Source organism: Umezawaea sp., from assembly GCF_057122925.1.
Genome location: NZ_DBNGPQ010000047.1, coordinates 57,143 through 112,372, shown reverse-complemented (window position 1 = coordinate 112,372; position 55,230 = coordinate 57,143). Strand labels below are relative to the sequence as shown.

Sequence of the window (55,230 nt, the reverse complement as noted above, 5' to 3'; positions counted from 1 at the left end):
ACTCGTGCTCGGGGGCGCCGAAGACGTCCGCCACCGGCCCCTGTTCGACCACCCGGCCGTCGTGCATCACGACGACCCGGTCCGCCAGGTCCGCGACCACACCCATGTCGTGCGTGATCAGCAGGATCGCCGCGTCGAGCCTGCCGCGCAGGTCCCGCAGCAGCTCCAGGATCTCCGCCTGCACGGTCACGTCCAGTGCGGTCGTCGGCTCGTCGGCGATCAGCAGCGACGGCTCGTTGGCCACGGCCATCGCGATCACCACGCGCTGCGACTGGCCGCCGGACAGCTCGTGCGGGTACTTCCGCCGAGCCGTCGACGGCAGCCCCACCAGCGACAGCAGCTCGCCGGTGCGCTGCTTCGCCTGCGCCGCGGTGCGCCCGCCGTGGGCGCGGACCACCTCGTCGAGCTGGTCGCCGACCCGGAACACCGGGTTGAGCGCGGTCATGGGCTCCTGGAACACCATGCCGATCTCGCCGCCGCGCACCGCTCGCAACTCGCCCGCGGACAGCGTGAACAGGTCACGCCCGGCGAGCAGGGCCCGGCCGGTGACCGTCGCGCTGCCGGGCAGCAGGCCCAGCAGCGACATCGCGGTCACCGTCTTGCCGGAGCCCGACTCGCCCACGACGGCGAGCACCTCCCCCGCCGCCAGCGAGTAGCTGACCTCGCTGGCGGCGGGGGCGTCGAACGCCACGGAGACGTCCTCCAGGCGCAGGAGTGGCGACGTCACTTCGAGATACCGGCCTGGAGGTAGTTCGGGTAGGACGGGAAGTCGGCGATGAAGAAGTTCGCGACCTTGGAGCCGTGCAGGAACGAGTTGCGCGTGTAGATCAGCGGCACGACCGGCGAGTCGCCGAGGATCTTCTTGTCCAGCTCGGCCCACTTCTTGCTCGCCGCGGCCGGGTCGACCTCGCTCTGCGCGGCCTCGATCAGCCTGTCCACGTCGGGGTTGCTGTAGCGGGAGATGTTGTACCCGCCGCCACCGATCTCCGAGGACGCGAACAGGGGCTGGATGTTGGCGTTGGCGCTGGGGAAGTCCGGCTGCCACGAGCTGAGCGTGAGGTCGTAGACGGCGTCCTTGGCCTGGTTCGTCTCGGCCTCGTAGGCGTCGGTGTCCAGCACGCGGATGTTCACCTTGATGTTCGCCTTCGCCAGCGCCGCCTGGATGGCCTGCGCCTTGGCGGGGGCGTCGTTGCTCTTGGAGACCACGAAGTCCAGGTTCTCCAGCCCGTTGGGGAACCCGCCCTCGGCGAGGAGCTGCTTGGCCTTCTCCGGGTCGCCCGCGGGCTGCGTCGGGTAGAGGTCGAACTGCTCGCGGCCCGCGATGCCCTGCGTGATCAGCGTGGTGGCGGTATCACCCGCGAGCTGGGCGCTGCCCGCCGACGCGATCTGGTAGGAGGTCTTGTCCACGGCGTACTGGAACGCCTGGCGCACCTTGGGGTTCGTCAGCTTCTGCGTGTTGAGCGCGAGGTAGGCCAGAGCGCCGGACTTCGACGTGACGAGCCGCTCCTTCGCGGAGGCGTTGCCCTGCAACCGGGCCAGCTGAGCGGGCGAGGCGAACGAGGAGCCGAACGCCTCCTTGTCCTCGCCGCTGTCGGCGATGAGCCGCTGCGACACGACGGACGCGTCCTGGCCGAGCTGGAACAGGACCTCGTCCGGCAGGCCGCCGCGGATCTGGTCGGACGCCTTGTCCCAGTTGGCGTTGCGGGTCAGCCGGACCTTCACGCCGCGCTGGTACTCGGCGATCTGGTAGGGGCCGGACGCGACCGGGTGCTCGCCGTAGTCGGGCTCGGCGCCCTTGCCCTCCGGCACCGGCGCGAACGCCGGGGTGCTGGCGATCCACGGCCAGTCGCCGTACGGGCGGGTCAGGCGGAAGACGATGGTCTTGTCGTCCGGGGTCTCGATGGAGTCGAGGCCCTTGCCCTCGAACGGCCCCCGGTAGTCGGCGCCGCCGACGAGGAGCTGCTTGTGGTAGCCGAGGCCGCCGGAGAACGCGGGCGCGTAGGTGCGCTCGACACCCCACTTGACGTCCTTGGACCGGATGGGCGTGCCGTCGCTGAACTTCAGCCCGTCCTTGAGGGTGAACGTCCAGGTCTTGCCGCCGTCGGACGCCTTGCCCGTGTCGCCGAGGTCCGGCACGACCTCCGCCTGCTCGCCCTCGGCGTTCTGCCAGCCGGTGAGCCTGCGGTGCACGTACCCCAGCGAGGTGATCGGCAGGCTGCTGCTCTTGGCCGGGTCGTAGTTGACCGTCTGCCCCTCGTTGAGGATGCGCAGCGTGCCGCCCTGCTCAGCCTTGGCGGTGTCCGCGCCGGTCGTCTTGGGGTCGTTGGCGCCGCACGCGGCGAGCAGGGCCACTGCCGCCACCACCGGGACCAACCTGTGCACTTGCTTCGACATTCTCTTCTCCCGCAGGGGTTTTCAGGTGAGACGGGCTCGTGGGTCGAGCGCGCCGTAGCAGAGGTCGACCAGGACGTTCGCCAGGACGATGAGGAAGGCGGCGAACAGCGTGCAGCCGAGCAGCAGCGGCAGGTCGCGCTGGTTCACCGCGTCGATCAGCAGACCGCCCAGACCCGGCAGGCTGAACACCCGTTCGGTGATCACCGCGCCGCCGAGCAGGGAGCCGAGGTCGATGCCGAACACCGTGACGACCGGCAGCAGGACGTTGCGCAGCGCGTGCTTGCCGACCACGGTCGACTCGCGCAGCCCGTTGGCGCGGGCCGTGCGGATGTAGTCCTCCCCCAGCGTCTCCAGCATCTGCGAGCGGGTCAGCCGCAGGTAGACCGCCGCGTGGGAGAACGCCAGCACCAGCCAGGGCAGCACGAGGTGCCACGCCCAGTCCACGGGGCTCTCGGCGAACGGCACGTACCCGCCGACCGGGACGACGTCGAGGGTGAACCCGAGGACGAGGATCCCCAGCAGCCCCACCAGGTACACCGGCGCGGACACCCCGGCGACCGAGCCTGCGAGGGTGATCCGGTCCCACGCCGTGCCGCGGCGCAGCGCGGAGAACACGCCCGCTCCGACGCCCACGACCAGCCACAGCACCGCCGCGCCGAGGGCGAGCGAGAACGTGACCGGCAGGCGTTCGGAGATGAGCACGACGACGTCGGAGTTCTGCTGGAACGAGTAGCCGAAGCACGGCGCGGCGCAGTGGATCGAGGTCGCGCCGACGCCGAACGTCCGGCCCGTCACGATGCCGCCGAGGAAGTCGAGGAACTGCCGCCAGGCCGGGTCGTCCAGACCCATGAACTCCCGTGCCAGGGCCAGGTTCTGCTCGGTGCACGGGCGGCCGCACGACAGCTGCGCCGGGTCGGACGGCACGAGGTAGAAGACCACGTAGGTGATGAACACGACGACCAGCAGCACCAGCAGGGTGCCCGCGAGCCGGGTGGCGGCGAACGTGAGGGTGCGCATCAGCGTCGCACGTCCGTCTTGGGGTCGAGCGCGTCGCGCAGGCCGTCGCCGAACACGGTGAACGCCCAGGTGGCCAGGAACAGCGCGCCACCGGGGAAGAACAGGAACATCGGGTCGGTCGCCACCCACTCGACCGCCGTGCTGATCGCCCGCCCCCAGCTCGGTGTGGGCGGCGGGATGCCGACTCCGAGGAACGACAGCGCCGCCTCCAGCCCGATCTTGCCGGGGATCGACAGCGTCGCCACCACGATGATCGGCGCCCACAGGTTCGGCAGCAGCTCGGCCCGGAACACCTGCCACGGGCTCGCGCCGAGGATGCGGGCGGCCGACACGAAGTTCCGCTTCTTCAACGTCAGGACCTGCGCCCGCACGATCCGGGCCACCGACGGCCAGCCGAAGAAGCCGATCACCAGGATCAGCAGCAGCGGCCGCGACACGCTGCTCGGCACCACCGCCCCCAACGCGATCATGAACACCAGGTACGGGAACCCGAGGAACACGTCCGCGGTCCACGTCACGACCCGGTCGACCCACCCACCGAGATACCCGGCACCCGCTCCCACCAGCACTCCGAGCACCACCGACACCGCGGTGGCGGCCAGCCCGATCAGGAACGACGTGCGGGCGCCGTGCACGACGATCGCGAACAGATCGCGCCCGGTCAGCGGCTCAACACCGAACCAGTGCGTGGTGCTCACACCGCCGAGCGCACCCGCGGGACCACCGGTCTGCGGGTCGAGCGCCTCGGTCCGGTAGCTGTACGGGTCCTGGCCCTCGATCGCGGTGAGCAGATCCGCGGCCACGGCCGCGAGGCCGAGCACAGCGATGGTGATCGCCCCCGCGAGAGCCCATCGATCTCGGCGCAGCATGGCCCTGATGGCCGCGCCAACCGACCTGGTCGGAGCCCCGACGTGTTCTGACAACGTTGACCTGCCTGTGCGTGAGCGGACGATCGGTCACGATAGGGAAGTTCGCAGCACCAAGGCCGCCCTCTCACGATGTGGGACGCCCACCGGACCCGCGAGACCGCGACGGGTCGACCACCCCTTCTCCGGCCGGGCAGCAGGTTCCGCCAGATCGGTGAGCAGCGCGAGCAGCGAGGACCGGAGCGGCAGGCGGCGCGTTCACACCGAGGTCCAGGGCACCCAACCCGCGTGCGGCACGCCGATGACGAGACCGAGAACACCTCCGACCACCTCGACCAGCGCGGACCAGGCGACGGCGGTGCGACCAAGACGCGCCCCGACCGAACCACGGCACACAGCACCCCAGGCTCCCCGATCCCACCACGGACACGGCCGTGGCGAAGGACCTCACGGCGCCGCTCAGCAGACCCAGCACCACGGAGGCCAGGGCGAGCAGCAGGTCGACAAGGTCGAGCACAACACCCCGCCAGCCGACCAACACCCTCACCACCAGCGTTTCCCCACCACCAGGCCACCCCCACCAGCACTTCCCCCACCATCAGCCCTCCACCACCGTCTCCTTCCCCCTCCATCTCCTTCCCTCGCCACGCCCCTCCCTCTCCGGCGATCCCTCCCCACCACCAGCTTTCACCCATGACCGTCCTCTCTCAAGGCCAGTTCTCCCTCACCACCAACCCGTCTCCACTACAGGCTCATTTCCACTACCGACCCATCCCGCCACCGGACCACCCCTTCACCGGCTCATCCCGCCACCGGACCACTCCTTCACCGGACCACCTCTCACCGACTCATCTCTCCACCGGCCCACCTCTTCACCGGCCCATCCCTCATCCCCCACGCCCATCCCAAGTCCCCAGCCCATCCCGACCGCAGGCCCTCCGCTACCGCCAACTCTTCCCACCACCGGCCCTTCCTTCACTGTCGGTCCCCCTCACCTCCAACCCGCCACCCCACCACCAGCCCTTCCCTACCGCTGCCCCTTCCCCACTACCGGCCTATCTCCACTACCAGCCCTCCTCACGATCGGCCCCTCCGGACCATCGGCCCCTCTCTCACCGCCGCGCGGACAGGCGTTGTGCGTGGCAAGTGCGCTCTACCAAGGCCACGGCGCTGGCAGTCCACAACAGACTTCAGCGCCCTCCGCAGGCTCGAACGCCTCTGCCTTTCGGCCGATCCCGTGATCGATCCCGGCGATCAGGCTCGTCCGACATGACAGCGAACCACTGGCCGCGCCTGCTCTTCCGGTTGGTGCTCGCGTTCGCCCTGCTGGTGCTGGGCGCTATCGACTTCGTCTACTTCGGCTGGCTGCGCCACTCGACCTACGGTCCCGCCGAGACCACCGCCGCCGTACTTGCCGCCGTGACTTTGCTGGCATCACCACAGCTCGGTCCCCGCGCTGACGCACGACAGTCGTGGCCCAGCCGCCAGCCGCCAGCCGCCAGCCGCCAGCCGCGAGGAGATCCTTGCGGTCCGCTGCGGACGACTTTCCACCCTCCCGATCTCCCGACTTGTCCACCTCCCAGCGTCTCGACCGCCTACCTTCGCGGCCCGGCATGACCTACACCCGATCCGGACGCGGTGCCACGGAACCCGGCCGCCACGCCCATGCCGACACGACCACCATCACCCACCTGAGGACCCGGCTTCACACCGCTTGCACTACCCAGGAGCAGCAGTGGTCGATACTGGTGCGATGCGGGTGATCGCGCGTGACGGCGTCCACGAGATCGAGATCCAACGATCGCGCTTCCTGTGCAGCGTCGGCCGAGTCGGCGATGAAGCCGAGGCGGCGGCGTTCATCGCGGGTGTGCGCAAGGAACACTGGTCCGCCAACCACAACTGCTCCGCGTTCCGCGTGGACGGAACACAGCGTTCCAGCGACGACGGCGAACCAGCCGGTACGGCGGGCGTGCCGATGCTGGAAGTCCTCGTCCGACGCGACCTCACCGACACGGTCGCCGTGGTCACCAGGTACTTCGGCGGCATCAAACTCGGCGCGGGCGGCCTGGTACGCGCCTACGGCCGAGCGGTGTCGGAAACGGTGGACGCGATCGGCACCCTCGAACGCGCCAGGTTCGCCACGTTCACCATCGCCGTCGACCACGCCGACGCGGGCAGACTGGAGAACGCCCTGCACGCCGCGGGCCATCGAGTCGCAGGCGTCGCCTACGACCGGCGCGCCACGATCACGGTGCAAGTCCCCGAGGCAGGCGCGACAGCGTTCCACGATTGGCTGGCATCCCACACCGCAGGCGCCGCCACCGCCGAACCAGGCCCACCGATCGACCTGGACGTCTAGCCACGTCCGTTGCCGCACAGGCATTCCGACATCGCCCGATGGCCAGCGCACCACACCCACAGCGTTCACCGATCACCACGTCCTGTGTCCAGCCAGCCCTTCACCCTCCAACCGTGGCACCCACTCGACCGCACTCCACCCGCACACCTCGGCATGCCGTCTCACCCGACCACCTTCCGGTGCACCAGAAGGTTCAGCCAGGTGAGCACGCCCTCATCAGCAGTCGGCCACCCAGGCCCGCGGATCCAACGATCCTGCCTGGCCACGTGCCGAACCCGGACGTCCGCTCACCGACCTTCGGAGAAGCCCAGTACTACTGAGCAGCGGCTAGACGTTCATTGGCCTCCTCGATGTCCTCCTTGGTGGGCGCGTCGTCCTGGGACAGGGACTGACGCCAGTGACCGGTGAAGTCGATCGACGCCTTCGGCAGCCCTCGATCGCTGATCAGGTGACGCCGGAGCGTCCGGACCGCCCCAGCCTCACCTGCCAACCACGCGAAGGGCGCACCCGGTGGCAGGGTCGCGGACGTGAGGGCCTCCACCAGCAAAGCACCAGGAGGTGCCGTGCTGGTGTCACGATGCAGCCAGTGCACGGCGGCGCTACCGGACAAGGCTTGGTGTTCGCCCTCGTCCGCTACTTCGAGGTAGACCACCGCGGGGGTGTTCGCGGCAACACCGTCGAGGATCGACCCGATCGCGGGTAGGGCGGTCGCGTCCCCGACCAGCAGGAGCCAGTCGGCTCCCGCGATGGACGTGGCGAGCGAGGTGGGTCTCGCGAACGCGGCGGATGGGCCGAACATGCTGAGAACAGCACCCGGCTGTGCGGTTTCAGCCCACCGGGTTGCCGGACCAGCGTGCTCGTGCAGGACGAAGTCGATGTCGATCGTGGCGCTCTCCGCGTGGTGGGCACGGATCGTGTAGCTGCGCATCCACGGTCTTTCCGACTCCGGAATGGCGCTGTACGCCTGGTACCAGCTCATGAAGTCGGTATCGGGCGAAGGCAGGACCGGACGTGGCTGCCCTGGTCTGGGGAAGTAGAGCTTGACCTGCTGGTCGAGTTCCACCGACGTGTAGTCGGCCAGCTCGTCACCGCCGAAGGTGATTCGCGCCATGCGCGGCGTGATGCGTCGGGTGGCGACGACCTCTATCTCACGGATCGGTTGCTGGTGCACGGGATTCCTTCTCGGGTCAGGCCCCGACGTAGGTGCGGAGGTGGCGGGCGGTCAGGGAGTCGCCGGACTCCACCAGTTCGTTGGGGGTGCCGGTGAAGACGATCTGCCCACCGTCCTGGCCCGCGCCGGGGCCGAGGTCGATGATCCAGTCGGCGTGGGCCATGACGGCCTGGTGGTGTTCGATGCAGATGACCGTGTTGCCGTCGTCCACCAGGCGGTCCAGCAGTGCCAGGAGTTGGTCGACGTCGGCCAGGTGGAGGCCGCTCGTCGGCTCGTCCAGCACGTAGGTCGTGGCCTTCTCGGCCATCTGGATGGCGAGTTTGACGCGTTGCCGTTCGCCACCGGACAGGGTGGTGAGCGGTTGGCCGAGACCCAGGTAGCCGAGGCCCACGTCCGACAGGCGATCGAGGATGGCTCTGGCCTGGCCGGAGGTGAAGAAGTCGCGGGCTTCGGTGACGGGCATGGCCAGTACTTCGCTGATGTTCTTGCCACGCAACGTGTACATGAGCACCTTGGGAGTGAAGCGCTTGCCCTCGCACTGCTCGCACACCGACGCGACACCCGCCATCATCGCCAGGTCGGTGTAGACCAAGCCGATGCCCTTGCAGTGGGGGCAGGCACCCTCGGAGTTCGCGCTGAACAGGGCGGCCTTCACACCGTTGGCCTTGGCGAAAGCGGTCCGGATCGGGTCCAGAAGGCCGGTGTAGGTCGCCGGGTTGCTCCGGCGGGAACCGCGGATCGGCGACTGGTCCACGACGGCCACCCCGTCACGGCGCGGCAGGGAGCCGTGGATCAGCGAACTCTTGCCGGACCCCGCCACACCGGTGACCACGGTCAGAACGCCGAGCGGGATGTTGACGTCGACGTTCTTCAGGTTGTGCGTGGCGGCGCCCCTGATCTCCAGGTAGCCGCGCGGTTCCCGCACCTTCTCCCGGAGCTGGGCGCGGTGGTCCAGGTGTCTGCCGGTCAACGTGCCGGACGTGCGCAGCGATGCCACGTCGCCCGTGAAGCAGATCCGACCGCCGGACGGGCCCGCGCCGGGACCGAGGTCGACGACGTGGTCGGCGATCTCGATGACCTCGGGCTTGTGCTCGACGACGAGCACGGTGTTGCCCTTGTCGCGCAGGAGGAGCAGCAGGTTGTTCATCCGCTGGATGTCGTGCGGGTGCAGGCCGACCGTCGGCTCGTCGAAGACGTACGTGACGTCGGTCAGGCTGGAACCCAGGTGCCGCACCATCTTCACCCGCTGAGCCTCACCGCCGGAGAGCGTCGCCGACTCGCGGTCCAGGCTCAGGTAGCCGAGCCCGATCTCGACCAGGGAGTCGAGGGTGCCGCGCAGAGTCGCCAGCAACGGCCCCACGGACGGGTCGTCGATCTTGCTGACGAACTCGGCCAGGTCGCTGATCTGCATGGACGCGCATTCGGCGATGTTGCGCCCACCGATCTTCGACGACAGCGCGGCCGGGTTGAGCCTCGTGCCCTCGCAGGCGGCGCAGCGGTCGAAGGTGACGGCCCGGTCGACGAAGGCCCGGATGTGCGGCTGCATCGACTCGCGGTCCTTCGAGAGGTACAGCCGCTGCACCTTCACCACGAGACCCTCGTAGGTGACGTTGGTCGTGCCGATCTTCACCTTGGTGGTCGGCTTGTGCAGGAGGTCGTCCCACTCCGCCGGGGTGAAGTCCTTCAGCTTGGTGTCGGGGTCGAAGAAGCCGGAGTGGACGTAGGTCTGCACGTACCAGGCGTCCGTGGTGAAACCCGGGACGGTGATCGCGCCCTCGTTGAGGGACAGCTCGCGGTTCACGATCTGGTCGACGTCGATCGCCGACACGCGACCGAGACCCTCGCACACCAGGCACATGCCCTCGGGGTTGTTGAAGCCGAACACCGACGACGTGCCGACGTGCGGTTCACCGAGGCGGCTGAAGACGATCCGGAGCATCGTCTGGGCGTCGGTCGCCGTGCCGACCGTGGAACGGGAGTTCGACCCCATCCGCTCCTGGTCGACGATGATCGCGGCGCTGAGGTTGCGCAGCGCGTCCACGTCCGGCCTGCCCTGGCTCGGCATGAACGACTGGATGAACGCCGTGTACGTCTCGTTGATCAGGCGCTGCGACTCGGCGGCGATCGTGCCGAACACGAGCGAGGACTTGCCCGACCCGGACACACCGGTGAACACCGTCAGTCGGCGCTTGGGTATGTCGAGCGAGACGTCGGCCAGGTTGTTCTCCCTGGCACCTCGGACCTCGATCACGTCGTGGCTGTCCGCGGCGGACCGCTGCCCGGCGGTCATCGGGCGCTCCTGAGCGACATGGCGGTGCACATGCGGCCAAGGATGCCCTCGGACCTGCCGTGATGCTTGCTTACGTCTATCGGGCGACACTCCACGTACTCCCCCAGAGTCTCTTTATGCTGTAAGGTGATCGCGACGATACTTTATGGCGTAAGGAGATGCAAATGGTCGTCTACGCCGGGCAGGGCGATCCCCGTTGGTCCATGGACGTGATGTGGGGCAACAGGGTGTCGAGCCAGCGGCCGGGGCCCAAGCCGGGACTGAGCGTCGACCTGATCATCGACACGGCCATCGGCGTGGCGGACGTCGACGGCATGTCCGGGCTGTCGATGAGAGCGGTCGGCGAACGGCTCGGGCGGACGGCCATGGCCCTCTACACGTACGTCCCCACGAAGGGCGACCTGGTCGACCTGATGTACGACAAGGTGCTGGGCGAACTGCCCACGGGCTACAGGTCGGAGCGGGGGTGGCGCGGGTCCGTCACGTCGTGGGCAGAGGACCACCTGGAGTTCCACCTGCGCCATCCGTGGACGCTTCAGGTGTCCCAGGCCAGACCGGTGCTGGGGCCCAACGAGTTCGCCACGCTCGAGACAGCGTCGGGGATCCTGCACGAGACGGGCCTGAGACCGCCTGTGCTGCGGGGGATTCTGGGCGTGGTGCTGCACTTCGTCCGCGGCGCGGCGCGAACCGAGGCGGAGGCGCGGTCCGCGGCCGAGGAGACGGGGGTGTCCGACGAGGACTGGTGGCATTCGCGGTCACCGCTGCTGGTGGAGGTGGCGCCGGACTTCGCGGCCCGGTTCCCGATGGCGATCAAGATGGAGCAGGACAAGCCCGCGCCGCCGGACGACCCGAAGAAGCCGTACCTGGAGTCGGCGATGGCCGAGTCGTTCGCGACGGGATTGGAGGTGATCCTGGACGGGATCGAGGCGACGATCGAGAAGGCGAAGGCCGGGTGAGCGGTGCGGAGCCTGGACGGAGCGACCGTTGGCCGGGTCGATCCGCCTTGGCCCAAGCGGGGGTCGGACACACCGGTCTTGGTCGGCACACCCACGGGGCTGAGATAACGCGGAACTGGTACGACCTGCCTCTCAGCAGACAATCACGCCAGCTCCAGCTCCAGCACGACTCGATCCGGCCGGCGAAGCCCAGGGCACCAAGCAAGCCCGGCACGGCACGGCACGGTCCGGTCCGGTCCGGCACGGCACGGCACGGCACGGCACGGCACGGTCCGGCACGACGAGGAGGTCCGGCAATCCAGATGATCCGGTGATCGCGGCTTGCCTGCACGGTTGCCGCACAACTCGCCGCTCGACGACCCGCCGTGCCTGATGAGCAGGAATCAGGTAACCATGACCTGATCATCGGGCGTGGAGAGGACTCGCGGTGGCGGTTGGCAAGCGTGTGGCGGTGTTCGGGTTGGGCGGCACGATCGCCATGGTGGCGTCTCGTGGTGGCGGGGCGGTGCCCGCGTTGTCGCCTGAGCAACTGTTGGCGGCGGTGCCTGGACTGGGTGACGTCGACGTGTCGTTGGAGGTGGTGGATTTTCGGCAGGTACCCGGGGCTTCGGTGACGTTCGAGGACGTCGCGGCGCTGTACGAGGCGATTCGGGGGGTGGATGTCGACGGAGTCGTGGTGACGCAGGGGACGGACACGATCGAGGAGACGTCGTACCTGCTGGATCTCGCCTACGACGGGGACATGCCGATCGTGGTGACCGGAGCGATGCGGAATCCGACGTTGGCCGGAGCGGATGGGCCGGCGAACCTGTTGGCGGCCATCCAGGTGGCGGCTGGTGAGGAGGCGCGGGGACAGGGGTGTCTGGTGGTGTTCGCCGACGAGATCCACGCGGCGCGGCGGGTGCGGAAGACGCACAGTTCGAGTCCCGGCACGTTCCGGTCGCCCAACGGTGGGCCGCTGGGGTACGTCGTCGAAGGTGCCGCGCGAATGCTGCAACGGGTCGAGCGGCGGGCGCCGGTGCCGTTCGCCGAGGCCAGGTCGGCGACGGTGGCGGTGGTGACGGCGATGCTCGGTGATGAAGGGGTGCTGTTGGAGGGAGTGGAGGAGCGGGTTGACGGGGTTGTGGTGGCGGCGTTCGGTGCCGGGCACGTGCCGGTGAGCTGGGTGGAGCCGTTGGTGCGACTGGTGGCGCGGATACCGGTGGTGCTCGCTTCGCGAACGGGTGCCGGATCGGTGTTGGAGCACACCTACGGGTTCAGCGGGTCGGAGAAGGACCTGCGGGAGCGCGGGCTGGTGTCGGCCGGGTTCCTGGATCCGTTGAAGGCGCGGTTGCTGTTGCGCCAACTCCTCGGTGCGGGAGCCGATGATGCCGCGATTCGAGAGGCGTTCAGGGAGGCAGGTCGTTAGGAGGCGAAGAGGAGAGGGACCAACTGCTCCGCGGAGGTCAGTGAGCCGTGCTGGCCGATGAAGGAGGAGAGCCTGGATTCGACAGAGGTTCGGACGATCGCGGTGGTGTCGCGTGCGGCCACGACCAGGTTGCCGATTCGGGTGTACGCGTGGACCGCTACCGAGGGGCCGAACAGGCCTAGAGCGATGGCTTCGTCGCGACGCAGCAGCCAGGCGCGGTCACCGAGCACCTCTCGCCACGCGGCGAGGACGTCGTCGGTGGCGCCGGGTTCGGTGTAGACGTGGCGGACTCGTGGCTCGCCGCCCAGGAGGCGGACGCCTGCCTGGAGGGTCGGTTCGGTGTCGAAGTCGATCCGGTTGTCCTCGCTGAGTTCGACCATGCCGTGGTCGGCCACGACGGTCAGCACGGCGTCGGTGGGGAGGCGTGCGGCGATCGAGGCGGCGACGTGGTCGATGTAGGACAACTGGAACCGCCACGGTTCGCTGTCCGGGCCGTAGAGGTGGCCCAGCGCGTCCAGGTCGGCGTGGTAGGCGTAGCAGAAGACCCGGTCGGCGGAGCCGAGCGCGTCCAGGGCGGCGCTCGCCAGGTCGCCCAGTGCGTAGACGCCGTGGAACAGGGCTCCGCGCAGGACCGCGCGGGACAGGCCGCTGCCTTCCTGCTGGTATGGCGCGACGGCGCGGACGGTCACGCCCGCCGCTGCCGCGCGGTCGAACGTGGTCGGGTGCGGTTGGACTTCCTCGGGCACGGCGGTGCGTCGGAGGTCCGCGTGGTCGGAGGTGCCGTGGTGGTTCCAGCCCAACGAGTTGAGCAGCACGGAGCCTGTTTCGAAGCTGTAGCCGACGATGCCGTGTTCGCCGGTGGGGAGGCCGGTGCCCAGTGCGGCGATGCTCGTGGCCGTGCTGGACGGGAATCCGGCGGTGATCGGTTTCCCCGGCAGTGAGGACAGGAACGGGGCCGCGTCGGCGTGGGCGCGGAGCAGTTCCCAGCCGAGTCCGTCGATGAGCAGCAGGCAGACGCGTCGAGCACCGGGCACGCCGAGCACGTCGACCGTGCCGGGCACGTCCAGGCCTGCCAGCAGCGAGGGCACCACGTCAGAGAGCGCACCCGATCCGTACCTGGGGATCTCCATGTTCGGCGACCCTAGGCGCGCGATCGGTCGGGCACCAGCGGGGATTGGGGTGGCGGGGGCACACCCGGTAGCCGTGAGCCTTGGGAGACGGGAGACGGGAGACGGGAGACGGGAGACGGGTGGCGGGACTGGGGTGGCGGGACTGGGGTGGCGGTGCGGCTACGGCGACCACACAGGGGATGGTCATGGGGTCACGGGCGACGGCGCAGCGGTAGCCATGGGGTTATGAGTGACGGCACAGCGGTAGCCGGGAGGCCACTGGCAACGGCACAGCGGCAGTGATGGGGTCACGGGTTGTGGCAGCGGGGTAGCCACGGGCCGTAGCACCCAGGGTTGCGGTGGGCAGGAGTGGAAGCGGGTGGAGGTGAGGTTGAGTGGCGGGGCTGGCCAGGGTGGCAGGGGCTGGCCAGGGTGGCAGGGGCTGGCCAGGGTGGCAGGGGCTGGCTTGGTCAGATGAACAGGGACGATCCACTCGGTGTCAGTCGTTCTCGTCTGGCCATCAGACCAGCTCTTGTGCGTCGAAGCGTCCTTTGCGAGGCACTCTTCCCCTGAGGGTTCCTCGTGCGGGGTTACTTGAAGGGAAGGGCGGCGAGACGGCGGGTGTCTGCTTCCTGAGTCGTCAGCTGTCCTGGGTGTTGACCAGCTACCAACGTCCAGTGGGGCAGCACTGTGGGTTAGGTGGCGGTCCTCAGTTTGGCCAGGAGGCGGTCGAACGCGGTCAACTCCTTGGCGGAGAAGACGTCGAACGCCTGGCGCAGGCCTTCCACGTGTACGCCTGCGGCCTCGTGGAGCTTGGCCGAGCCCGCGTCGGTGATGCCCGCGTACAGGACCCGCCTGTCGTCGGGGCACGGGCGGCGTTCCACGTAGCCCGCCTTCTCCATGCGGTCCACCAAGCGGGTCACGCCGCCGGTCGTCAGGACGATCTGGTCCGCCAGCACGCCCATCGCGAGTTGACCGTCCTCGGAGCGGGACAGGCGGAGCAGCACCTCGAACCACCCGATCGGCAACTCGGACCGCTCGTCGAGCACCTGACCGAGCGAACGCTGGAGCCTGCCCGACACCTCGATCAGATGTCCGAAGGTCGTGAGCAGGGGATTGTCCAGCGGGTCGTCGTTCACCACGGTCCAACCATATCCCAGTGGACCGATCGGTCAGTTTGTTTCCGACGCCGCCCGGAGGGCAGGGAGAGGCTGTGATCGCGCCCATACGTCGTGCGATTGCAGGGCATCTGACATGCATTTATCCCGGATTGAGATGAATGGCAGCATCAGATGTCGTTGGACGTGATCAGAGGGGCGGCGCACGCTCGACGGAGACCGACCGACGCTCGACAGGAGGCGCACGTCATGACCGACTCGGCCACGGTGCTCACCCGCCCCACGGCACCGCACCGACCGCTGCTCGGTGCGGGCCACGGGTTCTGGGTTGTCGCGTCCTCGTTCCTGGTCGCGATGGCGTTCTCCACGGTGCCCACGCCGCTCTACGTGCTCTACCAGCAGCGCGACCACTTCTCGTCGTTCGTCGTGACGGTGCTGTTCGCCGCGTACGCGGTGGGTGTGGTGCTGAGCCTGTTCCTGGCCGGTCACGTCAGCGACTGGGTCGGGCGGCGGACGGTGCTCGTGCCCGCGTTGCTGCTGCTGGCGGGGGCGGCGGTGGTGTTCCTGGTCGCGACGACGGTGGCAGAACTGTTCGCGGCGCGGCTGGTGACCGGTGTCGGGGTCGGCATGATCACGGCGACCGCCACGGCCTACCTGTCCGAGCTGCACGCTGACGACCGGCCGCACGCGGGGCTGGGCAGGGCGGAACTCGTCGCCACGGCGGCGAACCTCGGCGGGCTCGGGTTCGGCACGTTGGTCTCCGGTGTCCTGGCGCAGTACGTCACGGGGCCGCTGACGACGTCGTACGCGGTGTTCCTGGTGCTGCTGGTGGTGAGCGCGGCCGTCGTCGCGTTCGTGCCGGAGACGGTCGCGGTCGAGTCGCGGTCGTACCACCCGCAGCGGGTGTCGGTGCCGGAACTGGCCAGGGCGCACTACTTCGCCGCGGGCGCCGCGGCGGGGGCCTCGTTCGCCACCCTGGGCCTGTTCACCTCGCTGGCCCCGGCTTTCGTCGCGAACACGCTGCACATGCCGTCGCGCGCGCTGGCGGGCGCGGTGGCGTTCCTGGTGTTCGGTTCGGCGGCGTCGACGCAGATCCTGTTCCGCCGCAAGGGCACGCGCCACCAGCTCGCCGTCGGCACCACCACGATGAGCGCAGGGCTCGCCGTCGTGACCGCGGCGCTGTTCGCGTCGAGCCTGCCGCTGTTCCTGGTGGGCGGGGCGGCGGCGGGCGCGGGCATGGGCGTGCTGTTCAAGGGGGCGGTCTCGACGGTCGCGGCGCTCAGCTCGCCCACCTCGCGCGGGGAGGCGCTGGCGGGGCTGTTCCTCGCCGGTTACCTCGGGCTGGCGGTGCCCGTGCTGCTGCTCGGCATCGCCGCCCAGTACGTCGCCGCGCCGTACGCGGTGCTCGGGTTCTCGGCGGCCGTGCTGGTGGTGTCGGCGACGGCGGGACGCAGGCTGCTCAGGGGCTAGGCCGCACGTACTGGTCCACCATGGCCAGCAGCGCGCGCAGGGCGGCGCTCGGCCGCCGGGTCGAGGAGGTCGCGAGGGACAGCGTCCAGCGCAGGTCCACTCCGGACACGGCGACCTGGTGCACGTCGTCGGCGAGCACCAGGTCGAAGTCCGGCACCAGCGCGATGCCCAGTCCGGCGTGGACGTAGTCCGGCACGGCGTTCAGGTGCGCCACCTCGACGGTGACCCGCCGTTCGACCCGCGCCGCGGCGAACGCCCGGTCGACCAGGACGCGGTTGCCCCACCCCGGCGGTGTGTCGACGAACTCCTGGTTCGCGAGGTCGGTCAGGCGCACGCTCGCGCGGCCCGCCAGCGGGTGGTCGTCGCGCACCAGCAGGACCACGGACGTGACGACGAGTCCCCGCGCCGTCACACCGGCGGGCGGGGAGTCGTTGAGCGCCAGGAACGCCACGTCCAGCTCACCGTCCACAAGCGACGTCACGAGGCCGCTCGTGCCGCTGGTGGCGGCGCGCAGCCGGATCGTCACCCCGGGGTGCTCCACGTGGTAGCGGCCGAGCAGACCGGGCAGGTCGACCAGCGTCAGACCGGTCATGGTGCCGAGGTTGATCGTGCCCCGGACGCCCGCCACCACCTCCTGCACGGCGTCGCGGGCGGCCTGCGCCGCGTCCAGGGTGGTCCGCGCCTCGCGCAGCAGCGCCCTGCCCGCGTCGGTCAGCGCCACCTCCCTGGTGGACCGGTCGAACAGCGGCGCGCCCAGCTCGCGCTCCAGCGCGCGGATCACCGTCGACACCCCGGACTGCACGACCCGCAGCCTGTGCGACGCGCGGGTGAAGCTCAGCTCCTCGGCGACCGCGACGAAGTACTCGAGGTGGCGCAACTCCATCGGCGGAGTATCACACCGACGAACATCACCCGCCGAAGCGGCGCGGGAACACCCGATCGGAGCCGTCGGCGCGATTAGGCTCGAAGGGTGCGTGACATCGCGGTTTTCACCGGCACTGCCCATCCCGAGCTCGCGGCCGAGATCTGCACCCACCTCGGCACGCCCCTGCTTCCCACCAGGGTCCAGCGGTTCGCCAACGATTGCATCGAGGTCCAGCTCCAGGCGAACTGCCGGGAACGGGACGTGTTCCTCATCCAGCCGCTCGTGCCGCCCGTCCAGGAGAACCTCGTCGAGCTGCTGCTGATGCTCGACGCCGCCCGCGGCGCGTCCGCGGCCCGCACCACCGTCGTCATGCCCCACTACGCCTACGCCCGGTCCGACAAGAAGGACGCGCCGCGCATCTCCATCGGCGCCCGCCTGGTCGCGGACCTGCTGGTCACGGCGGGCGCGAGCCGCGTGCTCGCGATGACCCTGCACTCGCCGCAGGTGCACGGCTTCTTCAGCATCCCCGTCGACCACCTGCACGCGCTGCGCGAACTGGCCGCGCACTTCAAGCAGTACGACCTGAGCAACACCGTCGTGGTCTCCCCCGACCTCGGCAACGCCAAGGAGGCGGCGCACTTCGCGCGCATCCTCGGCGTGCCCGTCGCGGCCGGCGCGAAGCAGCGGTTCGCCGACGACAAGGTGCACATCAGCGCGGTGATCGGCCAGGTGCGGGGCAAGGACGTGATCGTCCTGGACGACGAGATCGCCAAGGGCAGCACCGTCGTGGAGCTGCTGGAGCGGTTGCGGGAGCGGGAGAGCGGCACGATGCGGATCGCGTGCACGCACGGGCTGTTCTCCGACGGCGCGCTGGAGCGGCTCGGCGCGGCGCCGGACGTGCTGGAGATCGTCTGCACGAACACGGTGCCGATCGCGAAGGAGAAGCACGTGCCCAAGCTGAAGGTGCTGTCCGTCGCCCGCCCGCTCGCCGAGGCGATGCGCCGGATCCACAACGGGGAGTCGGTCAGCACCCTGTTCGAGGCCCCCTAACTTTCCGCGCCACCACCCCTGCTTCCGGCTCCACCGGACGACAACGCGCGGGACCCGCCGCTAGCTTCGGAGCCCCCACTCCGCTACTCCCCGGAGGCTAGAAATGGTCACTCGCGACACGGCATGGCCCGCGGGCACACCTGCCTGGGCCGACCTCGGCGCCGACGTCGACAAGGCCACAGCGTTCTACTCGGGTCTGTTCGGCTGGGAAGCCGAGCAGCTCGAACCCGCCGAGATGGGTTACTGGTCCGCGAAGCTCGGTGGCCGCAAGGTCGCGGGCCTCGGCGTCCAGCAGGACACGTCGCAGCCGCCGTCGTGGACCACCTACCTGGCCACCGACGACGTCGACGCCACCGCGGCGAAGGTCGAGTCGGCAGGCGGCAAGATCCTCGTGCAGCCCTCGGACGTCCTCGGCCAGGGCCGCATGGCCATCGCCCTCGACCCGCAGGGCGCCGTGTTCGGCCTGTGGCAGGCGGGCGAGCACACCGGCGCGCAGCTCGTGAACGAGCCCGGCGCGATCGCGTGGAGCGAGAACACGAGCCACGACTTCGAGGGCAACAAGAAGTTCTACGCCCAGGTGTTCGGCTACGCCTACGACGACCTCAGCTCCGGTGACTTCCAGTACTCGGCCGCGTCGCTCGGCGGCGAGGCCGTCGCGGGGATCGGCGGGGCGTTCGCCGAAGCGCCCTCCTCGTGGGTCACGTACTTCTCGGTCGCCGACGCGGACGCGGCCGTGGCGAAGGTCGCGGAACTCGGCGGCCACGTGATCCTGCCGCCCTCGGACAGCCCCTACGGGCGGTCCGCGCTGGTCAGCGACGACCAGGGCACGGTCTTCGCGGTGATCTCGAACTGACGGTCCCGCCTCAGCCGCGTCCTCCTCACGGTGGGCGCGGCTCCGGCGTGCCCGGCTACGGCTCGACGCGGCGGCGCTGGTGCTCCACGACGTCGGTGAACATGCTCTTGAACTGCGCGTAGGCCTCCGGACCCATGCGGCGGGCGTGGCGGCGTTCCAGGGCGGCCACGAACGTGTCGGCCACGCGCATCTGGTCGAGGCCGCGTTCGGTGGGGCAGATCAGCTTGGCGCGGCGGTCCACCGGGTCGGGCCTGCGCTCGACGTAGCCGAGGCGTTCGAGCTCGTCCACGACGGTGCCGATCACCTGCTTGTGCACGCCCGACAGTCGGGACAGGTCGGTGGCGCGCACGCCGTCCTTGTCGAGGTAGGCGAGGACGGAGCCGTGGCGGGGGTGGAGGTCGGGGAAGCCCTTCTCCGCGAACGTCGTGAACATCTCCCGCTGGAACGCGAACAGCAACCTGCCGGCCAGGACGCCGAGATCGGGCTCTGCGGTCGTCCGGTCGGTGCGCGCGCCCATGCGTGGTCTCCTCGGTGGTCCCGGTTCTTGACCGTCAAGTCTAGTTGTCGGCTCACCCGGCACGGTCGCCGCGGAACTCCGCGGATCCGCCCGCGATCGAGGACAGGAGGTGTCCGCGATGCCTTCTAGGCTCGTTCTCATCAGCTCAGAGGAAAGAAGGCGGACACGATGACCGGCACCCTCACCACCACCGGCGAACGAGCGGACCTGCTGGAGACGCTGGCCAAGCACCGGTTCTTCCTGCGCGGCACGACGCGGGGGCTGACCGACGAGCAGGCGGGCTCGCACCCGACCGTGAGCGCGCTGTCCCTCGGCGGGCTGATCAAGCACGTCGCCGCGACCGAGGCGTCCTGGTCGCGGTTCATCGTCGGCGGCGCGACGCTGATGGAGGACGGCGCGATCCCGTGGGAGGAGCAGCACCGGATGATGCCGGGCGAGACCCTGGCCGGGCTGCTGGACGCCTACGAGGAGGTCGCGCGCACGACCGACGAGCTGGTCGCGACGCTGCCCGACCTCGACGTGGCGCACCCGCTGCCGGTGGCGCCGTGGTTCGAGGCGGGCAAGTCCTGGTCGGCGCGCCGCGTCCTGCTGCACCTGATCGCGGAGACCTCGCAGCACGCGGGCCACGCCGACATCCTGCGCGAGTCGATCGACGGCCAGAAGTCGATGGGCTGAGCTAGAACGCGGGCGGGGTGGCGCGCCAGGCCTCGAGCGCGGGCTTGAGGCCCTCGGCGAGCAGGGGGAGCTGCGGCACCAGCGCGAGGCAGGCGACCACCTGGACGAACCCGGCGGCGCCCATCACGGCGAGCACCTCGCGGTTCAGGGGCGGGAGGCCCAGCGCGGCGGCGGCGCGGTCGTAGGCGGCCTCGCCGTCCGGACCGATCATCACGAGGTCGCGTTCGACCGGTCCGCTGGTGACCAGCTCGAAGTCCGCGTGCAGGTCGCCGTGGACGGTGGAGACCAGGTTCGCGGGCGGCGAGTCGCCGTGCACGGTCTGCACCGCCACGTCGGGGAAGGCCTTCGCGAAGCCCTCGCGGGAGCCGACGACCGGCTCCAGGGCCGCCCACTCGCGCCGGGCCCGGTCGAGGTCGGCGGCGTCGATCAGGTCGGGGCGCGACGCGAGGAAGTCGAGGTTCTCGGTGACCGTGTGGTCGAACGACGACATGAACGGCAGCTCGCCGGGGTAGTCGCTCAGCGCCGCGTGCAGCTCGGCCGTCGCGGCGGCGTTGTGCGCGTAGTCCGGCTCGACGTCCTGCCTGATGTCGACCAGCTGCCAGAACGTCATGGAGAAGCCGTCGCGCTGGACGGGTTCGCGCGGCACGAGCGGGCTCGGCGGGATCACCGGGAACCCGCGGTCGGCCAGCCAGCCGACGACGGCCAGTTCGTCGCTCTGGCGGCGGTGCTGGGCGACGAGGTCGGCCCGGAACGACGGCACCAGGACGGTGGGCACGCGGACGACCACCGGCGAGGGCGCGAGGTGCACGACGACGGAGAACACGTCGTGCAGGACCTTCGGCTCGGTCACCTCCAGGCCGAGGGCGCGGCCCGCCCCGACCGCCGCGGCGAGGGCGCGGGACGTGCGGGAGGCGAGCTCTTCGGGCGTCGAGATTCCAGGCATACCGCCCATCCTGCCATCGGCCCCAGATCCGACGCCCCCCATTTACCCGGCGGGGCCGTCCGCTTCCTCGGACGGCCCCGCCGACCTGCTAGAACTGCGGGACCTCGGTCACGGTCCGGCCGTTGAGCGGCTGGGTGGCGCGGGCGTTGCCGCTGGTGAACAGGCCCTGGAACCGGTTGATGGTCGCCTGGGACACGGTCAGCTCGCTGGTCAGGAACCACTGCACGCCCTCGGTGAACGGCGCGGTGGTCAGCGACCCGTTGTAGCGGAACGTGGTGTGGTTGCGCGGCAGGAGCGAGTTCAGGTCCACGTCGCCGACCTCGACGTTCTCGCCGCACTCGGGCGCGAGCCTCGCCAGCACCCTGTCCACGGTGGACGGTGCGCCCGCGCGCAGCGGAACGCCGACCACCAGCAGCGCGCCCGCCGCGCTGCGGTGCACGAAGTGCATCTCCATCGGGTCGGAACGGCCCTGGAAGCGGTGCTCGGACGGCGTGTGGAAGTGGAACTGCTCCAGCTCGTAGCGGACCCCGGCCACGGTGACGTGGGCGGCGCCGGGCACGACGTTCGCCTCCTCCGTCTCCTCGTGGTGCCGGGTCGTGCACCCGGTCGCGCTGGCCGCGTCCTTGCGGACGTACTCCAGTTCCACGTCGGAGTGGCCGTAGGAGGTGATCAGCCTCGGCTGCGCGGGGTCGATCCTGATCGAGCCGATCGTGATGTTGACCGGGCTCTGGTTGGGCACCTGCGACTGGGCGGTGCCACCCCCGGCGGTCACGAACGTGACGGCGAGCGTGAGGGGGGCGATGACGGCGATGAGGCCTCTGCGTGCCACGCGAACGAACCTTTCGGCTGCCGAGAGGGCCTGGTCGGTCCTCTTCGGACAGTCGGCTTGATCACCCGCACGGGTGATATCCGACCGTGTTCGCCCATCCTGGAACCGCGTGATCACGCCGACAAGACCCTTTAACCGGACATAAGTCCCAAAGGTTGTTGAACCACAACGAACTTCCGGCGGGGGACCAGTGATCTGCGCTACTCCGAGCGCTCTCGGTGGTCGAGGAGCGCGATGTGGTCACCGGACGTAGTGTGCGGCCCGTGCTCACGCCCCTCAGCCGCCTCGCCGCCGTGACGTCCGCACTGCTGTCCGCCGTCGTGCCCGCGGACGGGACCTGGACGGCGGGACCGTGCCCGTCGCCCTCGGGGGTCACGGTCGCGGTCGACACCACGGGCGCGGGCGGCTCCGGAACCGCGGTCCGGTGCGCCTCCGGCGATCCGGGGACCGCTCGGGCCGCGCTGGAGCGGGCGGGGTTCGCCGTGCGCGCGGGCGCGGGGACCGGGTCCTACGGCGACCGGGACTACGTGTGCCGCGTCGACGGCCTCCCCGCCGCGGAGGCGTGCGACGGGCACGTCGGCGGCGAGGCGCACTGGAAGGTGTGGCGGGTCGCCCTCGACCCGCTCGCCTGGCGCGGCAGCGGCACCGACGGCGGTCCGAGCGCGCTGCGGGTGTGCCCCGGCGGGCTGGTCGGGTTCAGCTTCGGCGTCGGAACGCCGGAGCGGCCGAACACCATGACGGCGTCCCCCGAGGACGTCGTCGGCGAGCCCGGCTGGCTACCACCCACCTGCTGAGCCCCCGGTCGGCGGCGCGGGGCCTCCCGGACGTCCGGGAGGCCCCGCGCTCCGGCTAGCGCTTGCGCTGCTTGGTGGCGCGGGCCGAGTCGGTGCACACGGCGCCGACGTCGACGGTCTGGCCGCGGTCCACGAACACGTCGGTCAGGCCGACGATGCGGCCCCGGCGGTCCTTGCACGTGAGCGTGTACGACTCCTTCGGGCCGTACGTGGCGGGGACCGGCGGGGCGAACTCGACCAGTCCACCCGTCCAGTCGTCCGGCGTCGCCGGGTTCGCCTGGCTGTAGTTGACGACCACGGCCGTGTACTCACCGGCGGGCGGGTCGAACAGGACCGCGGTCTCGCTGTTCGTGCCGCCCGCGGCGGACGAGGTGACGGTCTCGCCGTCGGCGTCGACGATGAAGAGGTCCCAGTCGGTGGCCGGGGAGCCCCAGTTGACGGTGATGGAGACCTTGCCGTTGTCGACCTCGGGCATCCCCTTGACCGTGAAGGGGATGCGGTCCGCGGTCGGGTCGGCCGGGTACCGGGTGTTCTCGGCGGGCACGCCCTCCGGGTTGGCGAGCTGGATGTCCTGCTGCACCGGGGCCTGCGGGTCGCGGCCGTAGCGGCCCGCGACGTACGGGCGGGTCGACGGGTTGACGGCCCAGGAGAACCTGCCGCCCGTCGCGTCGAGCGTGGAGTTGAGCGTGTCCTGCACGTAGATCGCGGGCTTGGTCGTGCCGTCCGGCTGGCGGACGGGCGACGTGGGCGTCTGGAACGACTTGCGCAGCGCCAGCTCGTAGCCGCGCGGCGCGGTGCCGACCAGCGTCGAGTGGGCCTCGGGGGTGGCCGCGTTCCTCAGCATGTCGAGGAAGGCGGCGCGGTTGCCGCCCTTGCCCGCGCCCTGCGCCGGGGCCTGGCCGAGGTACTCGGCGACGACACCCGTGGAGTACTGCGGGTGGAAGCCGTCGAGACCGATCTCCATCGTGTAGCCGTAGCCGCCGGTCGCCCAGTACGACCAGTCCTCGGTGGTGCCGCTGGTGTCGTACAGCGCCCACGACGGCTGGCTGGTGTAGCCGTTGCGCGAGGCCATGAGGTCGCCGAGCGCCTTGTTCAGCGGCTCGTCCAGCGGCGGCCGGGTGCCGAACACGCCGGGCACGCGCAGCACCAGGTTGGAGTAGGTGTGCAGGGTCATCAGGTTGGTGACCTGGCGGCTGGACACCAGGTCGCGGATGTTGCGCGTCTCCGGCTCGGAGAACGGGCTGGAGCCGCGGAACGTCTCGCCCGACCAGGAGGTCGACGCGCCCGCGCCGCCCCAGAAGCCCGCGTAGTTGCGGTTCGGGTCGGTGCCGCGCTGCGCGCCCGCCGGGTTCGCCTTGCAGACGCCCGTGCGGAACTGCTCCGGGGAGTCGTCCGCCTGGCAGTTCTTGCGCTTCATCTCGTAGTCGAACCGGCTGAAGTCGCCCTTCGGCTCGGCCTCGCGGGAGATGGTGAAGCCGTCGGCGTTGACCACCGGGATGATGATGTTGCGGGTGCGCTCGACGAGGCCTCGCACCTCCCGGTCGCGGGAGTACCCGTCGACCAGCTCGTAGATCCACTCCATCGCGTGCTCGCCCGACGGCCACTCGCGGGCGTGGTGCAGCGCCATCAGCAGGTTGACCGGCTTGCCGTCGGCGGTGTTGGCGACGTTGGTCGCCACCTCGACGCCGACGACGTCCAGGCCCTCGACCGTGGCGTGCGGGAGGGTGAAGGCGCGCACCAGCTTCGGGTTCTCGCGCGCCAACTCCTTCATCTCGAAGTTGTAGTCCCACAGGTGCCGGTAGCCCGTGCGGCCCGAGGGCAGCCCGGTGCGCTCGGTGGTCGCGGCGAACTCGGCGTCCTCGCGGGCGTTCTCGCGGGAGGTGGCGGACAGGTCGGGGTTCAGCACCTCGAAGCGGAACCCGCTCCCGCGCAGCACCTCGCGGTCGGCCTCGCCCGCGAGGACGACGTCGACGCCCGTGGCGTCCGCCTTCTCCGTCACGTCGAGGCCGAGGCCGAGCAGCTTGTTCTTGTCCTGCTGGTCGGCGGTGGCCACGCGGACCAGCTCGGCGCGCTCCGGGGCCGTCTCGGCGGTCACGCCGGGGGTGGGCGTGCCCTGCGGCGTGAGCGCGAGGAAGTCGACGCCCAGCACGACCGAGCGGGTGTCACCGGCGTACCGGCAGCCCTGGACGACGAGCTGCTGCCCCTTGGTCACGAAGCTCTCGGCCAGCTCGCGGGAGGCGAGCGCGGTCGACGCCGCCACCAGCTTTCCGTTCGCCTTGTCGAACACGGCCACGTCCCAGTCGCCGGTGCCGCCGTTCCCGGCGGCCAACCGCGCCTGGACGAGTCCGTCCACTGTGGAGGTCACCTCCCGGCGGTCCACCCCCGCGGTGCGGGCGGGGAGCACTCCGGCGAAGCAGGAACGGGCGACCGCGCGGTCGGCGCGGAGGACGTTCTCCGCGGCGGCCGAGACCGGCGCGTTGAGCCCGAACACGACGGCGGAGCCGACGCCCACCGCGATCACCGCTCTTGCCGCTTGCTTCCGTCTTGACCTCATCCGATCCACCCCTCAGTAGGCCGGCAGCGTGCCGGGGAAGCGACACGGTAGCGACCGGTCGCAGCGGCAGAAACCCCTGTAAGTAGGAGGTTTCTCAGCGTCTTGACAGGTGGTTCTGGCTTGTTTCTTCGGTTTGTCTGGCTTCCTGGGGTCAGAGCGAACGACGAGGAGGACGCCATGCTGGTGGAACAGGTGCCGCGGCCGGTCCGGTTGACCAGCGGGACGTGCAGCGAGCGGGGGCCGCGCGGGCACAACGCGGACGCCGCGGCGACCTGCCGCGACCCCTCCTCGGGCGGCCTGGCCTTCGCCGTGGCGGACGGCATCGGCGACTCCGAGGGCGCGGGGAGGGCCGCCCGGCTCGCGGCCGGGGCGGCGGCGCGCGAGGCGGCCCGGCTCGGCGCGGGTCGGGCCGTGGCGGCGGCGCGCGCGGTGCTGGAGGCGTGGCTGCCCGACGACGAGCGCCACCTGGCGGGTGACGCCGTGCTCGTGACGGCGGCTCCCCGGCTCGGCGGCGGCTTCACGGTGGCCTGGGCGGGTGACGCGCGGGCCTACTTCTGGGACGGGACGGCGCTGACGCGGCTGACGACCGACCAGACGGTGGCCGAGCACTTCCGCGCCCGCGGGCGGACGCCGACGCCGCGGATGGAGCACGTGGTGACCAACTCGGTGCGGATGAGCGACCCCTCGTCGATCGGGCTGGCGCACGCGCCCCGCGGCGCGGGAAGGCTGGTCCTCACCACGGACGGCGTCCACGGGCGCCTCGCGCACGAGGACCTGCGGCTCGTCCTCGCGGGCGCGGGCGACCCGGCGGCGGCCTCGGCGCTGCTGGTGGGGGCCGCCCTGCGCGCGGGCGGCACGGACAACGCCACCGCCCTGGTGGTCGACGTGACGTGAGACGCGAATTTTCGACTTGATTTCCTGACGAAACGAGAAAATATGTGATTCACATCACAGGTAGTGTGCGATTTTCCCCCCGGCCACTTCGGGCGTCCAGTTCACTCGAACAGGTGGCCCAGGCGGGAAAATGAGGGCCGAAGGGCCCGAAAAACGCGGGAGCCGCACTGAAAAATATGGCTCTGACCAGGCCGAACAACGTGATTTAGCCCGCTTCTGCGAGTACGACGGCGCAAAACCGGCCCGGACGTGGCAAGATACCGGGAGAGATCAGGGTTCCTCGTCGTGAGGACCTGACTCAGGCTTACAAGGAGTTAGTCGCATGGCGCAGGGCACTGTTAAGTGGTTCAACGGCGAAAAGGGCTTCGGCTTCATCGAGCAGGACGGTGGCGGTCCTGACGTCTTCGTCCACTACTCGGAGATCACGGGCAGCGGTTTCAAGTCCCTCGACGAGGGTCAGCGCGTGGAGTTCGAGATCGGCCAGGGCCAGAAGGGCCCGCAGGCCCAGCAGGTCCGCACCGTCTGATCTGTTCGTGAAGTTGTGGGCTCGTACTCCATGGGGAGTGCGGGCCCACACCGCGTTGCAGGGCCTTTTTTCCGGTTGACCTCACCTTAAGTCGAGGTCCTACCGTCGGCCGCATGAGCATGGATGTCACCGCGTGGATGTCGCTGCACCACGTCATGAACGCCCAGCAGGACAAGCGACCGTTCTCCAAGGCGACCCTGGGGCGCATAGCCCGGTTCGCCGCACCGCACCGCTCCCGGCTGGCCCGGTTCCTGGCGCTGAGCGTCGTCGCCGCGGTCCTCACCGTCGCGACACCCGTGATCGCGGGCCGGATCGTCACCGCCATCAACGACGGCGGGCCCCTGAACGTCGTGGTCGGCCTCGCCGGGCTGATCGCCGTGATCGCCGTGGTGGAGGCGGGCGTCGGGGTGCTGTCCCGGTGGCTGTCCTCCAGCATCGGTGAAGGCCTGATCCTCGACCTGCGCACCGCCGTCTTCGACCACGTGCAGCGGATGCCCGTCGCCTTCTTCACCCGCACGCGGACCGGCGCGCTGGTGAGCAGGCTCAACAACGACGTCATCGGGGCGCAGCGGGCGTTCAGCGACACGCTGTCCGGCGTGGTCAGCAACCTGGTGACGCTGCTGCTGACGCTGGTCGTGATGATCGGCATCTCGTGGCAGATCACGCTGCTGGCGCTGGTGCTGCTGCCCGTCTTCGTGCTCCCCGCCCGGCGGATGGGCGGCAAGCTCGCCGCGCTGGAGCGGGAGGCCGCGAACCACGACGCCGCCATGAGCACCCAGATGACCGAGAGGTTCTCGGCGCCGGGTGCGACGCTGGTGAAGCTGTTCGGCAACCCCGCCGGGGAGTCCGCGGAGTTCGCGGCCCGCGCTCGGCGGGTGCGGGACATCGGCGTGCGGTCGGCGATGGTGCAGTGGGTGTTCCTGACCGCGCTGACCATCGTGTCCTCGCTGGCCCTCGCCCTGGTGTACGGGCTGGGCGGGTTCTTCGCGCTGCGCGGCTCGCTGGAGCCCGGCGCGGTGGTGGCGCTGGCGCTGCTGATCACCAGGCTGTACACGCCGCTGACGGCGCTGGCCAGCGCGCGGGTCGAGGTCATGACCGCGCTGGTGTCGTTCGAGCGGGTGTTCGAGGTGCTGGACCTGGAGCCGCTGATCGCGGAGAAGCCCGGTGCCGTGCCCGTGCCCGACGGCCCGGTCGGCCTGGAGTTCTCCGGGGTCACCTTCGCCTACCCGTCGGCGGACAGGGTGTCGCTGGCGTCGCTGGAGGAGGTGGCCGCGCTCGACACCCGCGGCGGCGTGGACGTGCTGCACGACGTGTCGTTCCGGGTCGAGCCGGGGCAGATGGTGGCCCTGGTGGGGTCCTCCGGCGCGGGCAAGTCGACGATCGCGCAGCTGGCGGCCCGGCTGTACGACGTGGACTCCGGCAGCGTGCGGCTGGGGGACGTGGACGTCCGGGACCTGACCGCCTCGTCCGTGCGGGCCGCGCTGGGGATGGTGACCCAGGACGGGCACCTGTTCCACGAGTCGATCCGGTCCAACCTGCTGCTGGCGCGGGAGTCCGCGTCCGAGGAGGAGCTGTGGGACGTGCTGGAGCGGGCCCGGCTGTCGTCGTTGATCGCGTCGCTGCCGGACGGGCTGGACACCGTGGTCGGCGAACGCGGGTACCGGCTGTCCGGCGGGGAGCGGCAGCGGTTGACGATCGCGCGGCTGCTGCTGGCCCGGCCGCGGGTGGTGGTGCTGGACGAGGCCACGGCGCACCTGGACTCGACGTCGGAGGCCGCCGTGCAGGAGGCGCTGGGGGAAGCGCTGGCCGGGCGGACGTCCGTGGTGATCGCGCACCGGCTGTCGACCGTGCGGGCCGCCGACCTGATCCTGGTCGTGGAGGACGGGCGCGTGGTGGAGCGGGGGACGCACGCGTCGCTGCTCGCCGCGGGCGGCCGGTACGAGGAGCTGCACCGGACGCAGTTCAGCCAGGAGGTCGCCGCCTGAGCGCGCACGTCCGGCCCGGTCCCCGAGGTGGGGACCGGGCCGGAGGTCGCCGGTCGCTACTGCACCGCGTGCAGGTTGCCGTCCGCGCCCACCAGGCAGCGGGCGGCCTGGGTGCCGGACTGCACGAACTCCGTCACGCACCGGCCCAGCTGCGCGTGGGCCGCCGCGTTCGGGTGGAAGGACTGCTGCGCCAGGTGGATGCCGATCGCGTCCAGGCCGCCGTGCACCAGGGCCTCCGGGTCCACGGTGATGCGGCGCTGCCACTCGCCGGTCGAGCTGCCGCTCTTGTTGCTGCACGCCTCGCGGTTCTCGGTGGCGCGGGCGAAGTCCAGGAACTTCGTGCCGGTCCTGGTCGCCACGCCGCGCAGCGCGTCGGAGAACTGGGGCACGGCCACGGTCCGGCCGTACTCGGCGTCGGCCAGGCGCACCGGGCAGCCGTGCGGGCCGTGCAGGACCTTGTCCATCTTCTCGGTGAGCGGCGACGCGTACGAGGTGAGGACGAAGCTGTACGAGCCCGCCGCGTAGCCCGCCTGCGACATGGCCGAGCGGACGTCGGCGATGGCGTTCTCCACCTTGGGCGCCATCGCCGCGAGCCGCGCGGGCCACTGGGTCTGGAGCGCCGAGCGGCACGGGCTGCCGAACGGGTTCAGCCACGCCGCGATGCAGCTGACGATCGTGTCGGCGAACTGCGGGTCGTCGTTGGCGCCGACCTGGAGCACGACGGTCGTCACGCGGTTCTGCCGGGCGATGTCGATCAGGCGCCTGGCCTGCGAGCCCTCCGTGTAGTGGACGGTGTCGGCCAGCGAGACGTTGGCCGAGTCCGCGCCGGAGCAGGCGAGGTTGAAGGTGCGGTCCGCCACGGCCGTCTGGTGGACCAGCGCCCTGGTGGAGCGGTGGCACCAGTTGCCGTTCTCGCCCTCGGTGCCGGGCTCGTAGGACCCCGCGCCCTCGCCGGAGATCGCGCTGTCGCCGAGCGACACGATGGCGGTGGGACGGGGGTCCGCGGGCGCGGCGGACACGGGCTGCGCCGCCGCCCCGATCATGAGCAGTGAGGCTAAGAGCGCACCGACGCGCATGGCAACTCCTGGAAGATCATGGCCATTTCGCGCCGGTCGACGCAAAATCACCGTAAACTCGGTGTTACGGAACGACAATGCGCCGGATGGGCTGCAAACGTTGTTGGTTCGGTTTCACGAACCCGTCGTCCGGGCCAGGCGGAACGTGAAGTCCAGGCGGCGCCACGGCCCCTCGACCGGTCTGCCGTCCGGCGTCGCACCGGTGGCGGGGCGGAAGTCCACGACCAACTCCTCCTTGACGCCGAAGACCGCGTCGGAGTCAAGGTGGTCGCCGCCCGCCACGAACAGCTGGGTGACCAGCCGCTCGTGGCCCGGCGCGCTGATCATGAAGTGCAGGTGCGGGGCGCGGTACTGGTGGCGGCCGGTCGCGGCGAGCATCTCCCCCACCGGGCCGTCGTCCGGGATCGGGTACGCCGACGGCAGGATCGACCAGAAGGTGAAGCGGCCCGCCTCGTCCGTGGTGAACCTCGCCCGCAGCACCGGGCCGTCCAGGTCGGGCAGCTGGATGTCGTAGAAGCCGTCGTCGTCGGCCTGCCAGACGTCGACGACCGCGTCCTCGACCGGCATCCCGTCCGGGTCGGTGACGTGGATGTCCGCCCACAGCGGGATTCCCGCTGCCCCCGAGGCCAGGTCGGCGCCGGAGGGCGCGGCGGGCGGACCGTCCACGTAGAACGGTCCCAGCACCGCGGACGGCGTCGAGCCGGGCGTGCGGGAGTTCGTCAGCGCGTCGACCACGCTGGACAGCCCGAGGGTGTCGGACAGCAGCACGAACTCCTGCCGCACGGCGCTGCTGATCTGCCCTGTGCGGGTGAGGAAGTCGATCGCGCGCCGCCACTCGGTCTGCGTCAGGTCGTTCTCGGTGGCGTAGGAGTGCAGGCGCCGCACCAGGTCCGCGAGCAGCGCGCGGGTGCGCGGGTCCGGGGTCGCGTCGAAGCTCGCGACGACCTCGGCGGTCAGCCACCCCAGGTCGGGGACGCGGCTCGCGGGACGTCTGCCGTGCCACGCGTCCGACAGCAGCCCGGCGACGCCCGGCGACGTCACCTCGCGCGGGTTCGGGTACGCCCGCGCGGTGGCCAGCTCGACGGCGAGCGGCACGTCCTCCAGCGGGAAGTCCAGGGCGCGCAACGAGGTGGGCCCGCCGACCTCGGCGATCAGGTCGAACACGCCCGCGGGCGCGTCCGGGACCCCGAGCGCCCCCGCGATCCGCTCCATCACCTCGGGCACGGCGGGGGCGTTGTACGCCATGGCGTGCGGCAGGACCACGGTGTGCGTCTGGGCGTGCGGCAGGCCGAACGAGCCGCCGAGGGTGTGGCACAGCTTGTGGTGCAGGCCCATGCCGACCGAGCCGAGGCACGTGCCCGCGAGCCACGCGCCGGTCAGCAGGTCGGCGCGCGTGTCCACGTCGGACGGGTCGGCGGACAGCGCCCGGAGGCCGCGGGACAGGCGGGTGATCGCGTCCAGCGCGATGGCGTCGGTGACGGGCTCGGCCTGCGGCGAGTACAGCGCCTCGACGGCGTGGGCGAGCGCGTTGACCGCGCTGGTGACCGACAGCGGCACCGGGAGGCCGAGGGTGAGGTCGACGTCGTAGACCACGGTCTCCGGGCGGATCTCCGGGGCCGACCTCGTGGTCTTGCGGCCCTCCCTGGTCTCGCCGAGCACGGCGGTCACCTCGGAGCCCGAGTACGTCGTCGGCACGATCACCTGCGGCACGTTGGTGCGCGCGGCCAGCGCCTTGGACAGGCCGGTGGTGGAACCGCCGCCGATCGCGACCACGCAGTCCGCGCTGTGGGAGCGCAGCACCTCCAGCGCGCGCTCGGTCACCTCCACCGGGGTGTGCATCGCGGCGCCGTCGAACCGGGCCGCGAGCGACGGGCCGAGGGACTCCCCGACCCGTCGAGCGACGTCGTCCAGCCGCTCGCTCGCCAGCAGGAGCACGCGGTTGCCGCCCACCCGTTCCACCTCGGCGCGCACCTGCGAGACGGTGCCGGAGCCGAAGACGATCCGGGTCGAGCGGACTTCGTGGACGAAGGGCTTCATCAGACGGTGAACTCCACTAGTGGGGACGACGTGAGCTTGACCTGCGGTTACAGGTCCGACCTCAAGCTTTCGTTGCCGAGCAAGAGTATCCGGACAGTAGCCGCTCAGCCTTCGCGGCACCCATCATGAGCAGGTGGCCTCCCACCGCGCCATGACCGGGAGGCACCGAGTCAGCGTCGGTGCCAGTCGATCAGGGTGCGCCCGACCGCGTACGCGGTACCGAGTCCGATGATCACCATCACGGCCGCAGGGGCGTTGACCAGGCTCATCACCGCGCACAATCCGCGGATTGCTTGGTGCGCAAGGGGATTCCCTCAACCTGCCGCCAACGGTCGTTGCACGTGCGGCATTCCGGCCAGAGCCGATCTGGATGCAGCAGGCCGCCCGCAGTAGCGTTCCGTGTCGATATACCCTGCTACACAAAGACTTCCGAACCGTGTGCAAGCTCCGAGAGCGAAGAGGCCTGAACCGTTCCGGACCTGTTCGAACCGGAAACCGTTGGCAGGTAACGAAAAGTTTCCCAACCAAGCTGACTGGTTGCGAACTTGGCCGTCCGAGCGTGTGATCCGATTGTCACCGACCCCTGGGGACTCGGACCTCCTTGCCGTCCACCAGGCGCACCCACACGACGCGGTCCATGACGGGCACTCGCTTACCCGGCGTCGGACTCCTCATCAGCCGCAGAGTGCCGATCAGGTCAGGGCTGAACAGCGTCTGCGCCAGCGTCCGCCTTGCCGCCATCGGAGCGACGTCCCAGCGCGCCTGCACCCACTCGCGAGGCCCGGTCTCCCCCTGGAGTGCCGCAGGGGTCTTGAGCGCCTTCTCACGCTGCTCAGCCGCCCGGAGCCGGGCAAGGATGCCGGGCTCTGCCCGCGCGGCGAATACCGCCGACAGGGTGCCCGCGCTCACCTGATCGGCGAGTTCGTCAAAGTCACGACGCGCACGCGCGACACCATCACGCACTTCGGCAAGCTTCTTCTCGTCCGCCATGCCCGCGTTGATGGCCGAGTGAGCAGCCTCCGACGAAAGGTAGGAAATGATGACCTCTTCGGCATAGACGTCCAAGTCGGACTTGAACCCTCCGACGTGCCCTGCGGCGTGGCAGGTGTAGGCCATCTCGCCGTGTCGAGTACGCGCGGCCAGCTTCGCGTCGCACACGTCGCAACGAGCGATCATCGACAACAGGTGCGTTCCTCGCCCAGCTCGCGTCGACACTCGTTCCGGAGCTGAGATGATCCTCTGCACAGTTAGGAAATCAGCCTCACTGATGATTCCAGGCCATGCAGCGACGGAGATCGTCAGTGGCCCACCTGCGCGTGGCTTGTGGGAGCGCTGCCCCATGTACAGCACGCGGGACACCATCACCCCTAGATCGCGGCCGGTGAAGGCTTTCCCACTTCGACGCGTGATGCCGCGCTCCGCGAAGTCCGTGGCAATACCGCGAAACGAGTGACCGGCAATGATCCGGGCAAACAGTTCACGTACGACTTCGGCTTCCTCGGGATTTATCTCCTGCTGATCCACACGGCCCGTGTTGGGGTCGCGGGTTCGCCGGTAGCCAAAGGGGATGCGGGCCCACGGCTGACCGTTCAACGCGGCTTGCGCGGCTGTACGCCTACCTCGGGTCGAAGTCTTCGCGGCTTCGTACTCCGAGTCGACCGCGTCTTCGAGGATCGTTCGGCGGTCGCGAGGATTCGAAGGGTCGTAGGTGCGATCATGCGCAGTGACATGGATCATCACCGATGCCTTCTCGCACAACCCGATCAACTCCACCCATTCACCAACCTGCCGCGATCCTCTTGATGATTCCCAGAGGAGCAACACACTCGCCGCGAACTCGCCGCTATGCAGGTCGGCGATCAACTCAGCGAACCCACCACGAACCTTGGCCGAGTAACGAGAAGCGGACACGACGTCTTGGTACGGCTTGCCGAGCGACCACCCTCGTGCGTCAGCCAAGGCCTCGTGATCGGCGTGCTGCTCCTCGTTGGAACGCTGGTGGCCTGACTTGTCCTTCGAAACGCGGAGGTACTCCCGTGCCGTGGTCACGGCACGGGAGAGTACTCCCCACTAGTGGCGCTTATCAGGCGGTGAACTCCGGCGTTCGGTCGGGGCTCGCCTGGGCGAGCAACTCGGGCAGCTTCTCCGGTGACGCGTCCGCACCGTAGCTGGGCGAGCCGGGCTGCTGCCGCCAGGACTCGTCGATGGAGCCCGCGTCGTGGGCGTGGAAGCCCAGTTCCTCGACGAGCCGGAGCACCGTCGCCTTGGCGGCCGGGTCGTCCCCCGCGACCGGCAGGGCGATGCGGCCCGGCGTGCCCGCGGGCACTCCCTTGTCCCTCAGGTGCAGGGCCTGGATGCCGTTGAAGACCTTGACCACCGGGTGGCCGAGCTGGTTCGCGACCCACCGGCTCTCGGTCACGCCGTTCTCGATCTCCTCGATGCGGCCGTCGCGCTGCGGGTAGTAGTTGCCGGTGTCGATCACGGCGACGCCCTCAGCGGCCTCGTCCAGCAGGCCCTTCGGCAGCGACGGGACCTTCCCCTGCGGGATGGTCACGATCACGACCTCGGCCCCGCGCGCGGCCTCGGTCAACGGCACTGGCGTGGCACCGGTCTCGGCGGCCAGGTCCGCCAGCGTCTCCGGGCCCCGCGAGTTGGCCACCGACACGTCGTGGCCGAGAGCGGTCAGCCTGCGCGTGAGCGCTCCGCCGATGTTGCCCGCTCCGATGATGCCGATCTTCACGTGTGCTCCTCGGTGTGGAATCCGTGGTGTGCGGTTCGCCTTCCGGACGGGTCAACGCGCGTGGCCGCGCGGATCATTCCACCGGGTCCGCAAGACTGCGGCGGCACCTTGCGGCAACCGGTGGAAGATCTTCGGCGGATCCGAGGAGCGGGGGTGGTCCGGACGGTGGCGCACTCATCCGAGCACTGCGACCCCGGTCCCGACCCCGAGGTCGTGCGACGGGCCGTCCGCGGCGACTCCGAGGCGACGCGGCTGCTCCTGGAGTCGGTCCGGCCGGTGGTGGTGCGCTACTGCCGCGCGCGGGTCGGGCGCACCGAGCGCACGTTCGGGTCGGCGGACGACGTGGCGCAGGACATCTGCCTGGCCGTGCTGACCTCGCTGCCCACGTTCCGCGACCAGGGCAGGCCGTTCCTGGCGTTCGTGTTCGGCATCGCCGCGCACAAGGTCGCCGACGCCCACCGCACGTCGGCGAAGAACCGCACCGAGCCGATGTCGGATCTGCCCGACGTGCAGGAGACGGCCGCGGGGCCGGAGGAGCGGGCGGTGCTCGACGATCTGTCCACTCGAATGGGTGGATTGTTGAGGACGCTTCCGGAGCGCCAGCGGGAGATCCTGGTACTGCGAGTGGTCCTCGGCCTGTCCGCGGACGAGGCGGCCGAGGCGATCGGGTCGACCGCCGGTGCCATTCGGGTGGCGCAGCACCGGGCGCTGACGCAGTTGCGCAAGGTCGTGGGCGACTCGGAACACTAGGCCGTGACCAGCGGTTCCCCCGCGTTCACGCGTGGTGAGCGACGAGAACGCGGTGGTGGTGCCGCGCTCCGCGGTCGAGTCCGCGCCGCGCCGGGTGCTGGACGCGGGCGGCGCGCCCGACCCGTGCTTCGGTGACCGACCGGGCGATGGTCGCCTTCACCGCGTCCGCGTCGCCGCTGTTCGGCGCGAGCCCGCCGACCTGGCCGATCGGGAGCCCGGCGGCGGGGTCGCGGCGGCTCGCGTCCACCTCGGCGCGGCGTTCGGCCGCTCCGGCAACGGGCTCACCGCGGAGGGCGGGGCGGGGTTGACCGCCGCGCGCTCGGTGCTGACGAGGTCGGACGACGTCGACCCGGCCCACCAGTGGAGCCTCTGAAGCGGGAAAGTCGGCGGAGGTAGGCTTCGCGCCATGGCTTCCCAGGCAGCGATCGGCTTCACGCGCGGCGCCCCCTCGTTGGACATCATCGACACCGAAGGTCTGGTCGAGGCGACCCAGCTCGCCTTCGCCAACGACGCCGCGGGCACGACCGCGTACGGCACCGCCGTGGGCTACGTGCCGCTGCGGAAGTGGATCGCCGAGCAGCACGGCGTCCCGGTCGAGCAGGTGCTGGTCACCAACGGCTCGATGCAGGCGGACGCGTTCCTGTTCGAGCAGCTCGTCTCCCCCGGTGACGCCGTCATCGTCGAGGCGCCGACCTACGACCGCACCCTCCTCAACCTCCGCCAGCGCGGCGCCGAGGTCCACCCGGTCGCGCTGCACTCCGACGGCATCGACGTCGACGCGGTCGAGGCGCTGCTGGAGAGCGGCGTGCGGCCGAAGCTCGCGCACATCATCCCGAACTTCCAGAACCCGGCCGGGTACACGCTGAGCGCCCCCAAGCGGGCCCGCCTGCTGGAGCTGGCCGCGAAGTACGACTTCGTCCTGTTCGAGGACGACCCGTACTACTCGATCCGCTTCGAGGGCGAGCAGATGCCCACGATGCTGTCGCAGGACAAGGCCGACAAGGTCGTCTACGCGTCCTCGTTCTCCAAGACGGTGTGCCCCGGCATCCGGGTCGGCTACCTCGTCGGACCGGTGTCGGTCATCGAGGGCATCACCAAGCTCGCGACCACGACGTACATCTCGCCGAACATGGTCGCGCAGTCGATCGTGAACCAGTTCTGCCGGTCGGGTCGCCTCGACAAGTCGATCGACACGGTCCGCGCGGCGCTGCGGGAGCGCAAGGACGCGCTGGTCACGGCGCTGGCGCGGGAGCTGCCGACGGCCGAGTACACCGCCCCGCAGGGCGGGTACTTCATGTGGGTGCGGCTGCCCGGCGTGTCCATCGACGCGCTCGCGGTCAAGGCGGCCGAGCACGGCGTCGCGTTCGTCAAGGGCGCGGACTTCCTGCTCGACGGCGGCGACGACTCGGTGCGCCTGGCGTTCTCCGGGCTGTCCGCGAGCGAGATCGACGAGGGCGTCACCCGCCTCGCGGCGGCTGTGCGCTCGCTCGACGCGTGATGCGTGACCAGACCGTAGGCGAGTTCCTGGAGCGGTTGGCGGCGCGGGTGTCCGCGCCGGGTGGCGGGGCGACCGCCGCCCTGCACGCCGCGCAGTCCGCGGCGCTGCTGGGCATGGTCGCCCGCTACAGCGACGGGCCGAAGCACGCGGAGCACGCCGAGACCATCGGCGCGGTGCTGTCCGAAGTGGACGTCCTGCGGGTCGAGGCGCTCCAGCTGGCGGACGACGACGCGCGGGCGTTCACCGCCGTGACCGACGCCTACCGGCTGCCGAAGGGTCCGGAGCGGTCCGCCGCCATCGCGGAAGCGCTTGCGGGGGCGGCGGTCCCGCCCACGCGGACCATCGCCGTCGCCGAGCGGCTGGTCGCGCTGGCCGAGGTGCTGCTGCCGGTGGGCAACCGCAACGTGATCACCGACGTGGCCGCGGCGGCGGACGCCGCCCGTGCCGCGGCGACCACGGCGCGGGTCAACGTGGAGATCAACGGCGCCGCCGTGGTGTCCGATGTAGACGCACTGGTCGCACGGGCCGACCAGGTGACCGCAAGCGTTCGCGAGGAGATCCGCAAGTGATCACGCTGTCCGGCAAGGAGTTCGCCGCGACGATCCGCGAGGACGTGACCGAGCGGGCGGCCAAGCTGGCCGCCGACGGCACTCCCCCACGACTGGCCGTGGTGACGGCGACCGACGACGAGGCCAGCGCCTGGTACGTCCGGTCGATCGCGAAGGCCGCCGCCAAGGTCGGCATCACCTGCGACGTCGTCGACCTCGGGTCCACCGCCACCGGACCCGACGTCGCCGAGGCGCTGACCGCCCTGAGCGTGGACGGCGCCGTGCACGGCGTCATCCTCCAGACACCGCTGCCCGCCGGGCTGTCGGTCGCGGACCTCGCGGGCACCATCGCCGTCCGCAAGGACGTGGACGGCTCGAACCCGACGTCGCTCGGCAGGCTCGCCGCGGGCCTGCCCGCGTTCGCGCCCGCCACCGCGGCGGCCGTGGTCGCGCTGCTCGACCACCACGAGGTGCCCCTCGACGGCAAGCACGTCGTCGTGGTCGGCCGGTCGGTCGTCGTCGGCAAGCCGGTCGCGCACCTGCTGCTCGACCGGAACGCCACCGTGACGGTGTGCCACTCGCGGACCGCCGACCTGGCCGCGGTCACCACCACGGCCGACGTCGTGGTCGCGGCCGTCGGCAAGCCGGGCCTGATCAAGGCCGAGCACGTCGCCGAGGGCGCGGTCGTGGTCGACGTGGGCACGAACGCCACCGCCGACGGCGGACTGGTCGGGGACGTGGACCCGGCCGTGGCCGAGAAGGCCGGGTCGCTCACGCCCGTGCCCGGCGGTGTCGGCCCGGTGACCACGGCCCTGCTGCTGCGGCACACCGTCGAGGCCGCCGAGACCGTCCAGGCGGTGCCCGGCAGGCGTCGGCAGCCGAGCTGGCGCCGGTAGTCAGGACCGGTGCGGAAGGGCCCTCGGCGACCGGCCGGGGGCCCTTCCGCGTTCTCCGGCTCAGGCCTCGTTGTTGGTGTCGGGGTCGGGCCCGACGCGGCTGTCGGCGTTGAGCGCGGACAGGGCGTCGACGTCGGCGGCGTCCAGGGTGAAGTCGAGGACGTCGATGTTCTCCGCGATGCGCGACGGGGTCACCGACTTGGGGATGACCACGTTGCCGAGCTGGAGGTGCCAGCGCAGCACGACCTGGGCGGGCGAGCGGTCGTACTTGGCCGCGACGGCGCCGATGGCCGGGTCGTCCAGCAGGCCCTTGCCCTGGCCGAGCGGGGACCACGCCTCGGTGACGATGCCGTGCTGGGCGTGGAAGGCCCGCAGCGGCTCCTGCGTCAGGCGCGGGTGCAGCTCGACCTGGTTCACGGCGGGCACGAGACCGGTGGCGTCGACGATCTCCGCCAGGTGGTTCGGCTGGAAGTTCGACACGCCCGCCGCGCGGACGCGGCCGTCGGCCGCCAGCTTCGCGAACGCCTTCCACGTCTCGGTGTACAGGCCGCGGGCCGGGGTGGGCCAGTGGATCAGGTACAGGTCGAGGTAGTCGAGCTTCAGCCTGGACAGGCTCTCGTCGAACGCGCGCAGCGTGGAGTCGTAGCCCTGCGCGGAGTTCCACAGCTTGGTGGTGATGAACAGGTCCTCGCGCGGGACGCCCGCCTCGGCAATGGCCCGGCCGACGCCCTCCTCGTTGCCGTAGACGGTGGCGGTGTCGATGCTGCGGTAGCCGGCCCGGAGCGCTTCCGCCACGGCGGCGGTGGTCTCGGCGTTCGGCACCTGGAAGACGCCGAAGCCGATCTGCGGCATGGTGACGCCGTTGTTCAGGGTGACGGTGGGTACCGAGGTCATGGGGTCGGGTCCTTTCACGGGATGAGGGTGTTGGCGATGCCGCCGTCGGCGCGCAGCGCGGCGCCGGTCGTGGCGGAGGACAGGTCGGAGGCGACGTAGGTGATGAGGTTGCCGATCTCCTCGGGGCGGATCAGGCGCTTGAGCAGCGAGGTGGGGCGCTCGACCTCCATGAACCGGCGCTCGGCCTCCTCGAACGGGACGTCGGCGCCGACGCGGTCGGCGATGAACTCGCGCACGCCCTCGGTCAGGGTCGAACCGGGGAGCACGGTGTTCACCGTGACGCCGGTACCGGCCAGTTCCTGGGCCATGCCGCGGGAGACCGCGATCTGCGCGGTCTTGGTCATGCCGTAGTGGACCATCTCGGTCGGGATCTGGATCGCCGACTCGCTGCTGACGAAGATCACCCGGCCCCAGCCGCGCTTGGCCATGCCCGGCGCGTAGTGCCTGGCCAGCCGCACGCCGGACAGGACGTTGACCTCGAAGTAGCGGGTCCACTCCTCGTCCGGGATCTCGAACACGGGCTTGGCGCCGAAGATGCCGAGGTTGTTGACCAGCACGTCCACGTCGTGGAGCCCGGCGACGAGGTCGGCCGCGCCCTCGGCGGTCGCGAGGTCGAGGGCGACGCCCGTGGTGGTCGTGGAGCCGGTCTCCTCGCGGAGCTTGTCGACGGCGTCGTCGACCCGCTGCTGGTCGCGGCCGTTGACGACCACCGCGGCGCCCGCGAGAGCGAGGGACTTGGCCGTCGCGTAGCCGATACCGGCCGTGGAGCCGGTGACCAGCGCGGTGCGGCCGGTGAGGTCGATGTTCACGGTGCCCTTTCTTGTCAGCGGTAAGCTGTAGTCAGCGTGCGCAATACTTGCAGACGCCGATTGTTGCACACGCTTGATACTGCCCCTGGTCCGTCCGGGGCGCAACCGGGGAGAGGTGAACCGTGTCACTGGCAGAGGACGCCACCGAGGCCCGCGCTCAGGGCTGGCGGACGCTCGCCGCACTGCACGCGCGCATCGAGGACAGGCTCGAACGCGCGCTGCAACGCGGGCACCAGCTCTCCGTCAGCGAGTACACCGTGCTGGACGTCCTCGCGCGACAGGACGACTTCCACCTGCGGATGTCGCAGGTCTCCCAGGCCGTGGTGCTGAGCCAGTCCGCGACCACGCGGCTCGTCACCCGGTTGGAGGACCGCGGTCTGCTCTCGCGGTACCTGTGCCCCACCGACCGGCGCGGCATCTACACCGAGCTGACCGAGGCGGGCGTCGCGCTGCTCGACGCCGCGCGGCCGACGCACGACACCGCCCTCGGCGAGGCGCTGGCGGACGCCGGGCAGCTCCCGGAGCTGTCACCGCTCGTGTCCGCTCTGGCGAAGCTCAGCCCGTCAAGCACGTCCAGCTAGTGGAAGGCGTTGACGCGCCGTGACGAAGAGGGCCGGATCACCCGTGTGGGAGATCCGGGCCAACCCGACGCCGCCGAGGTCACGTTCGTGATCCGCGTCACGGCCGCGCGGGCCTCCGCGGTGGCCCAGCGGGTGGCCGACGCGCTCGGGACCGCGTTCGGGCAGGCTGCCGTGGACGTCGAGGTGCCGTCGCACCGGAGCACCGGCCCGGCGCTGCGCGTCCTCCCGGACTCCCGGCGGGTGCTCCACCGGGTGTTCCGGTGCGGTCGACCCGGCTGGAGTTCGACCTGCCGCTGCACCTGTGCGGGCAGCCGCGGCGGGTGCACCGCAGGACGGCGCTGATGGACCAGGTGCGGGGCGCGTCCACCGCGGTCGGCACCAGGACCGTGGACGTGCACGTGCGCCGGATCCGGCGCACGCTCGGCGACGCGTCGGCCGTCATCGGCACGGTGCGCGGTGTCGGCTACCGGGTCGGCCAGGAGCACCGGGTGCGGGTCGAGCCGGGGGTGTGGGGACCTACTCGGCGTGGGCCAGCGCGGCCGTCCGCGAGTCGAACACCGCGAACTCGTCCCGCACACCGACCTGGTCGAGCACCTGGTCGACCTCGGCCGAGCAGACGAGGCGGAAATCGATCCGGAACGCCCGCGCCCGACGCGCGGTCTCCAGCAGGGCGGCCACCCCGACCGGGCCGAGGACGCCGACGCCGGACAGGTCCAGGATGAGCGGACCCGAGCCCGGCGCGACGCTGTCGATGCTCCAGCGGAGCCTGCGCACGGACCCAGGGTCGAGATCACCTCGCGCGGCGATGACGTTCGCTCCCGCCAACCGCCACCGTTCCACCGTCAGCACGCCTCGCACGTCCGTGGGCACCGGATGCTCCTCGAGTCGACGACCCGGTCCCCGACCTGGATCGGATCTCCTCCCCCAAGGTAGCCCAGATTCCAAGCACAGCAAGCCTTTCACCTGATCGAGGCAACCGGCTCCTGCTCTTCGCGAGCTACCGCACCGGGTCCGGACGACGTGGCCGCCGGAGGTTTGCCACCGCCGCTCGCGGGAACGCTGCGGGAGACCTCAAGGCTCCTCGGGAGGACGACGACATGAAGGCAGTCACCTGGCACGGCAGGCGCGACGTGCGCGTGGACACCGTGCCCGATCCGGTCCTGAAGGATCCGACCGACGTGGTCGTGCGGATCACCTCCAGCGGCATCTGCGGCTCGGACCTGCACCTGTACGAGGTGTTGGGCCCCTTCCTGACCGAGGGCGACATCCTCGGGCACGAGCCCATGGGGGTGGTCGAGGAGGTCGGCGCGGAGGTCACGGCGCTGAGCGCGGGCGACCGGGTGGTCGTGCCGTTCAACGTCTCGTGCGGCACCTGCTTCATGTGCGGACAGGGCCTGCACTCGCAGTGCGAGACCACGCAGGTCCGCGAGCAGGGCATGGGCGCGACGCTGTTCGGCTACACCAAGCTCTACGGCTCGATGCCCGGCGGGCAGGCGGAGTTCCTGCGGGTGCCGTTCGGGAACACGCTGCCGATCAAGGTGCCGCACGGGCCGCCGGACGACCGGTTCGTCTACCTGTCCGACGTGCTGCCCACCGCGTGGCAGGCCGTCGAGTACGCGGGGGTCACCGAGGGCGGCACCGTCGCCGTGCTCGGGCTCGGGCCCATCGGCGACATGGCGTGCCGGATCGCCCAGCACCGCGGTGCCGCCAAGGTCATCGGTGTCGACCTGGTGCCGGAGCGGCTCGCCCGCGCCAAGGCCCGCGGCGTCGAGGTGTTCGACCTCAGCAGGCACGGGAGCAAGCTCGCCGACCACATCCGCGACGTCACCGGCGGACGCGGTCCGGACTGCGTGATCGACGCCGTCGGCATGGAGGCGCACGGCGCCCCGGTGGCGAAGCTGACCCAGCACGTCACGGGTCTGCTGCCGGACGCGTTCGCCGAGAAGCTGATGCGGACCGCGGGCGTCGACCGGATGGGCGCGCTGCACCTGGCCATCGACGTGGTCCGGCGCGGCGGCACGATCTCGCTCGCCGGTGTCTACGGTGGCATGGCCGACCCGCTGCCGATGCTGACGATGTTCGACAAGCAGATCCAGCTGAGGATGGGCCAGGCCAACGTGAGGCGCTGGGTGGACGACATCCTGCCGCTGCTCACCGACGACGACCCGCTGGGCACCGAGGACTTCGCGACGCACAGGGTGCCGCTGTCCGAGGCGCCGCACGCCTACGAGATCTTCCAGAAGAAGCAGGACAACGCGATCAAGATCCTGCTCCAGCCGTGACCGGGGCGTCCCCGCTCAGACGGTGAGCGGGGACTCCGGGTGGCCGGGGGCGTCGAGGTCGTCGCGGTGGCGTTCGCGCCACGGCAGGAGGAACCACAGCGTGGCGAACCCGAGGCCCGCCACCACGCCGAAGACGATCGCGATCCAGCCGCCGACGATGACCTCACCGAGCAGCAGCACGGTGGCGGTCATCGCGGCGGCCAGGGTCCCGAGGCCGATCATGGTGAAGCGGTGGGTGATCTCGATGACGTCCTCGCGCCTGCCGCGGCGGAACAGCGCGCGGTGCCAGGCGGCGGGAGCGGTGAGCAGGGCGACCGACGTGGCGGCGAAGAGGATCGCGACCAGGTGGGTGATCCGGATGTACTGGTCCACCTCGCGGTAGCGGTCGGTGAACACGATCGACAGCAGGAAGCCGAAGAGGATCTGCACCCCCGCCTGGACGACGCGCAACTCCTGGAGCAGTTCGTTGAGGTTGCGCCTCAACCGTTCCTGGTCGGATTCCTCGGCCTCGCTCATACCCGTCTTCTTACCCGTGGACCAACCGGACAAACGGTCCGAACAGCCTAATTCCACGGCGCGCGGCCAGAGCGGGTGTCAGGCCCGGCGCACCCGGTCCAGCAGGTTCACGACCGACTCGCGCAGGGCGGTGGCGGCGTCGCCGAGCAACGACGACATGGCGGGCGTCCGGGGAGCGGTGTGCTCGCCGTCGTCCAGTTCCAGCAGCACCCGCACGACCTCCACGACCACGTCGGGGTGGCCGAGCGGCAGCGGGCGCCGGACGATGACGCGGACGTCGGCGGCCTGGCCGGTCGTGCGGTCCGGCCCCTCCTCGGGGTCCACGAGCAGCACCGACCGCACGAGGTCGCGGTGGCGGTCGGCCAGGTACAGCGCGCTGGCCGCGGCGGGGCCGCTGGTCAGCACGTGCACGGGGACGCCGCGCCCCTCGAACTCCTCCAGCACGTCGGACACCTCGCGCCACGGCCCGTCCGCCGCGGGCAGCCTGCACCACAACACCTGGAGGTGCTCGCTCAGGGGCAGCCACGTGGCGGGCAGGTCGCCGTGCCTGCCCACTCCGGCGGGGTCGAGCACGACGACGGCGGGCGCGTCCCTGGGGCCTGCCCACATGGCGGAGGGACCCGCCGATCGGGTCACGTCGGCATCGCTCATGACCTCTTGTTACCCAGCCACGGCCGACCTAACCATCGGTTCGACGCTGTACACGGTGTAGGCGGCGCGGATGATGGGCTGGGCCACGTTGCGGACGCGCACCCCGCCCGGCGTCATGCCGTGCTCGGTGCCGAAGTGCGCGTGGCCGTGGATCGCCAGGTCGGTCCCGGTGGCGTCGATCGCCTCGGCCAGCAGGTACGACCCGAGGAACGGGTAGATCTCCGGTGGCTCGCCGCGCAGGGTGTCCGGCACCGGCGAGTAGTGGGTGAGCGCGACCTTGACGTCCGCATCGATCGAGTGCAGCGCCGCCCGCAGGGTGTCCGCGATCCCGATCGTGTGGCCGACGAACGCCTTCATCTCGCGCTCGCCGAAGTTGCTGCCGCACTTGCCCGCGAAACCGCCGCCGAAGCCCTTCACGCCCGCCACGCCGATCCGCTCGTCACCGACGCGGAACACCACCGCGTCGCCTTCGAGGACGTGCAACCCGCTGTCGGTCAACACCTTCGCCACCTCGACGGGCTTGTCGTCGTGGTGGTCGTGGTTGCCGAGCACGGCGACGACGGGCACCGGCAGGTCGGCGAACTCCTCCGCGACGACCCGCGCCTCGTCGAGCGTGCCGTGCCGGGTGAGGTCACCGGCCAGCAGCAGCACGTCGGCGTGCTCCCCCACCTTCTCCAGCGCGGGGCGCATCCGGCCTCGGGCATCGGCTCCCAGGTGCACGTCGCCGACCGCGGCGATCCGGATCATCGCAGCTCCTCGCTTCCCTCGGGTTCGGCGACGCTGACGACGCGGACGTCGTCCACCACCTGGAGATCCGGCGCGATCTCGTGCACGACGGCTTCGAGCCCGGCGCGGCGCTCCTCGCACGCCACGTCGCCGGACAGCAGCACGTGGTCGCCGCGCACGGTCACCCGCACGCCGAGTTCGGTCGTCCTCGGGTCTTCGGCGATGGCGCGCCGCAGCCGAGCGGACAGGTAGGGCTCTGAGGTCATGACGCACTCCTCCGGACGCTGGTGAGCTGGGGAGCCACCAGGTCGAGTCGTTCGACCAGGACGAGGAAGGCCTCGGCGTAGGGCGAGTCCGCCGTGGACTCGCGCACCTTCCGCCAGTCGATCTGCTCCCGCAGCGCCCGCGCGAACGGCAGCAGCTCGCTGAAGTCGCAGCGGTGACCGTCCAGCACGAGCAGCTTGCTGATCATCACCTCGGTCGCGGGCATCACGGGCAGCGAGACGGAGCTGACGGCCAGCTCCTCGGCGTGGTCGAGCATGTCGTCGGTCACGGGGATCTCGTTGGGACGGTGCAGCAGGTCCACCAGCGAATCGCCGTCGTAGACCTTCAGCAGCCAGTTCTCCGGCGCGTCCGCGGCCCGGCAGCCCGCCGCCACTAGGGCGGACCTGGCCTTGGCCGCGTCCTCCTCCTTCACCAGGAGGTCGACGTCGTGCTCGGTGGCGGGACCGCCGCGCGCGTACACGGCGCACCCGCCGGTCAACGCGAAGCGGATGTCGGCGGCGCGCAACGCGTTCGCCACCTTCACAAGGGTGCGCAGCAGTTCGTCCTGGACTCCGCTCATGGTCCTGTTTACCCGAGCCCCCCGATCGGCTAAACCGGCGAAGTGCCCGTTCGGTCCGGTTCCGGTTCCGGTTGGGCCGAACGGGGTACCCCGCTCCCATGACAGCGACCCCACCGGACCCGGACCCGTACCGCACACCAGACCTGGAACGCGGAGGTGGCGTCCGGCCCGGCGACACGCCCCCCGACTCGGCGCAGACACCCGCGGGGCCGAAGGACCCGCCCATCCCGTCCCGCGCCATCGGGCCGGTGGTGCTGGTGATCATCGCGGTGATGACCCTGATGGTCATGGGCTTCGTGGTCGCCCAGGTGATGAACTGGTCGACCCTGTTCTAACCGGGGTGGAGCGGCGGGCTCCGCCGCACGCCGTCCCGCCGCGCCATGCCCTCGACGAGCTGCCGGACGACCTCGCGGGCGTCGGAGGCGGGTGTCCACCCCAGTTCGGCACGGGCGCGCTCGGCGGACAGGATCGGCGCGCCCAGCGCCAGGTCGATCCAGCCGGGTGACGTGGGCTGGGCGTGCAGCCTCCACGTCGCGGCGGCCACGGCCCGCAGGGCGGTCTCGGGCACCGGCACGTGCCTGGCCCCCACCAGGGCCGCGAGGTCGCGCGGTCCGATCACCGGCTCCGAGGCGATGTTCACCGCTCCCGGCAGCCGGGTGTCCAGCACGCGCGCCACGGCGTCGGCGACGTCGTCGGCGTGGGTGAACTGGAGCACCAGCCCGCGCGGCAGCGGCAGCACCGGCAGCCCGCGCGCCGCCGCCAGGCGCAGCAGGGCGGTCGGCACCAGGGGCCCGAGGAAGTACCGCTTGACCTCGCTGGCGGCGTCGGGCTGGAGGATCAGGCTCGGGCGCGGCCGGGAGACGACCAGGTCGGGGTGGTCCCGCTCGACGCCGTCGAGCAGCCGCTCCACGGCCGACTTCTGCCTGCTGTAGCAGGAGGACGGGATGCCGCCGACGGGCCACAGCTCGTCGACCCGGCGGTCCTTGTCCGCCCTCGTGTACGCGCCGACGGACGACATGTGCACGAGGTGCCGCACACCGGCCCTCACCGCGGCGGCGAACACCCGTTCGCTGCCCAGCACGTTGACGCGGTGGGTGGTCGCCTCGTCGCGGCTCGGCTGGATCAGCCAGGCCAGGTGGACCACAGCGTCCGCGCCGCGCACCGCCTCGGCCAGCGGTTCCTCGGCACCGGGCACCCCGATGTCGATCCGCTTCCACTCCGCCCGGTCGTAGGGCGGCCCCGCGGCGGGCAGCCGCCGCGCGACCGCCACGACCTCGACGCCGGGGTCGAGCCTCCGCAGCAGCGCGGTGCCGACGTTGCCGGTCGCCCCGGTGACGACGACCCTCATGCGGGTACCGGATCCGCGGGTGACCGGTCGCCCAGCCCGTCGCGCACCCGGTCCCCCTCAGTCCACACTGCGCACGATGACCGGCTCCAGGCCGTCATCGGGATCGCCGACCCAGCACACCCACTCGTCGGGGTGTCTGCTGATCGGGATCATCGGTGCCCACATGCCGTACCCGCCGAAGCGCGCCTCGTCCGTCGGCGCCGGGCTCGTTCGCTTGGTTTCCACGGTTCCCCATCTCCACTCGTCCGCTCACGCGGAACGCCCCCGCACCGACGGGAGGTCGGGGCGGGGGCGTTCCGGTGCGGCGGTTCATGTCGAGGGGGTACCCACCGTCAACCGCGCGACACCGTCAATTCCCTGGCAGCCGCGTACGCGGCCCGGACGCCGGGCGTGGCGGGGGCCTCGAAGCCGGTGGTGCGCAGCGACTCCCCCCAGTGCGGAGGGGCCGGCTCCCCGCTGACCGCCCACGCGGCCTGCCGGGCCGCTCCGTCGGCCACGTACTCGCCGGGCTCGGGCACGAGCACCGGGCAGCCGAACACGGCGGGCGCGGTCTCCCGCACCGCGGGTGACTGGGCGCCGCCGCCGATCAGCAGCACCCTGCTCATCGGCGTGCCCACCGCGGTGAGCGCGTCGACGGCGTCGGCCAGGCTGCACAGCATCCCCTCCACGGCCGCCCGCGCGAAGTGCGCGGGGGTGGCCGTGTCCAACCGGAGCCCGTGCAGCGCCCCGGTCGAGTCGGGCTTGTTCGGCGTCCGCTCCCCTTCGAGGTAGGGCACCAGGACCAGCCCGTCGGCCGACGGCACCGACAGCGCCAGCCCGGACAGCTCGGCGAGGTCGACACCGAGCACCCGCGCCGTGGCGTCCAGGACCCTGGAGGCGTTCAGCGTGCACACCAGCGGCAGGAACGTCCCCTCCGCGTCGGCGAACCCGTTGACCAGACCGGACACGTCCGCCGACGGGTGCGGTGACCGGGCGAAGGCCGTGCCGGACGTGCCGATGGAGACGATGACGTCACCCGGCCCGACCTGCACGCCCAGCGCGGCGCCCGCGTTGTCGCCCGCACCCACCCCGAGCACGGCGCCCGCCGCCGTGGTCCCGGCGTGGTCGGCGGGACCGAGCACGCGGGGCAGCAGCGGGCGGTGGCCCAGGGCGAGGTCGAGCAGGTCGAGCCGGTACTCCCCGGTGGACGGCGACCAGTAGCCGGTGCCGCTGGCGTCGCTCCGGTCGGTGACCAGCGCGTCCAGGCCGGGAGCGCCCGCGAGCCGCCACGTCAGCCAGTCGTGCGGCAGGCACACCGCGGCCACGCGGGCCGCGTTCTCCGGCTCGTGCTCGGCCAGCCAGCGCAGCTTCGTCACGGTGAGCGCCGCGACCGGCACGCTGCCGACCGCCTGCGCCCACTTCTCCGGCCCGCCCAGCTCCTCGGTCAGCGCCGCCGCGGCGGCGGCCGACCGGGTGTCGTTCCACAGCAGTGCCGGACGGACCACGTTCCCGTCGGCGTCCAGGCACACCATGCCGTGCTGCTGGGCGGCCACCGACACACCCGCGACGTCGTCCAGACCGCCCGCGGCGTCGACGGCCCGCCCCAGCGCGGCCCACCAGGCCGCCGGGTCGACCTCGGTGCCCGAGGGGTGTGAAGCCCTGCCCTCGCGGACGAGGGCACCCGTCTCGGCGTCGCGGACGACGACCTTGCAGGACTGGGTGGACGAGTCGATCCCGGCGACCAGCACCATCAGCGAGCTCCCAGGAGGTGTTCGAGCGCCAACTGCGACAGGTGGACGAAACCGTAGCCCTGCGCACCGGCCGCGTCCACGTCGTAGTCCTCGAACGCGGACCGGTCGGCCAGGAACGCCTCGGTCGTCTCCCCGGCGGCGAGGGTCGACTCGCCCAGCTCGGCGACCTTCGCGGCGGCCAGCGCCTCCTGCACCTCGGGGTCGGCGCGGAAGGCCGCGGCGCGCTCCTTGAGCAGCAGGTAGGTGCGCATGTTCGCGGCGGCGCTGGACCACACGCCGTCGGAGTCCTCGGTGCGCAGCGGCTTGTAGTCGAAGTGCCGGGGGCCGTCGTAGCCGCCGTTCTCCAGCAGGTCGACGAGGAAGAACGCGGACAGCACGTCGCCGTGGCCGAAGATCAGGTCCTGGTCGAAGCGCGGACCGCGCTGGCCGTTGAGGTCGATGTGGAACAGCTTCTTCTGCCACAGCGCCTGCGAGATGCCGTGGACGAAGTTCAGGCCCGCCATCTGCTCGTGGCCGACCTCGGGGTTCACGCCGACCAGCTCGTGGTGCTCCAGCGTGGAGATGAACGCCAGCGCGTGGCCGATCGTGGGCAGCAGGATGTCGCCGCGGGGCTCGTTCGGCTTGGGCTCCAGCGCGAAGCGGATGCCGTAGCCCTTGTCGATCGAGTACTGCGCGAGGGTGTCGAGCGCCTCGCGGTACCGGTCGAGCGCGAACCGGACGTCCTTCGCGGCGTCGGTCTCGGAGCCCTCGCGGCCGCCCCAGAGGACGAACGTCTTCGCGCCCAGCTCGGCGGCCAGGTCGAGGTTGCGCAGCACCTTGCGCAGCGCGTACCGGCGCACGCCGCGGTCGTTGCTGGTGAAGCCGCCGTCCTTGAACACCGGGTGGGTGAACAGGTTCGTGGTCACCATCGGCACGGTCAGGCCGGTCTCGTCGAGCGCGTCCTTGAACAACGAGATCCGCTTGTCGCGCTCGCCGCTCTCGGTGCCGAACGCGATGAGGTCGTCGTCGTGGAAGGTGATGCCCCACGCGCCCAGCTCGGACAGCTTGTGCACCGCGTGCACCGGGTCGAGCGCCGGGCGGGTCGCCTCGCCGAACGGGTCCTGTGCTCGCCAGCCGACCGTCCACAGCCCGAAGCTGAACCGGTCCTCGCGAGTGGGCTTCGTTGCCACGGGTCCTCCTCCTATAAGTTTGATGCCTAAACTTATAGCGCGTTCGTCGGCAGGTCAACGCCTTCACCCGGTGGTGGAACGGCTACCATCCCCCGGTGTCCTCACCGCAGCCGGCCGGACAGCACACCGTTCGCAGGCACAACAGCGCCCTGGTCCTCAACGCCATCGCGGATCCGTCCGGCCACTCGCGCGCCGAGATCGCCGCGCGGACGGGCCTCACGAAGGCCACCGTCTCCAGCCTGGTGGACCGGATGATCGGCGCGAACCTCGTCGTGGAGGGCGCGGCGGCCGTCCGCCCCGGCCCCGGCAGGCGGGGCACCGCCCTCTACCTCGCGCCCGACGGCCCGCACGGCCTCGGCGTGGAGATCGGCGTCGACTACCTCGCCACGTGCCTGATCGACCTGACCGGCGAGGTCCGCGCGCGCTGGCTCCACTCGGCGGACAACCGCACCCCCTCCCCCGCCCGCGTGCTGTCCCGCGTCGCCAAGGCGGTCAGGACCGCGCTGGCCGAGGCCGAGCGGATGGGCGTGCGGGTCGGCGGCATGGGCGTCGCCGTGCCCGGTCTGGTCGAGTCCGCCACCGGCATCCTGCGGGTCGCGCCGAACCTGGGCTGGCGGGAGGTCGACGTGCGCGGCGAGCTGAGCAGGCGGGCCGGGCTCGACGAGATCCCGGTGATCGTCGGCAACGAGGCGAACTTCGCCGCGCTCGCCGAGCTGTGGCAGGGCACGGGACCGCGCGACTTCGTGCACGTGTCCGGCGAGATCGGCATCGGCGCGGGCATCGTGGTCGACGGCGGCCTGTTCGAGGGCGTGTTCGGGTTCGGCGGGGAGATCGGCCACATCATGGTCGACCCGCGCGGCCCCGCGTGCCCGTGCGGCTCGCGAGGCTGCCTGGAGCGCGTGGCAGGCCAGGAGGAGATCCTGCGCCAGGCGGGCGTGCTCGACGACCGCGAGCCGGAGGAGCTGGTCACCGACCTGCTGGAGCGCCTCGCGAACCGCGACCGGAAGGCTCTGGCCGCCACCCGGTCCGCGGCGAAGTCGCTCGGCGTCGCGCTGTCCGGCGTGGTCAACCTGCTGGACCTGCCGACCGTGGTGCTGGGCGGCACGTACGCCCGCCTCGCGCCGTGGCTGTGCGATCCGCTGCGGGCGGAGCTGACGCAGCGGGTGGTCAGCTCGGAGTGGTCGCCGATCGAGGTGATCGCGTCCACGCTGGGCTCGGAGGCCGCGGTGCACGGGGCGGCGGGCTCGGCCGTCCGCGCGATCCTGGCCGACCCCGATCCCTACGTCACCGCCGTGCTGGCGTAGGACCGGCTCAGCCGGGGTCGAGCTGGGCGCGCACGCGGCGGACGCGTTCTGCGCGGCGCTGCGGCACGCCGTGGGCGAACGCCGGGCGCGGGCGGTGGCCGCCGCGGCCGTTCCCGTGGCGCTCGTGCTCGCCGCGGTGAGCGCGGACGGCCCCGGCGGCTCGGAGACCACCGTCGCCGCTCCCGACGGCGTGAGCGCCACCGTGCCCGCCACGTGGGCCAGGCAGGTCAGGACGGGCGGCTGGACGCCCGGCGCGGACGGCGTGCGGCGGCCCGCGCTGGAAGCGGCGCCGGACCTGGGCCGCCTCCACGACCTCGCGGGGGACGGTCCGGGGCTGTTCATCGGGCGCGTCGACGCCCCGGACGCGCGGAGCTGGTCCGGCGAGCACGCGGGGTGCGGCGCGGCGGCGGAGTCGCGGGTCGGGTCACCGCACTGGTCGGGGGTGGTGCGGCGGTGGGACCGCTGCCCCGGCCGCGGCGTCGACGAGTCCGTCCTGACCGACGCGGCGGACAGGAGCGTGGTGCTCGTCGTGCAGGTCCGCGGCGGCGGCGGGCAGGCCGTCCGGCGGCTGCTCGACGGCGTGCGGGCGCGCTGAGCATTTCCGACCGCTTTTCCGGCCCGGAGTCGGCCGGTTGTGACGATGTTCGAGAAAGGTGTGGGGGAGGTAGCGCTCGGGCACATCCCCGGAGAACACGTTCCCCGGTGCACGGGGGACGTGGACCAACGAGAGGGGAAGCGCCATGCGCAAGTCGATCAGCACCGGTGCCGTCCTCGCGGTCGCGTCCACCGCCGTGCTCGCCGGGGTGGCGAGCGCGGTGCCCGGCGACGCCCCGGAGCGCGGCGCGGCTGACGTCGACGTCGCGGTCAGCAGGAGCCCCGAGCACGCGGCGGGGCACTCCGCCTCCGTCATCCGCTGCACGGCGGCCGGGCAGACCACGCGCTGCACGCTCGCGGGCGTGCCCGCGGACGTCGTGTTCTTCGGTTCCGACGGCGACACCGCGCCGGGAGTCTCCGCCACGCCCCAGCCGGGCGCGACCGCGGTCCCGGTGACCACCACCCCCGGCGGCTCGGCCGTCTCCTACCTGGTCGAGCGCACCGGGGAGCAGGCCAACCCGGTGTCGGCCGTCGCGTTCTCGCTGCCGTCGTCCGCCGAGGACGTGTCCGAGAAGTCGCCGTGGCCGTCGGTGCCCGTCAGCGGGGCCGAGGTCCGGCTGAGCCCGGTCATCGGCGAGAACTGATCACGGGAGGCCCGTCGTGAGCACCACCGGCGAGATCACCCTGGCGGTCTCGGCCGCCCTGCTCAGCGCCTGCACGAGCCAGGGCGGGGGGACGCCGTCGAGCGCCCCGGCCTCGGTCTCGGCCCGGTCGCCCGGCCCGTCCACGGCCACCACCGCACCCGCGGGCTCCACCGCCGCGTCCGCCGCCGGGCCCGCGGCCTGCGCGTCCGCCGACCTGGCCGTGGCGCTCACCCCCGAGGAGGGCGGTGGGGCATGACCGGGTCGGGGAAGCGCCCTCCCGTCGTGGGAGAGGCGCTCCCTCGTCAGCGCAGGACGCGCGGGTCGGCGTGCAGCCGCTCGGCGAGCCTGATGGTGATGAACTCGTTGTCGTCGGCCTCGCCCGGCGTGCGCCCCGACGAGAACGGGAAGTTGTTGTCGTTCAACACCCCCAGCGTGCTGTCGTCCAGGACCACCACGTCCTCGATGGTGGTGAACGGGAACCGGAACGTCTCGCCGAACCCGCCGACCCGACGCGGGTTGGCGATGTCCAGCAGGTCGGCGACGAGGGTCTTGTCCAGGTAGCCGTCGCGGTCGCGGTCGCGCCGGTCGGCCAGGTAGATCCGCTTCACCAGCGCGTCCGCGCCCTGGGCTCCGTCGCGTTCCAGGACCAGGAAGCGGTCGCGGTCCACCGCGACCAGGTCGCCGATGGCGAGGTCGGGCGAGCCGAGCCGGTAGCGGTGGCCCTGCCCGGTGTAGGCGCCGCGGGCGAGGTCGAACTCGCTGAGCCGCAGCGTCCCCGGCACGTCGCCGGTGACCGTCCCCTCCAGCAGCGGGTACAGGAACCTGCCGTCGGGCGACTGCGCCAAGCCCTCGAAACCCTTGCTGCCACCCAGGTTCGGTGGTCCGGCGGGGTTCTCCGGCGCGAACACGCCGGGCAGCGGCACGGGCGCGGCCAGCAGCCTGCCCGCGCGGTCGACGTGCAGCAGGTACGGACCGAACTCGTCGCCGAGCCAGTAACCGCCGTCCGCGACCCGCGTGATCGACTCGACGTCGAAGTCGGCGCCGGTGAGCACCCGGTCGGGCCGGGTCAGCGGGAACGGCACGAGCCCGCGCGGGTCGGTCAGCGTCACGCCGCCGAGCACGTCGACGCCGCCGGAGGCGAAGTCCGGCGCGATGCGGTGGATCCGCAGCAGGAAGTCGGCGCTGGTGGCCCTGCTGCCGTAACCGTTGTCCGACAGCACCTCGAACGTGCCGTCGTCGTTGCGGACGACACCGCTGAAGCCCTGCACGGGCTGGTCGGCGAACGGGGGCACGATCCCGTTGGACGGCGTGCCGCCCAGGGCGGCGCCCGAGGGTTCGCTGCCCGGCACGAACGTCTCGGCGGGCAGCGAGGCGAACCCCGTGAGGGTGGCGCGTCCGAAGTCGTGCGGACCGGACGCGGAGGCGCCGGGGACGACGCCCGCCACCGCCACGAGCAGGGCCGCCCCGAGCACGAGTGGTCTCCGCATGGGTGTTCCGTCCTCTCCGGCGCGCCCTCCTCCGGCCGCGCGTGGGCGCACCGTAGGCGGCCGAGGTGAACGGATCGCCAACGCTCAGCCGGGATCGCGGTACCTGCCGGTGTACTCCGCCCACTTGCGGTGGCCGCCGATCCAGCGGCGCAGCAGCCCCACGTACCCGCGGACCTGCTCGTCGACCTGTCCGCCGAACGACGGCAGGTCGGCGGCCTTCCGGACGAAGTCGCGGACCTCGTCGTCGTGGATCTCGACCGCGCGGTCCACCGCCTGGTCCAGCACGACCGACTGGGACCGCATGGTCACCAGCACCAGGTTGTGCACACCGCCGCGGGCGATCTCGGCGCGGTGGGTGTAGAGGTCGCGCGCGTAGCCGACGATCCGACAGGCGGTGGAGGCGAGTTCGCGCAGCGCGGAGTGCTCGCGGACCTTCGGCGGCAGGTCGATCCCGTCGACCGGTCCGCCGAACCGGAACATCGGGTGCAGGCCGACGGTCAGCTCCCGCAGGGCGGCGTGCGCCTCGGGGCTGGGGACCCGGCCGTGGTGGTCGTCGAGCGCCTCGCGGGTGAACCCGTCGAACATCCGGGCCACCTCGTCCGCGAACGACTCCAGCCACTCCGGCCCGCCCAGCGCCAGCAGCCTGGTCCGCAGGTCCGCCATCGCGTCGGCTCTCGGGTCTCCCGGAGGCACCGGTTCGGCGCGCAGGACGGCGAGCAGGAGGTCGAGGTCCTCGGCGGCCAGGTGCTCGTCCTGGAGCACCGCCTGGAGCACCGCCCAGTCGCCCACCAGCCGCAGCTGCTCGTAGTCGGCGTTCGGGAACCCGTAGCCCACGAGGTACCCGAGGTCCATCCCGGCCAACTCGGCCATCCCGTGCGGTGGGAGCAGTCCCAGCGACACCGCCCAGCCGACCGAGTGGTCGGACACCAGGTGGTCCGCGGCGTTCGACTCGGTGTCGAACGCGCACATCACGAACGGTGGCGTTGTCGCCGCACGTGGTTCCGGCACATCGAGTCCGCTGAGTGTGAATGCGCCTACGCCCATGGCTCAACCCACCTCCGTTAGCTGTTCTCCAGGGCCGGGCGACAGCGACCGGCCACACCGGAAAAATAACGACGTTTCACAACCACGGACAACCCCTAGAGGCCCCTAGCCCCGCGTGGCCGGGACGAGCCCACTGGACGTCCCAGGAGCAGCTCAGGACAATCGGGGCGGGACGAGGAGGTGGCAGGGTGCCGCGTGGGGAACGCCCGCTCGACGACGGTGACACTCCTCTGCTGAGGTTCGCGGCCGACCTGCGGACCCTCCGGGACCAGGCGGGCGGGCGCACCTACCGCCAGCTGGGGACCCGCGCGCACTACTCGGCCACGACGCTCTCGGACGCCGCGGGCGGGCGGAAGCTGCCGAGCCTGGCCGTGACCCTGGCCTACGTGCAGGCGTGCGACGGCGACCCAGGGGTGTGG

General features: G+C 71.3%; 56 protein-coding genes and 1 pseudogene (2 of these 57 only partly in view). 25 read left to right on the top strand and 32 right to left on the bottom strand.

Annotation, left to right across the window (positions count from 1 at the left end; translation table 11 throughout):
• The 4 genes in view from AC156L_RS09535 to AC156L_RS09520 are tightly spaced (at most 51 nt apart) and all read right to left on the bottom strand, a layout consistent with a single transcriptional unit that may run on beyond the window.
• Positions 1–727, bottom strand: partial view of an ABC transporter ATP-binding protein gene (locus AC156L_RS09535; RefSeq protein WP_330880064.1) — the start only. It extends 962 nt beyond the left edge of the window; only the first 727 of its 1,689 coding nucleotides appear in the window; it begins with the start codon at positions 725–727; the stop codon falls past the left edge of the window.
• Positions 724–2,364: an ABC transporter substrate-binding protein gene (locus tag AC156L_RS09530; protein WP_484406754.1), complete on the bottom strand. Its 1,641-nt coding sequence runs from the start codon at positions 2,362–2,364 to the stop codon at positions 724–726. The genes AC156L_RS09535 and AC156L_RS09530 overlap by 4 nt, the downstream gene beginning before the upstream one ends.
• Before the next feature lie 51 nt (positions 2,365–2,415).
• A complete protein-coding gene (locus tag AC156L_RS09525; protein ID WP_330880068.1) occupies positions 2,416–3,411 on the bottom strand; it encodes an ABC transporter permease in 996 nt (331 codons plus the stop codon).
• Positions 3,411–4,280 carry an ABC transporter permease gene (locus tag AC156L_RS09520; protein WP_330880070.1) on the bottom strand — a complete coding sequence of 290 codons (870 nt, stop codon included), beginning with the start codon at positions 4,278–4,280 and terminating at the stop codon, positions 3,411–3,413. The genes AC156L_RS09525 and AC156L_RS09520 overlap by 1 nt, the downstream gene beginning before the upstream one ends.
• 1,750 nt (positions 4,281–6,030) lie before the next feature.
• Here AC156L_RS09520 and AC156L_RS09515 point away from each other — a divergent pair.
• Positions 6,031–6,636, top strand: coding sequence for a YigZ family protein (locus AC156L_RS09515; RefSeq protein WP_330877165.1), 606 nt, complete (start codon positions 6,031–6,033; stop codon positions 6,634–6,636).
• Positions 6,637–6,949: 313 nt separating this feature from the next.
• Here AC156L_RS09515 and AC156L_RS09510 read toward each other — a convergent pair whose 3' ends face one another.
• A complete protein-coding gene (locus tag AC156L_RS09510; protein WP_330877164.1) occupies positions 6,950–7,807 on the bottom strand; it encodes a siderophore-interacting protein in 858 nt (285 codons plus the stop codon).
• 16 nt (positions 7,808–7,823) lie between these two features.
• The gene (locus AC156L_RS09505; protein WP_330877163.1) at positions 7,824–10,097 is read right to left on the bottom strand and encodes an excinuclease ABC subunit UvrA; all 2,274 of its coding nucleotides are present in this window, start codon (positions 10,095–10,097) and stop codon (positions 7,824–7,826) included.
• Between the two features lie 164 nt (positions 10,098–10,261).
• Between AC156L_RS09505 and AC156L_RS09500 the strand changes: the two genes are divergently transcribed.
• A complete protein-coding gene (locus AC156L_RS09500; RefSeq protein WP_330877162.1) occupies positions 10,262–11,053 on the top strand; it encodes a TetR/AcrR family transcriptional regulator in 792 nt (263 codons plus the stop codon).
• A 427-nt stretch (positions 11,054–11,480) separates the two neighbouring features.
• Positions 11,481–12,461 carry an asparaginase gene (locus tag AC156L_RS09495; RefSeq protein WP_330877161.1) on the top strand — a complete coding sequence of 327 codons (981 nt, stop codon included), beginning with the start codon at positions 11,481–11,483 and terminating at the stop codon, positions 12,459–12,461.
• On the opposite strand, the gene AC156L_RS09490 is transcribed toward AC156L_RS09495, so the two are convergent.
• Together AC156L_RS09490 and AC156L_RS09485 are read right to left on the bottom strand one after the other, a co-directional pair.
• Positions 12,458–13,591 carry an alkaline phosphatase family protein gene (locus tag AC156L_RS09490; RefSeq protein WP_330877160.1) on the bottom strand — a complete coding sequence of 378 codons (1,134 nt, stop codon included), beginning with the start codon at positions 13,589–13,591 and terminating at the stop codon, positions 12,458–12,460. The two genes, AC156L_RS09495 and AC156L_RS09490, sit on opposite strands and share 4 nt — an antisense overlap.
• A gap of 674 nt (positions 13,592–14,265) precedes the next feature.
• Complete coding sequence (locus AC156L_RS09485) at positions 14,266–14,712, bottom strand: MarR family winged helix-turn-helix transcriptional regulator (protein WP_330877159.1); 447 nt, start codon at positions 14,710–14,712, stop codon at positions 14,266–14,268.
• A 225-nt stretch (positions 14,713–14,937) separates the two neighbouring features.
• On the opposite strand from AC156L_RS09485, the gene AC156L_RS09480 reads away from it, so the two are divergent.
• Positions 14,938–16,158, top strand: coding sequence for an MFS transporter (locus AC156L_RS09480; protein ID WP_330877158.1), 1,221 nt, complete (start codon positions 14,938–14,940; stop codon positions 16,156–16,158).
• On the opposite strand, the gene AC156L_RS09475 is transcribed toward AC156L_RS09480, so the two are convergent.
• Positions 16,148–17,041, bottom strand: coding sequence for a LysR family transcriptional regulator (locus AC156L_RS09475; protein WP_330877157.1), 894 nt, complete (start codon positions 17,039–17,041; stop codon positions 16,148–16,150). The genes AC156L_RS09480 and AC156L_RS09475 overlap by 11 nt on opposite strands.
• Before the next feature lie 87 nt (positions 17,042–17,128).
• On the opposite strand from AC156L_RS09475, the gene AC156L_RS09470 reads away from it, so the two are divergent.
• On the top strand, positions 17,129–18,073 hold the full coding sequence (locus AC156L_RS09470) for a ribose-phosphate diphosphokinase (RefSeq protein WP_330877156.1): 945 nt from the start codon (positions 17,129–17,131) through the stop codon (positions 18,071–18,073).
• 103 nt (positions 18,074–18,176) lie between these two features.
• On the top strand, positions 18,177–18,926 hold the full coding sequence (locus AC156L_RS09465) for a VOC family protein (protein ID WP_330877155.1): 750 nt from the start codon (positions 18,177–18,179) through the stop codon (positions 18,924–18,926).
• 55 nt (positions 18,927–18,981) lie between these two features.
• On the opposite strand, the gene AC156L_RS09460 is transcribed toward AC156L_RS09465, so the two are convergent.
• On the bottom strand, positions 18,982–19,443 hold the full coding sequence (locus tag AC156L_RS09460) for a MarR family winged helix-turn-helix transcriptional regulator (protein ID WP_330877154.1): 462 nt from the start codon (positions 19,441–19,443) through the stop codon (positions 18,982–18,984).
• A 168-nt stretch (positions 19,444–19,611) separates the two neighbouring features.
• Here AC156L_RS09460 and AC156L_RS09455 point away from each other — a divergent pair, with 168 nt between their 5' ends.
• A complete protein-coding gene (locus tag AC156L_RS09455; protein WP_330877153.1) occupies positions 19,612–20,118 on the top strand; it encodes a DinB family protein in 507 nt (168 codons plus the stop codon).
• A gap of 1 nt (position 20,119) precedes the next feature.
• Here AC156L_RS09455 and AC156L_RS09450 read toward each other — a convergent pair whose 3' ends face one another.
• Both AC156L_RS09450 and AC156L_RS09445 read right to left on the bottom strand, forming a co-directional pair.
• Complete coding sequence (locus AC156L_RS09450) at positions 20,120–21,061, bottom strand: aminoglycoside phosphotransferase family protein (RefSeq protein WP_330877152.1); 942 nt, start codon at positions 21,059–21,061, stop codon at positions 20,120–20,122.
• An 88-nt stretch (positions 21,062–21,149) separates the two neighbouring features.
• Positions 21,150–21,890, bottom strand: coding sequence for a carbonic anhydrase family protein (locus AC156L_RS09445; protein WP_330877151.1), 741 nt, complete (start codon positions 21,888–21,890; stop codon positions 21,150–21,152).
• Positions 21,891–22,153: 263 nt separating this feature from the next.
• On the opposite strand from AC156L_RS09445, the gene AC156L_RS09440 reads away from it, so the two are divergent.
• Entirely contained in the window at positions 22,154–22,684 is a 531-nt protein-coding gene (locus tag AC156L_RS09440; protein WP_330877150.1) for a hypothetical protein, read from the top strand.
• A 55-nt stretch (positions 22,685–22,739) separates the two neighbouring features.
• On the opposite strand, the gene AC156L_RS09435 is transcribed toward AC156L_RS09440, so the two are convergent.
• Positions 22,740–25,238 (bottom strand): M14 family zinc carboxypeptidase, encoded by a 2,499-nt coding sequence (locus AC156L_RS09435; RefSeq protein WP_330877149.1) that lies wholly within the window; start codon positions 25,236–25,238, stop codon positions 22,740–22,742.
• A 177-nt stretch (positions 25,239–25,415) separates the two neighbouring features.
• Between AC156L_RS09435 and AC156L_RS09430 the strand changes: the two genes are divergently transcribed.
• The 3 genes from AC156L_RS09430 to AC156L_RS09420 all read left to right on the top strand — a co-directional run bounded on the left by AC156L_RS09430 (position 25,416) and on the right by AC156L_RS09420 (position 28,643).
• Positions 25,416–26,132: a PP2C family protein-serine/threonine phosphatase gene (locus AC156L_RS09430; RefSeq protein ID WP_330877148.1), complete on the top strand. Its 717-nt coding sequence runs from the start codon at positions 25,416–25,418 to the stop codon at positions 26,130–26,132.
• A 322-nt stretch (positions 26,133–26,454) separates the two neighbouring features.
• Positions 26,455–26,658: a cold-shock protein gene (locus AC156L_RS09425; protein WP_106189155.1), complete on the top strand. Its 204-nt coding sequence runs from the start codon at positions 26,455–26,457 to the stop codon at positions 26,656–26,658.
• Between the two features lie 119 nt (positions 26,659–26,777).
• Positions 26,778–28,643 (top strand): ABC transporter ATP-binding protein, encoded by a 1,866-nt coding sequence (locus AC156L_RS09420; RefSeq protein ID WP_414719934.1) that lies wholly within the window; start codon positions 26,778–26,780, stop codon positions 28,641–28,643.
• A gap of 56 nt (positions 28,644–28,699) precedes the next feature.
• On the opposite strand, the gene AC156L_RS09415 is transcribed toward AC156L_RS09420, so the two are convergent.
• The 4 genes from AC156L_RS09415 to AC156L_RS09400 form a co-directional block, all read right to left on the bottom strand.
• Positions 28,700–29,686: a GDSL-type esterase/lipase family protein gene (locus AC156L_RS09415; RefSeq protein ID WP_330877147.1), complete on the bottom strand. Its 987-nt coding sequence runs from the start codon at positions 29,684–29,686 to the stop codon at positions 28,700–28,702.
• A gap of 147 nt (positions 29,687–29,833) precedes the next feature.
• Positions 29,834–31,756, bottom strand: coding sequence for a maleylacetate reductase and hydroxyquinol 1,2-dioxygenase domain-containing protein (locus tag AC156L_RS09410; protein WP_330877146.1), 1,923 nt, complete (start codon positions 31,754–31,756; stop codon positions 29,834–29,836).
• Between the two features lie 573 nt (positions 31,757–32,329).
• Positions 32,330–33,805, bottom strand: coding sequence for a recombinase family protein (locus AC156L_RS09405; protein ID WP_330877145.1), 1,476 nt, complete (start codon positions 33,803–33,805; stop codon positions 32,330–32,332).
• A 34-nt stretch (positions 33,806–33,839) separates the two neighbouring features.
• Positions 33,840–34,496, bottom strand: coding sequence for an NADPH-dependent F420 reductase (locus AC156L_RS09400; RefSeq protein WP_414719932.1), 657 nt, complete (start codon positions 34,494–34,496; stop codon positions 33,840–33,842).
• Between the two features lie 165 nt (positions 34,497–34,661).
• Between AC156L_RS09400 and AC156L_RS09395 the strand changes: the two genes are divergently transcribed.
• Genes AC156L_RS09395 through AC156L_RS09375 form a run of 5 tightly spaced genes read left to right on the top strand, consistent with a single transcriptional unit; the run spans position 34,662 to position 38,188 of the window.
• The gene (locus AC156L_RS09395) at positions 34,662–35,246 is read left to right on the top strand and encodes a sigma-70 family RNA polymerase sigma factor (protein ID WP_330877144.1); all 585 of its coding nucleotides are present in this window, start codon (positions 34,662–34,664) and stop codon (positions 35,244–35,246) included.
• A gap of 31 nt (positions 35,247–35,277) precedes the next feature.
• Positions 35,278–35,619, top strand: coding sequence for a hypothetical protein (locus AC156L_RS09390; RefSeq protein WP_330877143.1), 342 nt, complete (start codon positions 35,278–35,280; stop codon positions 35,617–35,619).
• Positions 35,620–35,652: 33 nt separating this feature from the next.
• On the top strand, positions 35,653–36,744 hold the full coding sequence (locus tag AC156L_RS09385) for an aminotransferase-like domain-containing protein (protein WP_330877142.1): 1,092 nt from the start codon (positions 35,653–35,655) through the stop codon (positions 36,742–36,744).
• Positions 36,744–37,313, top strand: coding sequence for a cyclodeaminase/cyclohydrolase family protein (locus tag AC156L_RS09380; protein WP_330877141.1), 570 nt, complete (start codon positions 36,744–36,746; stop codon positions 37,311–37,313). The genes AC156L_RS09385 and AC156L_RS09380 overlap by 1 nt, the downstream gene beginning before the upstream one ends.
• The gene (locus AC156L_RS09375) at positions 37,310–38,188 is read left to right on the top strand and encodes a bifunctional 5,10-methylenetetrahydrofolate dehydrogenase/5,10-methenyltetrahydrofolate cyclohydrolase (RefSeq protein WP_330877140.1); all 879 of its coding nucleotides are present in this window, start codon (positions 37,310–37,312) and stop codon (positions 38,186–38,188) included. Before AC156L_RS09380 ends, AC156L_RS09375 begins: the two co-directional genes overlap by 4 nt.
• A 60-nt stretch (positions 38,189–38,248) precedes the next feature.
• On the opposite strand, the gene AC156L_RS09370 is transcribed toward AC156L_RS09375, so the two are convergent.
• Together AC156L_RS09370 and AC156L_RS09365 are read right to left on the bottom strand one after the other, a co-directional pair.
• A complete protein-coding gene (locus AC156L_RS09370; protein WP_330877139.1) occupies positions 38,249–39,082 on the bottom strand; it encodes an aldo/keto reductase in 834 nt (277 codons plus the stop codon).
• A 14-nt stretch (positions 39,083–39,096) separates the two neighbouring features.
• Positions 39,097–39,891, bottom strand: a complete 795-nt coding sequence (locus tag AC156L_RS09365; RefSeq protein WP_330877137.1) for an SDR family NAD(P)-dependent oxidoreductase — start codon at positions 39,889–39,891, stop codon at positions 39,097–39,099.
• Positions 39,892–40,013: 122 nt separating this feature from the next.
• Here AC156L_RS09365 and AC156L_RS09360 point away from each other — a divergent pair, with 122 nt between their 5' ends.
• The 3 genes and pseudogenes from AC156L_RS09360 to AC156L_RS09350 form a co-directional block, all read left to right on the top strand.
• Positions 40,014–40,472: a MarR family winged helix-turn-helix transcriptional regulator gene (locus AC156L_RS09360; protein ID WP_330877136.1), complete on the top strand. Its 459-nt coding sequence runs from the start codon at positions 40,014–40,016 to the stop codon at positions 40,470–40,472.
• Positions 40,473–40,481: 9 nt separating this feature from the next.
• On the top strand, positions 40,482–40,814 hold the full coding sequence (locus AC156L_RS09355) for a hypothetical protein (protein ID WP_484406751.1): 333 nt from the start codon (positions 40,482–40,484) through the stop codon (positions 40,812–40,814).
• Positions 40,760–40,882 (top strand): annotated as a pseudogene (locus AC156L_RS09350) (helix-turn-helix domain-containing protein); the annotation flags it as partial. The gene AC156L_RS09355 and the pseudogene AC156L_RS09350, both read left to right, overlap by 55 nt.
• A 106-nt stretch (positions 40,883–40,988) precedes the next feature.
• Here the strand turns inward: AC156L_RS09350 and AC156L_RS09345 are convergent.
• Positions 40,989–41,342 (bottom strand): STAS domain-containing protein, encoded by a 354-nt coding sequence (locus tag AC156L_RS09345; protein WP_330877135.1) that lies wholly within the window; start codon positions 41,340–41,342, stop codon positions 40,989–40,991.
• Positions 41,343–41,569: 227 nt separating this feature from the next.
• Between AC156L_RS09345 and AC156L_RS09340 the strand changes: the two genes are divergently transcribed.
• Positions 41,570–42,754, top strand: a complete 1,185-nt coding sequence (locus AC156L_RS09340) for a zinc-dependent alcohol dehydrogenase (protein ID WP_330877134.1) — start codon at positions 41,570–41,572, stop codon at positions 42,752–42,754.
• Positions 42,755–42,769: 15 nt separating this feature from the next.
• Here AC156L_RS09340 and AC156L_RS09335 read toward each other — a convergent pair whose 3' ends face one another.
• The 5 genes from AC156L_RS09335 to AC156L_RS09315 all read right to left on the bottom strand — a co-directional run bounded on the left by AC156L_RS09335 (position 42,770) and on the right by AC156L_RS09315 (position 45,491).
• Entirely contained in the window at positions 42,770–43,270 is a 501-nt protein-coding gene (locus AC156L_RS09335; protein ID WP_330877133.1) for a DUF6328 family protein, read from the bottom strand.
• A 78-nt stretch (positions 43,271–43,348) separates the two neighbouring features.
• The gene (locus tag AC156L_RS09330; protein ID WP_330877132.1) at positions 43,349–43,921 is read right to left on the bottom strand and encodes a hypothetical protein; all 573 of its coding nucleotides are present in this window, start codon (positions 43,919–43,921) and stop codon (positions 43,349–43,351) included.
• A gap of 9 nt (positions 43,922–43,930) precedes the next feature.
• On the bottom strand, positions 43,931–44,668 hold the full coding sequence (locus AC156L_RS09325) for a metallophosphoesterase family protein (protein ID WP_330877131.1): 738 nt from the start codon (positions 44,666–44,668) through the stop codon (positions 43,931–43,933).
• Entirely contained in the window at positions 44,665–44,913 is a 249-nt protein-coding gene (locus tag AC156L_RS09320; protein ID WP_330877130.1) for a BON domain-containing protein, read from the bottom strand. Before AC156L_RS09320 ends, AC156L_RS09325 begins: the two co-directional genes overlap by 4 nt.
• On the bottom strand, positions 44,910–45,491 hold the full coding sequence (locus AC156L_RS09315; RefSeq protein ID WP_330877129.1) for a nucleotidyltransferase family protein: 582 nt from the start codon (positions 45,489–45,491) through the stop codon (positions 44,910–44,912). The genes AC156L_RS09320 and AC156L_RS09315 overlap by 4 nt, the downstream gene beginning before the upstream one ends.
• Before the next feature lie 98 nt (positions 45,492–45,589).
• On the opposite strand from AC156L_RS09315, the gene AC156L_RS09310 reads away from it, so the two are divergent.
• Positions 45,590–45,826 carry a DUF6480 family protein gene (locus AC156L_RS09310; RefSeq protein ID WP_330877128.1) on the top strand — a complete coding sequence of 79 codons (237 nt, stop codon included), beginning with the start codon at positions 45,590–45,592 and terminating at the stop codon, positions 45,824–45,826.
• Here the strand turns inward: AC156L_RS09310 and AC156L_RS09305 are convergent.
• From AC156L_RS09305 to xylA, 4 genes are all read right to left on the bottom strand, one after another.
• Complete coding sequence (locus AC156L_RS09305) at positions 45,823–46,839, bottom strand: NAD-dependent epimerase/dehydratase family protein (RefSeq protein WP_330877127.1); 1,017 nt, start codon at positions 46,837–46,839, stop codon at positions 45,823–45,825. The genes AC156L_RS09310 and AC156L_RS09305 overlap by 4 nt on opposite strands.
• 57 nt (positions 46,840–46,896) lie before the next feature.
• Positions 46,897–47,064 carry a hypothetical protein gene (locus tag AC156L_RS09300; RefSeq protein ID WP_330877126.1) on the bottom strand — a complete coding sequence of 56 codons (168 nt, stop codon included), beginning with the start codon at positions 47,062–47,064 and terminating at the stop codon, positions 46,897–46,899.
• Positions 47,065–47,171: 107 nt separating this feature from the next.
• Positions 47,172–48,569: a xylulokinase gene (gene xylB, locus AC156L_RS09295; RefSeq protein ID WP_330877125.1), complete on the bottom strand. Its 1,398-nt coding sequence runs from the start codon at positions 48,567–48,569 to the stop codon at positions 47,172–47,174.
• Positions 48,569–49,738: a xylose isomerase gene (gene xylA, locus AC156L_RS09290; RefSeq protein ID WP_330877124.1), complete on the bottom strand. Its 1,170-nt coding sequence runs from the start codon at positions 49,736–49,738 to the stop codon at positions 48,569–48,571. Before xylA ends, xylB begins: the two co-directional genes overlap by 1 nt.
• Positions 49,739–49,833: 95 nt before the next feature.
• Here xylA and AC156L_RS09285 point away from each other — a divergent pair, with 95 nt between their 5' ends.
• From AC156L_RS09285 to AC156L_RS09275, 3 genes are all read left to right on the top strand, one after another.
• On the top strand, positions 49,834–51,042 hold the full coding sequence (locus tag AC156L_RS09285) for an ROK family transcriptional regulator (protein ID WP_330877123.1): 1,209 nt from the start codon (positions 49,834–49,836) through the stop codon (positions 51,040–51,042).
• A 70-nt stretch (positions 51,043–51,112) separates the two neighbouring features.
• Complete coding sequence (locus AC156L_RS09280; protein ID WP_330877122.1) at positions 51,113–51,637, top strand: hypothetical protein; 525 nt, start codon at positions 51,113–51,115, stop codon at positions 51,635–51,637.
• Between the two features lie 145 nt (positions 51,638–51,782).
• Entirely contained in the window at positions 51,783–52,280 is a 498-nt protein-coding gene (locus tag AC156L_RS09275; protein ID WP_330877121.1) for a DUF4232 domain-containing protein, read from the top strand.
• Here AC156L_RS09275 and AC156L_RS09270 read toward each other — a convergent pair whose 3' ends face one another.
• The 3 genes from AC156L_RS09270 to AC156L_RS09260 all read right to left on the bottom strand — a co-directional run bounded on the left by AC156L_RS09270 (position 52,281) and on the right by AC156L_RS09260 (position 54,736).
• Positions 52,281–52,511 carry a hypothetical protein gene (locus AC156L_RS09270; RefSeq protein WP_330877120.1) on the bottom strand — a complete coding sequence of 77 codons (231 nt, stop codon included), beginning with the start codon at positions 52,509–52,511 and terminating at the stop codon, positions 52,281–52,283. It abuts the gene before it with no gap.
• 71 nt (positions 52,512–52,582) lie between these two features.
• Complete coding sequence (locus AC156L_RS09265) at positions 52,583–53,767, bottom strand: esterase-like activity of phytase family protein (RefSeq protein WP_330877119.1); 1,185 nt, start codon at positions 53,765–53,767, stop codon at positions 52,583–52,585.
• 84 nt (positions 53,768–53,851) lie between these two features.
• Entirely contained in the window at positions 53,852–54,736 is an 885-nt protein-coding gene (locus AC156L_RS09260; protein ID WP_330877118.1) for a terpene synthase family protein, read from the bottom strand.
• Between the two features lie 263 nt (positions 54,737–54,999).
• Between AC156L_RS09260 and AC156L_RS09255 the strand changes: the two genes are divergently transcribed.
• Positions 55,000–55,230, top strand: the 5' portion of a protein-coding gene (locus AC156L_RS09255; protein ID WP_330877117.1) for an nSTAND1 domain-containing NTPase. The gene runs 2,514 nt beyond the window's last position; 231 of the gene's 2,745 nt are visible here — the first part of the coding sequence; its start codon is at positions 55,000–55,002; its stop codon lies off the right edge, out of view.

Excerpts from the sequence above, each read along its gene's own strand:
- AC156L_RS09525 (WP_330880068.1), bottom strand. The coding sequence starts at position 3,411 with ATGCGCACCCTCACGTTCGCCGCCACCCGGCTCGCGGGCACCCTGCTG.
- AC156L_RS09520 (WP_330880070.1), bottom strand. The coding sequence starts at position 4,280 with ATGCTGCGCCGAGATCGATGGGCTCTCGCGGGGGCGATCACCATCGCT.
- AC156L_RS09515 (WP_330877165.1), top strand. The coding sequence starts at position 6,031 with ATGCGGGTGATCGCGCGTGACGGCGTCCACGAGATCGAGATCCAACGA.
- AC156L_RS09505 (WP_330877163.1), bottom strand. The coding sequence starts at position 10,097 with ATGACCGCCGGGCAGCGGTCCGCCGCGGACAGCCACGACGTGATCGAG.
- AC156L_RS09500 (WP_330877162.1), top strand. The coding sequence starts at position 10,262 with ATGGTCGTCTACGCCGGGCAGGGCGATCCCCGTTGGTCCATGGACGTG.
- AC156L_RS09490 (WP_330877160.1), bottom strand. The coding sequence starts at position 13,591 with ATGGAGATCCCCAGGTACGGATCGGGTGCGCTCTCTGACGTGGTGCCC.
- AC156L_RS09480 (WP_330877158.1), top strand. The coding sequence starts at position 14,938 with ATGACCGACTCGGCCACGGTGCTCACCCGCCCCACGGCACCGCACCGA.
- AC156L_RS09475 (WP_330877157.1), bottom strand. The coding sequence starts at position 17,041 with ATGGAGTTGCGCCACCTCGAGTACTTCGTCGCGGTCGCCGAGGAGCTG.
- AC156L_RS09465 (WP_330877155.1), top strand. The coding sequence starts at position 18,177 with ATGGTCACTCGCGACACGGCATGGCCCGCGGGCACACCTGCCTGGGCC.
- AC156L_RS09460 (WP_330877154.1), bottom strand. The coding sequence starts at position 19,443 with ATGGGCGCGCGCACCGACCGGACGACCGCAGAGCCCGATCTCGGCGTC.
- AC156L_RS09455 (WP_330877153.1), top strand. The coding sequence starts at position 19,612 with ATGACCGGCACCCTCACCACCACCGGCGAACGAGCGGACCTGCTGGAG.
- AC156L_RS09450 (WP_330877152.1), bottom strand. The coding sequence starts at position 21,061 with ATGCCTGGAATCTCGACGCCCGAAGAGCTCGCCTCCCGCACGTCCCGC.
- AC156L_RS09435 (WP_330877149.1), bottom strand. The coding sequence starts at position 25,238 with ATGAGGTCAAGACGGAAGCAAGCGGCAAGAGCGGTGATCGCGGTGGGC.
- AC156L_RS09430 (WP_330877148.1), top strand. The coding sequence starts at position 25,416 with ATGCTGGTGGAACAGGTGCCGCGGCCGGTCCGGTTGACCAGCGGGACG.
- AC156L_RS09425 (WP_106189155.1), top strand. The coding sequence starts at position 26,455 with ATGGCGCAGGGCACTGTTAAGTGGTTCAACGGCGAAAAGGGCTTCGGC.
- AC156L_RS09420 (WP_414719934.1), top strand. The coding sequence starts at position 26,778 with ATGGATGTCACCGCGTGGATGTCGCTGCACCACGTCATGAACGCCCAG.
- AC156L_RS09415 (WP_330877147.1), bottom strand. The coding sequence starts at position 29,686 with ATGATCGGGGCGGCGGCGCAGCCCGTGTCCGCCGCGCCCGCGGACCCC.
- AC156L_RS09410 (WP_330877146.1), bottom strand. The coding sequence starts at position 31,756 with ATGAAGCCCTTCGTCCACGAAGTCCGCTCGACCCGGATCGTCTTCGGC.
- AC156L_RS09385 (WP_330877142.1), top strand. The coding sequence starts at position 35,653 with ATGGCTTCCCAGGCAGCGATCGGCTTCACGCGCGGCGCCCCCTCGTTG.
- AC156L_RS09380 (WP_330877141.1), top strand. The coding sequence starts at position 36,744 with ATGCGTGACCAGACCGTAGGCGAGTTCCTGGAGCGGTTGGCGGCGCGG.
- AC156L_RS09370 (WP_330877139.1), bottom strand. The coding sequence starts at position 39,082 with ATGACCTCGGTACCCACCGTCACCCTGAACAACGGCGTCACCATGCCG.
- AC156L_RS09340 (WP_330877134.1), top strand. The coding sequence starts at position 41,570 with ATGAAGGCAGTCACCTGGCACGGCAGGCGCGACGTGCGCGTGGACACC.
- AC156L_RS09335 (WP_330877133.1), bottom strand. The coding sequence starts at position 43,270 with ATGAGCGAGGCCGAGGAATCCGACCAGGAACGGTTGAGGCGCAACCTC.
- AC156L_RS09330 (WP_330877132.1), bottom strand. The coding sequence starts at position 43,921 with ATGAGCGATGCCGACGTGACCCGATCGGCGGGTCCCTCCGCCATGTGG.
- AC156L_RS09325 (WP_330877131.1), bottom strand. The coding sequence starts at position 44,668 with ATGATCCGGATCGCCGCGGTCGGCGACGTGCACCTGGGAGCCGATGCC.
- AC156L_RS09320 (WP_330877130.1), bottom strand. The coding sequence starts at position 44,913 with ATGACCTCAGAGCCCTACCTGTCCGCTCGGCTGCGGCGCGCCATCGCC.
- AC156L_RS09315 (WP_330877129.1), bottom strand. The coding sequence starts at position 45,491 with ATGAGCGGAGTCCAGGACGAACTGCTGCGCACCCTTGTGAAGGTGGCG.
- AC156L_RS09310 (WP_330877128.1), top strand. The coding sequence starts at position 45,590 with ATGACAGCGACCCCACCGGACCCGGACCCGTACCGCACACCAGACCTG.
- AC156L_RS09305 (WP_330877127.1), bottom strand. The coding sequence starts at position 46,839 with ATGAGGGTCGTCGTCACCGGGGCGACCGGCAACGTCGGCACCGCGCTG.
- xylB (WP_330877125.1), bottom strand. The coding sequence starts at position 48,569 with ATGGTGCTGGTCGCCGGGATCGACTCGTCCACCCAGTCCTGCAAGGTC.
- AC156L_RS09275 (WP_330877121.1), top strand. The coding sequence starts at position 51,783 with ATGCGCAAGTCGATCAGCACCGGTGCCGTCCTCGCGGTCGCGTCCACC.
- AC156L_RS09265 (WP_330877119.1), bottom strand. The coding sequence starts at position 53,767 with ATGCGGAGACCACTCGTGCTCGGGGCGGCCCTGCTCGTGGCGGTGGCG.
- AC156L_RS09260 (WP_330877118.1), bottom strand. The coding sequence starts at position 54,736 with ATGTGCGCGTTCGACACCGAGTCGAACGCCGCGGACCACCTGGTGTCC.